At 71.5% G+C, this 41,823-nt stretch carries 41 protein-coding genes and 1 tRNA gene; 35 read left to right on the plus strand and 7 right to left on the minus strand.

The window, feature by feature from the left end; translation table 11 throughout:
• The first annotated feature begins 285 nt into the window (after nt 1–285).
• Entirely contained in the window at nt 286–1,281 is a 996-nt protein-coding gene (locus ABKW28_RS13975) for an IS481 family transposase (RefSeq protein WP_348610630.1), read from the plus strand.
• A gap of 108 nt (nt 1,282–1,389) precedes the next feature.
• Nucleotides 1,390–2,475: a tyrosine-type recombinase/integrase gene (locus ABKW28_RS13980; RefSeq protein WP_348610633.1), complete on the plus strand. Its 1,086-nt coding sequence runs from the start codon at nt 1,390–1,392 to the stop codon at nt 2,473–2,475.
• Nucleotides 2,476–2,505: 30 nt separating this feature from the next.
• On the opposite strand, the gene sodN is transcribed toward ABKW28_RS13980, so the two are convergent.
• Nucleotides 2,506–2,907: a superoxide dismutase, Ni gene (gene sodN / locus ABKW28_RS13985; RefSeq protein WP_348610636.1), complete on the minus strand. Its 402-nt coding sequence runs from the start codon at nt 2,905–2,907 to the stop codon at nt 2,506–2,508.
• 49 nt (nt 2,908–2,956) lie between these two features.
• Here sodN and ABKW28_RS13990 point away from each other — a divergent pair, with 49 nt between their 5' ends.
• From ABKW28_RS13990 to ABKW28_RS14005, 4 genes are all read left to right on the plus strand, one after another.
• On the plus strand, nt 2,957–3,331 hold the full coding sequence (locus ABKW28_RS13990; protein ID WP_348610639.1) for a S24/S26 family peptidase: 375 nt from the start codon (nt 2,957–2,959) through the stop codon (nt 3,329–3,331).
• A gap of 182 nt (nt 3,332–3,513) precedes the next feature.
• Nucleotides 3,514–4,722 carry an NADP-dependent malic enzyme gene (locus tag ABKW28_RS13995; RefSeq protein WP_348610642.1) on the plus strand — a complete coding sequence of 403 codons (1,209 nt, stop codon included), beginning with the start codon at nt 3,514–3,516 and terminating at the stop codon, nt 4,720–4,722.
• A gap of 54 nt (nt 4,723–4,776) precedes the next feature.
• Complete coding sequence (locus ABKW28_RS14000; protein ID WP_348610696.1) at nt 4,777–5,745, plus strand: zinc-binding dehydrogenase; 969 nt, start codon at nt 4,777–4,779, stop codon at nt 5,743–5,745.
• Between the two features lie 8 nt (nt 5,746–5,753).
• The gene (locus ABKW28_RS14005; RefSeq protein ID WP_348610645.1) at nt 5,754–6,443 is read left to right on the plus strand and encodes an SDR family oxidoreductase; all 690 of its coding nucleotides are present in this window, start codon (nt 5,754–5,756) and stop codon (nt 6,441–6,443) included.
• 22 nt (nt 6,444–6,465) lie between these two features.
• Here ABKW28_RS14005 and ABKW28_RS14010 read toward each other — a convergent pair whose 3' ends face one another.
• The gene (locus ABKW28_RS14010; protein WP_348610648.1) at nt 6,466–7,086 is read right to left on the minus strand and encodes a TetR family transcriptional regulator; all 621 of its coding nucleotides are present in this window, start codon (nt 7,084–7,086) and stop codon (nt 6,466–6,468) included.
• A gap of 148 nt (nt 7,087–7,234) precedes the next feature.
• On the opposite strand from ABKW28_RS14010, the gene ABKW28_RS14015 reads away from it, so the two are divergent.
• The 3 genes from ABKW28_RS14015 to ABKW28_RS14025 are packed head-to-tail and all read left to right on the plus strand — an operon-like array spanning nt 7,235 to nt 9,782.
• Nucleotides 7,235–8,347 (plus strand): iron-sulfur cluster-binding domain-containing protein, encoded by a 1,113-nt coding sequence (locus ABKW28_RS14015; RefSeq protein WP_348610650.1) that lies wholly within the window; start codon nt 7,235–7,237, stop codon nt 8,345–8,347.
• A gap of 28 nt (nt 8,348–8,375) precedes the next feature.
• On the plus strand, nt 8,376–9,494 hold the full coding sequence (locus ABKW28_RS14020; protein WP_348610653.1) for an acyl-CoA desaturase: 1,119 nt from the start codon (nt 8,376–8,378) through the stop codon (nt 9,492–9,494).
• A 60-nt stretch (nt 9,495–9,554) separates the two neighbouring features.
• Nucleotides 9,555–9,782, plus strand: a complete 228-nt coding sequence (locus ABKW28_RS14025) for a hypothetical protein (RefSeq protein ID WP_193667519.1) — start codon at nt 9,555–9,557, stop codon at nt 9,780–9,782.
• Between the two features lie 6 nt (nt 9,783–9,788).
• On the opposite strand, the gene ABKW28_RS14030 is transcribed toward ABKW28_RS14025, so the two are convergent.
• The 3 genes from ABKW28_RS14030 to ABKW28_RS14040 are packed head-to-tail and all read right to left on the minus strand — an operon-like array spanning nt 9,789 to nt 14,418.
• Nucleotides 9,789–10,436 (minus strand): acetoacetate decarboxylase family protein, encoded by a 648-nt coding sequence (locus ABKW28_RS14030; protein WP_348610656.1) that lies wholly within the window; start codon nt 10,434–10,436, stop codon nt 9,789–9,791.
• 48 nt (nt 10,437–10,484) lie between these two features.
• Nucleotides 10,485–10,661 (minus strand): DUF6104 family protein, encoded by a 177-nt coding sequence (locus ABKW28_RS14035; protein ID WP_193667517.1) that lies wholly within the window; start codon nt 10,659–10,661, stop codon nt 10,485–10,487.
• Nucleotides 10,662–10,665: 4 nt separating this feature from the next.
• A complete protein-coding gene (locus ABKW28_RS14040) occupies nt 10,666–14,418 on the minus strand; it encodes a multifunctional oxoglutarate decarboxylase/oxoglutarate dehydrogenase thiamine pyrophosphate-binding subunit/dihydrolipoyllysine-residue succinyltransferase subunit (protein WP_348610659.1) in 3,753 nt (1,250 codons plus the stop codon).
• A 142-nt stretch (nt 14,419–14,560) separates the two neighbouring features.
• Here ABKW28_RS14040 and ABKW28_RS14045 point away from each other — a divergent pair, with 142 nt between their 5' ends.
• Both ABKW28_RS14045 and ABKW28_RS14050 read left to right on the plus strand, forming a co-directional pair.
• Nucleotides 14,561–15,241 carry a hypothetical protein gene (locus ABKW28_RS14045; protein ID WP_348610666.1) on the plus strand — a complete coding sequence of 227 codons (681 nt, stop codon included), beginning with the start codon at nt 14,561–14,563 and terminating at the stop codon, nt 15,239–15,241.
• Nucleotides 15,238–16,173 carry an LCP family protein gene (locus tag ABKW28_RS14050; protein WP_348610669.1) on the plus strand — a complete coding sequence of 312 codons (936 nt, stop codon included), beginning with the start codon at nt 15,238–15,240 and terminating at the stop codon, nt 16,171–16,173. Before ABKW28_RS14045 ends, ABKW28_RS14050 begins: the two co-directional genes overlap by 4 nt.
• A 106-nt stretch (nt 16,174–16,279) precedes the next feature.
• On the opposite strand, the gene ABKW28_RS14055 is transcribed toward ABKW28_RS14050, so the two are convergent.
• Nucleotides 16,280–17,800 carry a hypothetical protein gene (locus ABKW28_RS14055; protein WP_348610672.1) on the minus strand — a complete coding sequence of 507 codons (1,521 nt, stop codon included), beginning with the start codon at nt 17,798–17,800 and terminating at the stop codon, nt 16,280–16,282.
• Nucleotides 17,801–18,042: 242 nt separating this feature from the next.
• Nucleotides 18,043–18,115, minus strand: a tRNA-Arg gene (locus ABKW28_RS14060).
• 145 nt (nt 18,116–18,260) lie between these two features.
• On the opposite strand from ABKW28_RS14060, the gene argS reads away from it, so the two are divergent.
• The 24 genes from argS to ABKW28_RS14180 all read left to right on the plus strand — a co-directional run bounded on the left by argS (nt 18,261) and on the right by ABKW28_RS14180 (nt 41,518).
• Nucleotides 18,261–19,928 (plus strand): arginine--tRNA ligase, encoded by a 1,668-nt coding sequence (gene argS, locus ABKW28_RS14065; RefSeq protein WP_193667512.1) that lies wholly within the window; start codon nt 18,261–18,263, stop codon nt 19,926–19,928.
• 5 nt (nt 19,929–19,933) lie between these two features.
• Nucleotides 19,934–21,352: a diaminopimelate decarboxylase gene (gene lysA / locus ABKW28_RS14070; protein ID WP_193667511.1), complete on the plus strand. Its 1,419-nt coding sequence runs from the start codon at nt 19,934–19,936 to the stop codon at nt 21,350–21,352.
• A complete protein-coding gene (locus tag ABKW28_RS14075; RefSeq protein WP_348610675.1) occupies nt 21,349–22,662 on the plus strand; it encodes a homoserine dehydrogenase in 1,314 nt (437 codons plus the stop codon). The genes lysA and ABKW28_RS14075 overlap by 4 nt, the downstream gene beginning before the upstream one ends.
• Nucleotides 22,659–23,786: a threonine synthase gene (gene thrC, locus ABKW28_RS14080; protein ID WP_193667509.1), complete on the plus strand. Its 1,128-nt coding sequence runs from the start codon at nt 22,659–22,661 to the stop codon at nt 23,784–23,786. Before ABKW28_RS14075 ends, thrC begins: the two co-directional genes overlap by 4 nt.
• Nucleotides 23,787–23,790: 4 nt before the next feature.
• Nucleotides 23,791–24,702, plus strand: coding sequence for a homoserine kinase (thrB, locus tag ABKW28_RS14085; protein WP_348610678.1), 912 nt, complete (start codon nt 23,791–23,793; stop codon nt 24,700–24,702).
• A 166-nt stretch (nt 24,703–24,868) separates the two neighbouring features.
• Nucleotides 24,869–26,767 carry a transcription termination factor Rho gene (gene rho / locus ABKW28_RS14090; RefSeq protein WP_348610681.1) on the plus strand — a complete coding sequence of 633 codons (1,899 nt, stop codon included), beginning with the start codon at nt 24,869–24,871 and terminating at the stop codon, nt 26,765–26,767.
• A 162-nt stretch (nt 26,768–26,929) separates the two neighbouring features.
• Nucleotides 26,930–27,301, plus strand: coding sequence for a response regulator (locus tag ABKW28_RS14095; protein WP_193667507.1), 372 nt, complete (start codon nt 26,930–26,932; stop codon nt 27,299–27,301).
• Between the two features lie 16 nt (nt 27,302–27,317).
• The gene (locus ABKW28_RS14100) at nt 27,318–28,844 is read left to right on the plus strand and encodes an ATP-binding protein (RefSeq protein ID WP_193667506.1); all 1,527 of its coding nucleotides are present in this window, start codon (nt 27,318–27,320) and stop codon (nt 28,842–28,844) included.
• A 137-nt stretch (nt 28,845–28,981) separates the two neighbouring features.
• Entirely contained in the window at nt 28,982–29,191 is a 210-nt protein-coding gene (gene rpmE, locus ABKW28_RS14105) for a 50S ribosomal protein L31 (protein WP_179617069.1), read from the plus strand.
• Nucleotides 29,192–29,307: 116 nt separating this feature from the next.
• Nucleotides 29,308–30,381: a peptide chain release factor 1 gene (prfA, locus tag ABKW28_RS14110; protein WP_348610684.1), complete on the plus strand. Its 1,074-nt coding sequence runs from the start codon at nt 29,308–29,310 to the stop codon at nt 30,379–30,381.
• Nucleotides 30,382–31,224 carry a peptide chain release factor N(5)-glutamine methyltransferase gene (gene prmC / locus ABKW28_RS14115; RefSeq protein WP_193667504.1) on the plus strand — a complete coding sequence of 281 codons (843 nt, stop codon included), beginning with the start codon at nt 30,382–30,384 and terminating at the stop codon, nt 31,222–31,224.
• Nucleotides 31,221–31,898, plus strand: a complete 678-nt coding sequence (locus ABKW28_RS14120; RefSeq protein WP_193667503.1) for an L-threonylcarbamoyladenylate synthase — start codon at nt 31,221–31,223, stop codon at nt 31,896–31,898. The genes prmC and ABKW28_RS14120 overlap by 4 nt, the downstream gene beginning before the upstream one ends.
• Before the next feature lie 11 nt (nt 31,899–31,909).
• A complete protein-coding gene (locus ABKW28_RS14125) occupies nt 31,910–33,055 on the plus strand; it encodes an MraY family glycosyltransferase (RefSeq protein ID WP_193667502.1) in 1,146 nt (381 codons plus the stop codon).
• A 121-nt stretch (nt 33,056–33,176) separates the two neighbouring features.
• Nucleotides 33,177–33,653, plus strand: coding sequence for a hypothetical protein (locus ABKW28_RS14130; RefSeq protein WP_348610687.1), 477 nt, complete (start codon nt 33,177–33,179; stop codon nt 33,651–33,653).
• A 27-nt stretch (nt 33,654–33,680) separates the two neighbouring features.
• Nucleotides 33,681–33,923, plus strand: coding sequence for an AtpZ/AtpI family protein (locus tag ABKW28_RS14135; RefSeq protein WP_348610690.1), 243 nt, complete (start codon nt 33,681–33,683; stop codon nt 33,921–33,923).
• A gap of 79 nt (nt 33,924–34,002) precedes the next feature.
• The gene (gene atpB, locus ABKW28_RS14140) at nt 34,003–34,794 is read left to right on the plus strand and encodes a F0F1 ATP synthase subunit A (RefSeq protein WP_193667500.1); all 792 of its coding nucleotides are present in this window, start codon (nt 34,003–34,005) and stop codon (nt 34,792–34,794) included.
• A 137-nt stretch (nt 34,795–34,931) separates the two neighbouring features.
• Nucleotides 34,932–35,120, plus strand: a complete 189-nt coding sequence (locus tag ABKW28_RS14145; protein ID WP_179617595.1) for a F0F1 ATP synthase subunit C — start codon at nt 34,932–34,934, stop codon at nt 35,118–35,120.
• A 35-nt stretch (nt 35,121–35,155) separates the two neighbouring features.
• Nucleotides 35,156–35,695, plus strand: a complete 540-nt coding sequence (locus tag ABKW28_RS14150) for a F0F1 ATP synthase subunit B (protein ID WP_179617064.1) — start codon at nt 35,156–35,158, stop codon at nt 35,693–35,695.
• 1 nt (nt 35,696) lies between these two features.
• Nucleotides 35,697–36,515 carry a F0F1 ATP synthase subunit delta gene (locus ABKW28_RS14155; RefSeq protein ID WP_193667499.1) on the plus strand — a complete coding sequence of 273 codons (819 nt, stop codon included), beginning with the start codon at nt 35,697–35,699 and terminating at the stop codon, nt 36,513–36,515.
• 50 nt (nt 36,516–36,565) lie between these two features.
• The gene (gene atpA, locus ABKW28_RS14160) at nt 36,566–38,203 is read left to right on the plus strand and encodes a F0F1 ATP synthase subunit alpha (RefSeq protein WP_193667498.1); all 1,638 of its coding nucleotides are present in this window, start codon (nt 36,566–36,568) and stop codon (nt 38,201–38,203) included.
• Nucleotides 38,204–38,205: 2 nt separating this feature from the next.
• Entirely contained in the window at nt 38,206–39,120 is a 915-nt protein-coding gene (locus tag ABKW28_RS14165) for a F0F1 ATP synthase subunit gamma (protein ID WP_193667497.1), read from the plus strand.
• An 18-nt stretch (nt 39,121–39,138) separates the two neighbouring features.
• Entirely contained in the window at nt 39,139–40,593 is a 1,455-nt protein-coding gene (gene atpD, locus ABKW28_RS14170; RefSeq protein ID WP_193667496.1) for a F0F1 ATP synthase subunit beta, read from the plus strand.
• Nucleotides 40,593–40,991, plus strand: coding sequence for a F0F1 ATP synthase subunit epsilon (locus ABKW28_RS14175; protein ID WP_348610693.1), 399 nt, complete (start codon nt 40,593–40,595; stop codon nt 40,989–40,991). Before atpD ends, ABKW28_RS14175 begins: the two co-directional genes overlap by 1 nt.
• Before the next feature lie 77 nt (nt 40,992–41,068).
• Nucleotides 41,069–41,518, plus strand: a complete 450-nt coding sequence (locus tag ABKW28_RS14180) for a DUF2550 domain-containing protein (protein WP_341231109.1) — start codon at nt 41,069–41,071, stop codon at nt 41,516–41,518.
• Nucleotides 41,519–41,823: the final 305 nt, after the last annotated feature.

The following is a 41,823-nucleotide window of genomic DNA, read 5'->3' on the forward strand; positions in this document are numbered from 1 at the left end:
TTGGGCACGGTGTACATCCTTCCAGCGGCACCTCTCGGCACCACAGATCAGATGTCACCTACTCGTGCAGCAGTCCCGACCTCACTTCTACAAGATCGGCCGCCACCTCGTCACCACCATCGGAGACCTGCGGTGCTGGATCGAACTGCAGAAGCGCACCGTGGACTCGCAGTCCTAGATGTACTGACCACGGAGGTTAGGAACGGCGCGGCGTCCGGACATGGGTGAAGGCCTCCGGTGAGGTGTGGAGCTACCACAGCAACCACCACTCACCAAGAGGCCTTCGTGACCCACGCTATGTCACCCCTGTCCGAAACCGGTCGTCTGCGTATCGCGCGCTGCGTGGTCGACCAACACTGGCCGCTGCGACGCGCTGCTGAGCGGTTCAACGTCTCGGTCACCACCGTGCGGCGCTGGCCCGATCGCTACCGCGAGCACGGGCCAGCGGGCATGGCCGATCGCTCCTCACGGCCGCGCTCGTGTCCTCACCGCACACCCACCAAGACCGAGCGACGGGTCCTGGGGCTGCGGGTCTCACGGCGATGGGGCCCAGCACGCATCGCCTACCGCCTCGGGCTGCAGCCCTCCACGGTGCACAAGATCCTGCGCCGCTACGGCTGCCCGCCGCTGGCCTGGACCGACCCCGCCACCGGGGTACGCGTGCGCGGCCCCCAGGGCAGCCGGCGCGTCGTGCGCCGCTACGAGCACGACGCCCCCGGCGACCTGGTCCACGTCGACATCAAGAAGCTCGGCCGGATCCCCGACGGCGGCGGTCACCGCATCCACGGCCGCCAACAGGGCAAGAAGAACCGCCGCTCGATCAAGCATGGCTACTGGTACATCCACAACGCTGTCGACGACCACTCACGCCTGGCCTACAGCGAGCTGCTCAGCGATGAGAAGAAGGAGACCGCTGTCGCGTTCTGGAACCGCGCCCAGGCCTACTTCGAGTCAGCCGGCATCACCATCACTCGCGTGCTGACCGACAACGGGTCCTGCTACCGCTCACAAGTCTTCGCCAAGACCCTCACCGACGCCGCGATCACCCACAAGCGGACCCGCCCCTACCGGCCACAGACCAACGGCAAAGTCGAACGGTTCAACCGCACCATGCTCGAGGAATGGGCCACGCCCAGCCCTACCTGTCCGAGTCAGAACGCGCCGCAGTCCCCAGCCTTCCCCGACTTCCTCCACACCTACAATCACCACCGAGGCCACACCTCACTGGCCGGCAAGACCCCCGCAGACCGCGTACCCAACCTCCGTGGGGAGAACACCTAGAGCCCATCGTCCACAGCTGCGGCAAAGAGCCGCTGTTGTGCACACAAGACGGTTCCCGTACACGCGACTGGGACCGCACGATGTTCGCTGTTGTGGGGAGGTGACCTCGTGGCCAGCATTACGCGACGCTCGAACGGGCGATGGCGGGCTCGCTACCGCGATGAAAACGGCAAAGAGCACGCCAAGCACTTCGATCGAAAGGTCGATGCCCGCCGTTGGCTGGACCAGGTTGTCGCGTCCGTGGTTCGTGGCGACTACGTCGACCCTGCAGCCGGAAACATCACCGTCACGCGGTACGCCGAGCAGTGGGAGGCGGTGCAAGTCTCGAGCGCGGGGACTCGGCGGATCGTTGACAACGCATTGCGTCTGCATCTCCTTCCTGCGCTAGGGCACCACAAGATCGGCTCAGTGCGGCCGACCACCGTGCAGGGCTTCGTCCGCGATCTAGAGGTCGAGGGGCTCTCAGCAGGCACCGTGAGGAACATCTACGACGTCGCCGCCAGGGTCTTCGCCGCCGCCGTCGACGACCGGATCATCGCCCACACACCGTGCCGCAAGATCAGGCTGCCCAAGGGCGGCAACGAGGAGGTGGTGCCTCCCACGGTGGACGAGGTCGCCGCCATCATCGACGTCATCGACGACCGGTGGGTGGCCCTCATTGTGCTCCTGGCCGGCTCAGGCCTTCGGATCGGGGAGGCGCGAGGGTTGGAGGTCCGCGACGTGGACCTGGGGCGCCGCACCATCCGGGTCGAACGCCAACGCTTGCAGAACGGAGAGGTTCATGCGCTGAAGTCGAAAGCATCCCGTCGGACCGTCCCGATCGGACAAGTGGTTGTGGAGGAGCTCGCTGCGCACCTCTCGGCGTACGCGACAGACGGACCGCTGTTCGTCGATGAGCTCGGTCGCGCACTGCCGTACTGGCGGTGGAAGCGGGTGCTGGCTGAAGCGTGCAGGGAAGCCGGCGTCGACGTGGGCTCGCACGGCCTGCGGCACTTCGCCGCCTCAGCCTTGATCGCCGGGGGAGCGTCGGTGAAACAGGTCCAGGCCTTCCTGGGGCATGCGTCCGCGGTGATCACGTTGCGGACCTATGCCCACCTGTGGCCAGGAGATGAGGACCGGACCCGGAACGTGCTCGACGCCGCCCTCGGCCCGCTTGCGGACTCGCTGCGGACCGGGACGGCGTCGAGGAGGTGAAACTGCAGGTCAGACGACCTGCGCAGGGGGTCAGCCCTTCTTGGTCTCCCAGAAGATCTCGGCGATCTCGTCGATCTTGGCCAGCAGCTGGTCGGCCACGTCGGCGTCGAGCGCACCCTTGGCGCCGGACGCGCCGGCGAGCTTGGTGGCCTCGTTGACCAGCACGTGCAGCTGGGGGTACTTCTCGAAGTGCGGCGGCTTGAAGTAGTCGGTCCACAGCACCCACAGGTGGTGCTTGACCAGCTCGGCCCGCTGCTCCTTGATCAGGATCGCGCGGGTGCGGAAATCGGGGTCGTCGTTGTCGGCGACCTTGGCGATGATGCCCTTGATCGACTCGGCCTCGATGCGGGCCTGCGCGGGGTCGTAGACACCGCAGGGCAGGTCGCAGTGGGCAGACACCTCGACGGTGGGCGCGAACAGCTTGGCGAACATGCAGGTCCTCTCGTACGTCGTCTGGCTTCTGGCTGGGACACTACTCCGCGTGAGCGACACGTCCCCACCCGCTCGGGCGGGTCGAGCCCCGCGCCCCGGCAACGCCCGCAGCCGGTCGTGGGGCTGGGCGCTGGTGCGCGGCGACTCGATGCGCCCGGGCCTGCGTCCCGGTGACCGCCTGCTCGTCTCCTACCGGCGCCCGGTGCGCCCCGGGCGCATGGTCGTCGCCCGGCTGGGCGACGGCACGCTGGCGGTCAAGCGTGCCGCCGAGCGGCGTCGTACGGCGTCGGGCGCGCCGGGGTGGTGGCTGCTCAGCGACGACCCCCACGTCGGCGTCGACTCGCGGCACCGGGGGCCGGTGCCGGAGCCCGACGTGCTGGGCGTCGTGGTCGCCCGGGCCTGGCCGCGGCCCCGGCGGCTCTGAGGCGCGGCTCGCCCGTGCGGTGTGACCCACCGCACGGTGGGACGCCCCCCGGGGCGTCGGCCCCGCTGTGCGAGACTGCGATCACGCGCACCCCGCCCGGGTCCCGGCGCTCCGAGGCACCACCCCGCCCGTCGAGCCGGATCCGTCCCCGACGGCCCTCAGCCTGGAAAGACCTCAACGAGATGTCCTCAGTCCCCGAGCCGCCCCAGCCGGCCACCGCCACGAGCCACCCGTTCGAGGGCGACCCCGTCTTCGACCTGCACCTGGGCGGCAAGATGCGGGTCGCCGCGACCGCGCCGCTCAAGGACGCCGCCGACCTGTCGCTGGCCTACACGCCGGGTGTGGCCCTGGTGTGCGAGGCGATCGCCGCCGACCCGAGCATGACCCAGCACTACACCTGGGTGCCCAACACGGTCGCGGTGGTCAGCGACGGGACCGCGGTCCTCGGGCTCGGCGACATCGGCCCCTCGGCCGCGATGCCGGTGATGGAGGGCAAGGCGGTGCTGTTCAAGCAGTTCGGCGGCGTCGACGCCGTCCCGATCTGCCTGGACACCACCGACACCGAGCAGATCATCGAGACCGTCGCCCGCCTGGCGCCGAGCTTCGGCGGCATCAACCTCGAGGACATCTCGGCGCCGCGGTGCTTCGAGATCGAGGACCGCCTCAAGGAGATCCTCGACATCCCGGTCTTCCACGACGACCAGCACGGCACCGCCGTGGTGGCGCTCGCCGCGCTGAAGAACGCGCTCAAGATCACCGGTCGGGAGGCGGCGACGACCCGCGTGGTCATCTCGGGTGCCGGGGCCGCCGGCGTCGCCGTCGCCAAGATCCTGCTCGAGGCGGGCATCACCGACCTGGCCGTCACCGACCGCAAGGGCGTCCTGCACTCCTCGCGCGGCGACCTGACCCCGGTCAAGAAGGCCCTCGCCGAGATGACGGCCGACAAGACCGGGCGCACCGGGACCCTGGGCGACGTGCTCGCCGGCGCCGACGTCTACCTCGGCGTCTCCGGCGGCACCGTGCCCGAGGAGGACGTGGCGCGGATGGCGCCCGACGCCATCATCTTCGGGCTGGCCAACCCCACGCCGGAGGTGCACCCCGACATCGCGCACAAGTACGGCCGGGTGGTGGCCACCGGCCGCTCGGACTTCCCCAACCAGATCAACAACGTGCTGGCCTTCCCGGGGATCTTCCGCGGTGCGCTCGACGTGCACGCCACCAGCATCACCGAGGGCATGAAGCTCGCGGCGGCCAACGCCCTGGCCGAGCTGGTCGGCGACGACCTGAGCGAGACCTTCGTCATCCCCTCGCCCTTCGACGAGCGGGTGCCGGGCGCGGTGTCCAGCGCGGTCGCCGAGGCGGCGCGGCGCGACGGGGTCGCGCGCCGCTGACGTGGTGCGGGCCCTCACCGCTGCGGGTGGTCGCCGACGAGTAACGTGAGCCACATGTTCGCCGTCTACGCCGACTCCTTCTCCTCCGACGACCCGCTGTCCGGCCTGGTGGTGGGCGAGCGCCCCGAGCCCGAGGCCCCCGACGGCTGGACCACGGTCACCGTCAAGGCAGCCTCGCTGAACCACCACGACGTGTGGTCGCTGCGCGGCGTGGGCCTCAAGCAGGAGGCGCTGCCGATGATCCTCGGCTGCGACGCCGCCGGCCTCGACGAGGACGGCAACGAGGTCGTGGTGCACGCCGTGGTGAGCGACCCGTCCTGGAGCGGCGACGAGACCTTCGACCCCAAGCGCTCGCTGCTCTCCGAGCGCCACCAGGGCACCTTCGCCGACAAGGTGGTCGTGCCGCGCCGCAACGTGGTGCCCAAGCCGGCCTCGCTCTCCTTCGAGGAGGCCGCCTGCCTGCCGACCGCCTGGCTGACCGCCTACCGGATGCTCTTCACCCGTGGCGACCTGACCGCGGGCGACACGGTGCTGGTGCAGGGCGCAGGCGGTGGCGTCGCGACCGCGGCGATCATCCTGGGGCGCGCGGCGGGGCTGCGGGTGCTGGCCACCAGCCGCGACGAGGCCAAGCGGGCCCGGGCGCTCGAGATCGGGGCCCACGAGGTCTTCGAGTCCGGCGCACGGCTGCCCGTCAAGGTCGACGCCGTGATGGAGACGGTCGGCCGGGCCACCTGGTCGCACTCGGTGCGCTCGCTGAAGCCCGGCGGACGCCTGGTCATCTCCGGCACCACCTCCGGCCCCCAGCTCGACGACGCCGAGCTGACCCGCATCTTCTTCCTGCAGCTCTCGGTGGTGGGCTCGACCATGGGTACCCGCGACGAGCTGGCCTCCCTGGTCTCCATGCTCGACGCGACCGGCGCCCGCCCGCTCGTCGACCGGGTCCTGCCGATGGAGCAGGCCGCCGAGGGCTTCGCCGCCATGATCGACGGCGACGTCTTCGGCAAGGTCGTGCTGACCCGCTGAGCGCGACCGTGAGCACCCGCACCCACCTGCTGACCGGCGCCGGGTCGGGCATCGGAGAGGTCCTGGCCCGTCTGCTGCGCGAGCGCGGCGACGAGGTGTGGCTGCTGGCCCGCTCCGACGAGCGTGCCGGCGAGCTCGCCGAGGCCTGCCCCGGTGCCCGCACGCTGGTCGCCGACCTCGCCGACCCCATCGCGGTCGAGGCGTTGGCCGACCGGCTGCCGCGGCGGCTCGACTCGCTCGTGCACGCCGGCGGCGTCGTCGAGCTCGGCACCGTGGGCGAGCTCTCGGCCGCGGCCTGGGTCGAGACGGTCACCGTCAACCTCGTGGCCCCCGCCGTCCTGACCCGGCTGGCCCTCCCGGCCCTGCGCTCGGCGCGCGGCACCGTCGTGCTGGTCAACTCCGGTGCCGGGCTGGTCGCCAAGCCGCAGTGGTCGGCGTACGCCGCCAGCAAGCACGGGCTCAAGGCGCTCGCCGACTCACTGCGCGCGGAGGAGTCGGAGCACGGCGTGCGGGTGAGCACGATCTATCCCGGCCGCACCGCCACGGCGATGCAGGAGAAGGTGCACGCCCAGGAGGGCAGGGACTACGACCCGTCGCAGTGGATCGACCCGGCCACCGTCGCCGCGGCGATCCTGCAGGCCCTCGACCTGCCCGACGACGCGGTGCTGACCGACCTGTCGCTCACGCCTCGGGGCTAGCGGGTCGCCGGCCGCTGCGTCCTCACGTGCGCGAGCGCCAGTTGAGGGCGCCGACCAGCACCATCCGCAGCTGGGTGCGGGCCTTCTCCACGATCTGCCTCTCGGCCTCGGGCCGCTGCGCGGCGGCGAGGATCTCCTCGGCCACGGCCACCATCGCCGAGACGATCAGGCCCGAGAGGATGCGCAGGTCCTCGGGCGACCAGTCGACGGTGCCCGGCAGGCGGGCGAGGTCGGTGGCCAGCTCGCGCTCGCACAGCTCGATCTCGTGGCGGATGGCCTCGCGGACCGCCGGCTGGCCCGCGGTGCGCTCGCGGGCGATGAAGGCGAAGTGGGAGCGCTGGCGGTGGACGTGGTCGACCAGGATGGAGACCGAGCCGTCGACGATGTCGGTGGTGGAGCCCTGGTCGCGCCGCACGTCGCGCAGCAGCGCTCGCAGCGACGCGAACGACTCGTCGACGAGGCTCAGGCCCAGCGACTCGATGGAGTCGAAGTGGCGGTAGAAGCCGGTGGGGACGATCCCCACCTCCTTGGCGACCTGTCGCAGCGAGAGGGCCACCAGGCTGCTGTCCTCGCAGAGCTCGAGCGCGGCGTCGAGGATCGCTCGACGGGTGCGCTCCTTGCGCTCGACACGGGTCTGGGTCACGCGTCGATGCTATCGCCGTCGGGTGGCCGCCCCGCTGCGGGCCCGGGGCCCCGGGTGGTGCGGCTCACCCGGGGGTGCCGTTGACGGCGGGCCAGGTGGGTCGTCATAGTTTCGGTGTACGTACGTTCACTGAATTGTGGAGGAAGTCATGGGTGTCCTCAGCGCCGTCCTGCAGTCCCGCGCCGCGGCCGCCCTGGCCTCGCCCCACGGCGTGGACCGGTTCCTCGAGCAGGTCAACCCGCTCTGGGCCGCGCACGAGGTGCGGGGCCGCGTCGTCGACGTGCGGCGCGAGACAACGGGTGTGCACCCGGTCAGCACGCTGACGGTGCAGCCCACCTCGACCTGGCGCGGGCACCGCGCGGGGCAGCACGTGCAGGTCGGCGTCGACCTGCCGGGGGCTCGTCGGGCCACGCGCTGCTTCTCGGTGTCGTCGGCGGCCTCGGGCCCGGGAGAGCGGTTCACGCTGACGGTGCGCGCCCACGACGACGGCGACGAGCGCACCTCGCTCTCGCGCCACCTGGCGACCGCGGCGACCCCCGGCACCCTGCTGCACCTGAGCCAGGCCGGGGGCGAGTTCACCATGCATGCCACGCCCGCGACGCCGACCCCGCACCCGGTGCTGCTGATCAGCGGCGGGTCGGGCATCACCCCGGTGATGTCGATGCTGCGCACGCTGCTGCGTGACGGCTACGACGGGCGCGCCGGACGCCCGGTCACGTTCCTGCACTACGCGAGGAGCGCCACCGAGCAGATCTACGCCGAGGAGCTCGCCGCCATCGCGCGCTTCGACAACCACGTCGACGTGCGGGTGGTGCACACCGGGGCGGGCGGGCAGCGGTTCGGCCCCGCCGCGCTGGCCCGTCTGGTGCCCGGGTTCCGCGACACCGACACCTGGGCCTGCGGTCCGACCGGGCTCGTGCAGGCCGTGCAGGCGGCGTACGACGGCAGTGAGCGACTGCGCGTCGAGCACTTCAAGGCGCCCGCCAGCCCCCTGGGCGCCGAGGAGGCCCAGGGCGAGACCAGCTTCGCCCGCAGCGGGCTCGGCGCCGCCAACACCGGCGAGACCCTGCTCGCCCAGGCCGAGGCGCTCGGGCTGCGCCCGCAGACGGGCTGCCGGATGGGCATCTGCTTCTCCTGCACCACCCGCAAGACCAGCGGCACCGTGCGCGACGTCGTCACCGGCGAGGAGTCCGCGCGTCCCGACGAGGACGTGCGCATCTGCGTGTCCGCCCCCGTCGGCAGCTGCACCGTCGATCTCTGAGCCTTCACCCCCGAGAGGACACACCTTCATGACCACCACCGCGAGCACCGACGCCGGCCCCAGCCCCCGGCTCACCCCCGACCAGCTCGACGCCCTCGGCGCCGAGATGGACGCGATCCGCCAGCGTGTGCTGGCCGCCCTCGGCGAGGCCGACGCCGACTACATCCACGGGGTCGTGCGTCTGCAGCGCCGTCTCGAGGTCGCCGGCCGGGCCCTGTTCTACCTGCCGCCCGCCTGGCCACTGGCCGTGGCGGCCCTGAGCGTCTCGAAGATCCTCGACAACATGGAGATCGGCCACAACGTCATGCACGGCCAGTACGACTGGATGGGCGAGCCCGGCCTGAGCTCGCGGATGTACGAGTGGGACAACGTGTGCCCCTCCGAGCAGTGGCGCTACTCCCACAACTACATCCACCACACCTTCACCAACGTGCTCGGCAAGGACCGGGACATCGGCTACGGCATCCTGCGCATGGACGAGGACCAGCCCTGGCACCCCTACTACCTCGGCAACCCCGTCTACGCGTTCCTGCTGATGGTCTTCTTCGAGTGGGGCGTGGCGATGCACGACCTGGAGGTCGAGAACATCGTGGCCGGCCGCCGCTCCCTGGCCGACAACAAGGCCCTGCACGCGGGGATCATGCGCAAGGTGCGCCGCCAGGCGCTCAAGGACTACGTGCTCTTCCCGGCCCTCACGGGACCGTTCTTCCCGCTGACCCTGGCCGGCAACGCCACGGCCAACCTGGTGCGCAACGTCTGGGCCTTCAACATCATCTTCTGCGGGCACTTCCCGGCCGGGGTGGCGACCTTCTCGGAGGAGGAGTGCGAGGACGAGTCCCGCGGGCACTGGTACTACCGCCAGCTGCTGGGCTCGGCCAACATCGACGGCGGGTCGCTGTTCCACCTGATGACCGGCAACCTGTCGTTCCAGGTCGAGCACCATCTCTTCCCCGACCTGCCCGCCCGTCGCTACCCGGAGATCTCCGGTGAGGTGCGGGAGATCTGCGAGCGCTACGGCCTGCCCTACAACACCGGCCCGCTGGGCAAGCAGCTGCTGAGCGTGGCCCGCAAGATCTGCCGCCTGGCCCTCCCGGACCGTCGCAGGGAGCAGCCGTCGCAGGCGGCCGAGCAGCCCGCCGCCGCCTGAGTCGTCCGGCGTGAGCGAGCCCACCTGGCCAAGAGCGTCCGTGGCGGTGAGACTGAGGCCATGAGCCAGACCCCTGAGCAGCGCGGCGAGGAGCGGCTGAGCCGTGCCGAGATCGGCAAGGACGCCGCGCAGAGCGCCGTCGAGGCCGCGGCCACCACCGTCGGCGAGGTCGCCACGATCGTCACCGGGGCGGTCAAGGGCGTGGCCGGGGCCCTGGGCGGCCTGGCCACCGAGGTCTTCGAGATCCGCGAGGCCGCCCGTCGCGCGGCCGAGCGCTCGGAGGAGTGAGCCTGCTCAGCCGAACGACAGCGTGAAGTCGCGCTGGCGGAAGGAGAGCAGGTGTCGGCGACCGGCCAGCCAGCCCAGCGGGCCGGCGGGGTCGAAGTCCCACCGGGCGGTGCACGGGGCCACCTTCGAGCGCCCGGCCATGTCGGTCTCCACCGGCACGGTGTGGGCATCGATCGGGGCCTGCCAGGTGCCGCCCTTGGCGGGCACCCGCGGCGCCAGTGACGACAGGTCGCTGAAGCGCGCGCTGGCGACCGGCAGCCCAGCGGTGCTCATCGACCACGACGCCCGCGAGAGCGGGCCCCGCTGCGAGGTCGACGACTCGAAGTCGCCCAACCCCTTGGGGATCGCCCAGAGCCCACGACCGCCCGCCACCGAGGCGGGGGAGTCGACCCAGATGTCGGTGATGCTGACCCGGCGCTCGCCGGCGGGGGTGCGCATCACGCGCGCCACCAGCAGCTCGGAGTAGGTCAGCGGGCTGCCCTCCTCGTAGGAGACGAAGGCGGCGCCGTAGACGCCCTTCGGGTGCTGCTCGTCCACGTCGTGGCCGACGCGGAAGACCGAGACCCACATCTGGCCCACCATCTGCCAGGGCGCCGGCGGGTAGTCCACCGAGCCGTTGCCAGGAGCGGGGGAGGAGGTCGCGTCCGTGCTCATCGCCGGAGTCTAGCCACGCCACCGCCCCCGCGTCCGCATTCTGACAGGTCAGTCTTCCGGATCGTCGAGCCGGGCCAGCCAGGTCGCCAGACGCTCCACCGCGGTCTCGAACTCCGGGTGGGTGTCGGTGAAGGCCTGCAGCTGCTCGGCGAGCCACGCCAGGGTGACCTCCTCGTCACCCCGGCGTCGCTCGAGCTCCTCGATGCCCCGGTCCGTGTAGTACATGGCCTCAGGCGAACGCCTGGTCGAGCAGGTCCTTCTGCTCGGCCTGGTGGCGCTTGGCGGTGCCGACCGACGGGGAGGAGGACTCCGGGCGGGTGACCGGCTCGACCTGTGCGTCGACCTCGGGCCAGGCGTTGAGCTGGTAGTGCGGCCACGGGCCCATGTTGCGGGGCTCGTCCTGGACCCAGCGCACCGTCTTGAGGTGCGGGTAGCGTGCGATCTCGGCCTTGATGTCGTCGAGCGGTCGCGGGTAGAGCTGCTCGACGCGCGCGATGGCGAAGCGCTCCGAGCCCTCCCGCTTGGCCCGCTCGACCATCAGGTCCCAGGTCACGCGACCCGAGCAGATGAGCAGGGTGTCCACCTTCGAGGCGTCCGCGTCGGCGTCGCCGATGAAGGGCCGGAAGGTGCCCGAGGTGAAGTCCTCGGGCTGCGAGGCGGCCTCCTTGCGCTTGAGCATCGACTTGGGCGTGAAGACGATCAGCGGGCGGTGCGCCTCGCCCAGCGAGTGCTGGCGCAGCAGGTGGAAGTACGACGCCGGCGTCGAGGGCTGGGCGACCACGAACGCCTCGTCGGCGGCCATGGTCAAGAAGCGCTCGATGCGGGCCGAGGAGTGGTCGGGGCCCTGGCCCTCGTAGCCGTGCGGCAGCAGCAGCACGACGCCTGACTGCTGGCGCCACTTGGTCTCGCCGGCCGAGATGAACTCGTCGATGACGGTCTGCGCGCCGTTGACGAAGTCGCCGAACTGCGCCTCCCACAGCACCAGCGCCTCGGGACGCGCCACGGAGTAGCCGTACTCGAAGCCGAGCGCGGCGTACTCGGAGAGCAGCGAGTCGTAGAGGTAGAGCTTGGCCTGGTCCTCGGTCAGCGACGACAGCGGCGTCCACTCGTCGGCGTTGACGCGGTCGATGATGGTGCCGAAGCGCGAGACGAACGTGCCGCGGCGCGAGTCCTGGCCGGCCAGGCGGACCGGGCGGCCCTCCATCAGCAGCGCGCCGAAGGCCAGCACCTCGCCGGTGCCCCAGTCGATGGGGCCCTCGGTGATGGCCTTGGCGCGGCGCTGCAGCTGCGGCATCACCTTGGGGTGCACGGTGAAGCCCTCGGGCGGGGTGACGTAGGCGTCGGCGATCCGCTTGAGGTACTCCAGCGGCACCGAGGTGTCGGCCTCGCCGGTGGGCTTCTCGGGGTAGTCGGGGACCGTGGTCCACTCCGAGGGGTGGCCGGTGGCCTCGCGCACCTCGGTGAAGACGCGCTCGAGCTGCTGCTGGTAGTTCTTGAGGACCTGCTCGGCCTCCTCGATCGTGATGTCGCCACGACCGATGAGGGACTCGGTGTAGAGCTTGCGCACCGAGCGCTTCTGCTCGATCAGGTCGTACATCAGCGGCTGCGTGTACGACGGGTCGTCGCCCTCGTTGTGGCCGCGTCGGCGGTAGCAGACGAGGTCGATGACGACGTCCTTGTTGAAGGCCTGGCGGTACTCGAAGGCCAGCCGGGCCACGCGGATGCAGGCCTCGGGGTCGTCGCCGTTGACGTGGAAGATCGGCGCCTGGACCATCCGGGCCACGTCGGTGCAGTACAGCGAGGAGCGCGACGAGCCGGGGGAGGTGGTGAAGCCGACCTGGTTGTTGACCACCAGGTGCACGGTGCCGCCGGTGCGGTAGCCGCGCAGCTGGGAGAGGTTGAGGGTCTCAGCGACCACGCCCTGGCCCGCGAAGGCCGCATCGCCGTGGACCAGCAGCGGCAGCACCGGGTAGGCGCTGCCCTGGTCGAGGACGTCCTGCTTGGCGCGGGCGATGCCCTCGAGCACCGGGTCGACGGCCTCGAGGTGCGAGGGGTTCGCGGCCACCGAGACCTTGACGGTCTCGCCGCTCTCGGCCTCGAACTCGCCCTCGGCGCCGAGGTGGTACTTCACGTCGCCGGAGCCCTGCACGGTGCGGGGGTCGATGTTGCCCTCGAACTCGCGGAAGATCTGGGAGTAGTTCTTGCCCACGATGTTGGCCAGCACGTTGAGCCGGCCACGGTGGGCCATGCCCATCGTGACCTCGTCGAGGCCCGACTCGGCCGCGGCCTCACAGATCTCGTCGATGACCGGGATCGTGGTCTCGCCGCCCTCGAGCGAGAACCGCTTCTGGCCGACGAACTTGGTCTGCAGGAACGTCTCGAAGGCCTCGGCCTGGTTGAGCTTGAGCAGGATCCGCAGCTGCTCCTCGCGGGGCGGCTTGGTGTGCGGCTGCTCGACGCGCTCCTGGATCCAGCGACGCTGCTCGGGATCCATGATGTGCATGTACTCGATGCCGGTGGTGCGGCAGTAGGAGTCGCGCAGGATGCCCAGGATGTCGCGCAGGCGCATGAAGCGCCGCCCGGTGCCGCCGAAGGAGCCGGTGGCGAACTCGCGGTCGAGGTCCCACAGGCTCAGCCCGTGCGTCTCGATCTCGAGGTCGGGGTGGGTGCGCTGGCGGTACTCGAGCGGGTCGGTGTCGGCCATCATGTGACCGCGCACCCGGTAGGCGTGGATCAGCTCCAGGATGCGCGCCTGCTTGCTGATCTCGTCGTCGTGCGACGTCGCGATGTCGTGGCCCCAGCGGATCGGCTCGTAGGGGATCCGCAGCGAACGGAAGATCTCGTCGTAGAAGCCGTCCTGGCCCAGCAGCAGCTGGTGGACCCGCTTGAGGAACTCACCCGACTGCGCGCCCTGGATGACGCGGTGGTCGTAGGTGGAGGTCAGGGTCATCACCTTGGAGATCGCGTTGCGCGCGATCGCCTCCTCCGAGGCGCCCTGCCACTCCGGCGGGTACTCCATCGCGCCGACGCCGATGATGGCGCTCTGCCCCGTCATCAGGCGCGGCACGGAGTGGTTGGTGCCCAGGCCGCCGACGTTCGTCAGGCTGATGGTGGTGCCCTGGAAGTCCACGACGCCCAGCTTGTTGTCGCGGGCCTTGGTGACCATGTCCTCGTAGGCGGTCCAGAAGCCGGCGAAGTCCATCGCCTCGCAGCCCTTGATGCTCGGCACCAGCAGCTGGCGGGTGCCGTCGGACTTCTTCTGGTCGATGGCCAGGCCGAGGTTGACGTGGGCGGGGGTGACCAGGTTGGGCTTGCCGTCGACCTCGGCGTAGGAGTTGTTCATCTCCGGCATCGACTTCAGGGCCTTGACCAGCGCGTAGCCGATGAGGTGCGTGAAGGAGACCTTGCCGCCGCGGGCGCGGGCGAGGTGGTTGTTGATGACGGTGCGGTTGTCCCACAGCAGCTTGACCGGCACCGAGCGCACCGAGGTGGCGGTGGGCACCGTCAGGGAGACGTCCATGTTGGCCACGGTGCGGGCCGGCGCGCCGCGCAGCACCTTGTATGTCGGCTCGTCGCTGGCCCCGGCGGGGGCCGGCGGCTTGGACTCCTTGGCCATCGGGGTGGTGGTTCCCTTCGAGGGCTCGGCGGCCTTGGTCTCCGGGCGCGGCTTGGCGACCGGGGCGGGCGCCTCGGAGCTCGCGGTCTCGGACGTGCCGGAGGGCTTCGACGCAGGCTTCTTCTCGGCCTGCTCCTCGGGCGTCTTCTCGGGCGTCTTCTCGGCCTGCGGGGCCTGCTGCGCCGGGGCGGCGCCGGTGCTGTCGCCGTTGCCGTTGGCCTCGAAGTAGGAGGCCCAGCTGGGCTCCACGCTGCTCGGGTCCTTGCGGTAGCGCTCGTACATCTCCTCCACGAGCCACTCGTTGGCACCGAAGTCGTCGGAGACCTCGGGGGAGGTGGAGGGGGAACTGCTGGGGGACTGCGGCACGGCTTGCTTCGCCTCTTCCGATGAGCGCGCGTGGATGGGTGGAGTCGGTGGTCAAGGCTAGACCCACGCACCAGCAAATGCCGAGGTTGGGCCTGCTTTCGGACAGGGTGTTGCCGGACTAACACCACGAGAGGAGCAGACGATGCCGTCGCCACACCCCGGCGGGCCCCGCCGGACCCTCATGACCGGCCTGGTCGTCGTCCTGACCGCGACCCCCGGGCTGGTCGCCTGCACCGGCGAGGAGCCCCGCAGCGAGGGTCCCGGCCCCGCCGCGAGCAGCCGGCCCGGGACGGGCGGCGAGCCCCGCCCGGCGCGCCGCGTGCGTACCGACGTGGCGGTGGGGGAGGTGGTCGGAGCACTGGGGCCGGTGAAGCGGCGCCGGGTCGCCACCGGTGTGGGACGCGCGGTGGACCGCTGGTGGGACGCGGCGTTCGTCGACGCCACCTACCCGCGGCGGCGCTACCGCTCGGTGTTCCCGGGCTTCACACCCGGGGCCGCGCAGGCGGCCCGCCGTGACCTCGACCGGATGACCAGCCACCGCCTCGGCGAGCGGATCGACGCCCTGACCCCCGTGCGGCGGCGCGTCGTGGTCGACATCCTGGCCACCCAGGAGACCGCGCGCGGCGTCACGGCGCGCACCACGCTCGACTACCAAACCAGCGGCGAGGTGGAGCGTCGGGTCCGGGTGAGCGCCCGGCTGTTCATGCTCTACCGCGAGGGCTGGAGGATCTTCGGGTACGACGTGCTGCAGGGGCCCAAGCCGACGAGCGGCCCGCGCGGTGGCAAGGCCCGCCAGCGCGGCCGGGACAGGAGCAGGTCATGACCACGACCACGACCACGACCAGGCGCACGCGTGCCGGGCGCGGCCTGCGCACCGCCCTGCTCGGCACGGTGCTGGCCGGCACCGCCCTCGTGGTGCCCCCGCCGGAGGTGGCGCCGGGCGACGTCGCCCTGGTGAAGGCGCAGCGCTCCGGCGCGGTCGACCTGAGCCCCGACGTGGTGTGGATCCTCGCCGTGGGCTCCGACGCCCGGCCCGGTCAGTCGATGACCCGCTCGCGCGGCGACGCGCTGCAGATGGTCGGCATCGACACGCGCACCGGGGCGGCCTCGGCGATCGGCATCCCGCGCGACTCGTTCGTCTCCATTCCGGGCCACTCCGCCAACCGGGTCAACGCGGCCATGGTGCTGGGCGGGCCCGAGCTGCTCGGACGCACCGTGGGCGCGATGGTGGGGGTCCAGCCCGACTACGTGATGGTCACCCGGTTCCCGTTCTTCGAGGACCTGGTCGACGACATCGGCGGCATCACGGTGACCAACCCGCGCCGCTTCTCCGACAGCTCGCTGAAGCCCGAGGGCTTCGCCCAGGGCCGCATCCGGCTCAACGGGTACGGCGCCATGGCCTTCTCCCGCATCCGCAAGACGCTCGCGGGCGGCGACTTCGCCCGCTCGGCCAACCAGCAGCGGGTGCTGCGCGGCATCGGTGCCGAGATCCGCGCCAAGGCCGACCGGCCGGGCTTCGTCGAGCGCGGCGTGCTCAGCGTGGTCCAGCACATGGACACCGACCTCGGGCCCGGCGAGCTGTTCCGCCTGGCGCGCGCCGTCGCGCGGGTGGACCCCGCGCGCATCACCACCTGCGTCGTGGGTGGGGCGGTGGCGACCATCCGCGGGATGAGCGTGGTGCGGCCCAACCTCACCCAGGCCCGTCGCCTGGGGGCGGCCGCGCGCGGCGACGCCACGCTGCCCCCCGGCTGTTGACGCAGGCTGCTGAGGACGCCGGACGTGCCACGACCGGGACGGCCCTGGTGGGCCGTCCCGGTCGCGGGCGGTGCTGCGGTGCTGCGGTGCTGGTCGGCTCAGCCGGTCAGCGGGGGTAGATCTTCGACTCGACCCAACCCAGGTCGAGGTCGAGGATGCCCGGGATCTTGACGTTCATCGCCGACAGGTTCGCGCCGTAGTAGTTGCGCGTGAAGCGCGGGCCGAAGGTGATGAAGCCGGTCTGCTGCAGCTCGTCGATGGTGAACTCGACGGTCTCGCGGATCTTCAGCCCGCCCTCGGGCAGCAGGCTCTCGCCCTTGTAGAGGATGTCGCCGACCTTGAACTTCGGCTTGTCGGAGCCGCGGACCCGCTCGCCCTTGCGGCTGAGCAGGTTGAGCTTCGAGCTGATGCCGGTGATCTCGAGGTCGAGCACGGGGATCGAGAAGGAGCCCAGCGAGCTCTTGGCCATCGAACGGGCGCGCCCGCGCGACATCTGCTTGGCCTTGTAGGAGTACTCGAGGCCGTCGAGGACCGCGACGCCGCCCAGGCCGGGCAGGCTCAGCGGGATGCTGCGCTCGCCCTCGATGGTCTTGACGACCTTCTTGTTGCCGGTGCCCTCGCAGGGGATCGACTGGGTGCCGATGCCACCCATCTTCAGCAGCGCCACGTCGTCGTTGATCGGCAGCGCCTCGAAGTCCAGGCCCATGATCGTGGAGCGGAAGACGCCCGAGGGCACGGAGTCGGCGATGCGCGACTGGGCGTAGCCCAGCTTGAGCAGCACGGGGGAGTCGTTGTCGGTCTCGCTGGGGTCGACCTCGATGGCCAGCGCGCTGGCGCCCGAGGACGCCGAGTGCTCCCCGATGGTGCTGAACGAGCTGCCGAGGCCGATGGAGCCCAGGCCCGGGATCTCGATGATGCCGCCGACGGTGTCGGTGAGCAGGGTGACGAGCTGGTCGACGATCTCGTTGACCGGCGCGGCGACCTGGTTGACGATGTCGAGCAGGTCGGCCAGCGGCGTGTCCTCGACGACGGTGCCCTCGTAGTCCAGCGAGATGCCCGCGAAGCCGAAGCTCTCGGCCGTGCCGAAGGGGTTGCCGTCGCCATCGGCGTCGGCCGGGTCGTGGAAGGAGTCGGCGACCGAGTTCAGGCCCTTGATCTTGAGCGTCGGGATCTTGAGGTCCTCGACGAGCTCGCCGCCCAGGGTGATGTCGGCGATGGTGTTGACGGCCCGGGTGCCGGTGACACGGCCCTCGCGGTAGGTCGAGGTGCGGCTGGTGCTGGGGGAGATGCTGATCAGCTTGGCGATGTCGACCGGGGCGTTCTCGGCGATCAGCGCGGTGATCTGGTCGGTGCTCAGCTTCGAGGGCTTCACGCGCTCCACCCCGGCGCTGCGGGTGCAGGCGAGGATGTCGAGGGAGTCCTTGAGGCTCTTGATGTCGATGCCGCCCACCGAGACCTTGGTGCCGAAGGCGAGCGCCTTCATGCCGAAGTCGGTGATCGTCTTCTGGTTGGCCCGCGCCTCGGTGGACTCACCGGCGACGGCGGTGGGGTTCGCGGCGAGGGTGCCGGCAAGGCTGACCGCACAGACGGCGGACGCCGCAGCGGCCCTCTTGAGGGACTTCTTCACGCTCTCCTACTTTCATCGGCGCAGCGGCGCTGCGGGACGTGGGGGCCGGAAGAAGCGTGTGGAGCACCCTCCCCTCCCGGTGGGGACCAGTGGTTCGATCCCTCGACAGGTAGAACGGGCTGGGCGCGCCGGGGTTAGGTAGTCCGTTCGGGCTGGTACAGACCAGTCCGAACGGGTCAGAGGCGTCGCTGGAGGACGCAGAAGGCCCGGCCCACAGACGTGGACCGGGCCTCGCGGTCGGGTGCCCCCGGCAGGATTCGAACCTGCGGCCACTGGTACCGGAAACCAGTGCTCTATCCCCTGAGCTACGGAGGCATGCCACGCTGCGCAACGGCTGCGGGACGGCGTCACCCTACAACTCCGGGGTCGGGGCGACGAATCCGGTACGCCGCTGCCGCGGCCGGTCCCAGGCCCCGACATCGATGCGGGTCGCGACCGTGCGCGCCGATAGGCTGGACGGGTGACTCCCGAACAGCTCTCCACCGCGATCGTCGACGTGCTGACGACGCTGTCCGACGAGGGTGCGATCACCCTGCCGGACGGTGTCCCTGCGAGCGTGACCGTGGAGCGACCCCGGCAGAAGGGGCACGGCGACTACGCCACGAACGTCGCCCTGCAGCTGGCCAAGAAGGCCGGGACCAACCCGCGCGCCCTCGCCGGGCTCGTCCAGGAGCGCCTGGCCGCGGTCGACGGCGTCGCCGACGTCGAGATCGCCGGCCCGGGCTTCCTCAACATCTCCGTGTCCGCCGGTGCCCAGGGCGCGGTGGCCGCGCAGGTCGTCGCCGCAGGCGAGGCCTACGGCGCCTCCGACGCGTTCGCCGGCGAGAAGATCAACCTCGAGTTCGTCTCGGCCAACCCGACGGGGCCCATCCACATCGGCGGCGTGCGCTGGGCCGCGGTGGGCGACGCCCTGGGCCGGATCTTCACCATGACCGGCGCCGAGGTCACCCGCGAGTACTACTTCAACGACCACGGCTCGCAGATCGACCGCTTCAGCGGCTCGCTGCTCGCCGCGGCGAAGGGGGAGCCGGCTCCCGAGGACGGCTACGGCGGGCAGTACGTCCACGACATCGCCGCGCGGGTCCTCGAGGTGCGCCCCGACGCCCTGCAGGACCCCGACCCGCAGGAGGCCTTCCGGGCGGTCGGCGTGGACCTGATGTTCACCGAGATCAAGCAGAGCCTGCACGACTTCGGTGTCGACTTCGACGTCTACTTCCACGAGGACGAGCTGCACAAGTCCGGCGCCGTCGAGCGGGCCGTCACCCGGCTGCGCGAGCTCGGCACCGTCTACGAGCAGGACGGCGCGGTGTGGCTGGCCACCGAGCGCTTCGGCGACGACAAGGACCGGGTCGTCATCAAGAGCGACGGCCAGGGCGCCTACCTCTCCGGCGACCTCGCCTACTACCTCGACAAGCGCGAGCGGGGCTTCGACCGCTGCCTGATCATGCTCGGCGCCGACCACCACGGCTACGTCGGGCGGATGAACGCCATGTGCGCCGCCTTCGGCGACACCCCGGGCACCAACCTCGAGATCCTGATCGGCCAGATGGTCAACCTGGTCCGCGACGGGCAGCCGCTGCGGATGTCCAAGCGCGCCGGGACCGTGGTCACCATCGACGACCTGGTCGGAGCCATCGGCGTCGACGCCGCGCGCTACGCCCTGGCGCGCTACAGCTCCGACTCCAACATCGACCTCGACCTCGACCTGTGGTCGCGCGCCGACAGCGACAACCCGGTCTACTACGTCCAGTACGCGCACGCCCGGATCTCCTCGATCCTGCGCAACGCCGCCGACCTCGGCTTCGCCGGGCCCGGCTCGGTGCCCGAGGACTTCGACCCCGCCCTGCTCTCGCACGAGAAGGAGGGCGAGCTGCTGCGTGCGCTGGCCGAGTTCCCCCGGGTCGTGGCCAGCGCCGCCGAGCTGCGCGAGCCGCACCGGGTGGCGCGCTACCTCGAGGACACCGCGGGGGTCTACCACCGCTTCTACGACAACTGCCGCGTGCTGCCGATGGGCGACGAGGAGCCGAACGACCTGCACCGGGCCCGCCTGGTGCTGGTGGCGGCGACCCGCACGGTGCTGGCCAACGGCCTGCGCCTGCTCGGGGTCTCGACGCCGGAGCGGATGTGAGCTGAGTGCCCGTCTCCCACGAGGCCGGCTGGGCGCACGCCGACGGGGCCCTGAAGGGTCCCTCCTGGCTGCGCCAGCCCGCCGACCCCAACGAGCTGGTCCAGCACCTGTGGTCGCGCACGGCGCGCAAGGACGACGGCGTGCTCAGCGTCGGCGGCGTCGCGCTGCCCGACCTGGTCGCCGAGCACGGCTCGCCGGCGTACGTGCTCGACGAGACCGACTTCCGCTCGCGGGCGGCCGCGTTCCGCGACGCCTTCGCCGACTACGACGTCTTCTACGCCGGCAAGGCGTTCCTGTGCACCGCCGTCGCGCGCTGGGTCGCCGACGAGGGGCTGTGCCTCGACGTGTGCACCGGCGGTGAGCTGGCGGTCGCCGAGCGGGCCGGCTTCCCGATGGACCGCGTCGGGTTCCACGGCAACAACAAGTCGCCCGCCGAGATCGAGCGGGCGGTGCGGCTCGGCGTGGGCCGGGTCATCGCCGACTCCACCGCCGAGATCGAGCGGCTCGCGGAGGTCGCCGAGCGCCTGGGCACCACGGTGCGGGTGATGGTGCGGGTGACGGCGGGCGTCGAGGCGCACACCCACGAGTACATCGCCACCGCCCACGAGGACCAGAAGTTCGGCTTCTCCATCACCTCCGGCGACGCCCTCGAGGCCGTACGCCGCGTGCAGGAGGCCCCGGGTCTCGAGCTGCTGGGCCTGCACTCCCACATCGGCAGCCAGATCTTCGACTCCTCGGGCTTCGAGGTGGCGGCGCGCCGCGTGCTCGCGCTGCACGCACGGGTAGCCGACGAGCTCGGCGTCACGATGCCCGAGATGGACCTCGGCGGCGGATTCGGCATCGCCTACACCACCCAGGACGACCCCGCCGAGCCGGCGCAGCTGGCCGCGGAGATGTCGGCGATCGTCGAGCACGAGTGCCGCGCGCTGGGCATCGACGTGCCGGCCCTGTCCATCGAGCCGGGCCGCGCGATCGTCGGACCCTCGGTCTGCACCGTCTACGAGGTCGGCACCGTCAAGCCGGTGCGCCTCGACGGGGGCGCGGTGCGCACCTACGTCTCGGTCGACGGGGGCATGAGCGACAACATCCGCACCGCCCTCTACGACGCCGACTACTCCTGCACGCTGGCCGGGCGCGCCTCCGCGGCGGCCCCGCTGCTGGCCCGGGTGGTCGGCAAGCACTGCGAGGCCGGCGACGTCGTGGTCAAGGACGAGTTCCTGCCCGGCGACGTCGCGCCGGGCGACCTGGTGGCGGTGCCGGGCACCGGCGCCTACTGCCGCTCGATGGCCTCGAACTACAACCACACGCTGCGCCCCCCGGTGATCGCGGTGCGGGACGGGGTCGCGCGTGTGGTCGTACGACGTGAGACTGAGCAGGACCTGTTGGCAACGGACGTGGATGACCCCGAGGTGATCGAGTCGTGACGGAGAGTGGCAAGCCGCTCAAGGTGGCCGTGCTGGGCTGTGGCTCGGTGGGCTCCCAGGTGGTGCGCCTGCTCGTGGAGCAGGCCGCCGACCTGGGCGCCCGCGTGGGTGTGCCGGTCGAGCTGGCCGGGGTGGCCGTGCGCCGCCTCGACGCGGCCCGCGAGGTGGAGGTGCCCGAGGGGCTGCTGACCACCGACGCCGAGGGCCTGGTGGCCCGCGACGACGTCGACCTCGTGGTCGAGGTCATCGGCGGCATCGAGCCCGCGCGCAGCCTGATCCTGTCGGCGCTCGAGCACGGTGCGTCCGTGGTCACGGCCAACAAGGCCCTGCTCGCCGAGGACGGACCGACCCTCTTCGAGGCGGCGGCCAAGGCCGGTCGCGACCTCTACTACGAGGCCGCCGTCGCCGGCGCGATCCCGATCCTGCGCCCGCTGCGCGAGTCGCTGGCCGGCGACAAGGTGACGCGGGTGCTGGGCATCGTCAACGGCACCACCAACTTCATCCTCGACAAGATGGACTCCTCCGGCGCCGGCTTCGCCGACGCGCTCGAGGAGGCCCAGGAGCTGGGCTACGCCGAGGCCGACCCGACCGCCGACGTCGAGGGCTTCGACGCCGCGGCCAAGGCCGCGATCCTGGCCTCGCTGGCCTTCCACACCCGCGTCACCGCCTCCGACGTCCACCGCGAGGGCATCACCGAGGTCAGCGCCGCCGACGTCGCCTCGGCGACCGAGATGGGCTGCGTGGTCAAGCTGCTGGCGATCTGCGAGCTGCGCGAGCAGCCGGGAGGCGACGAGGCCGTCTCGGTGCGCGTGCACCCGGCGATGATCCCGCGCAGCCACCCGCTGGCCTCGGTCCGCGAGGCCTACAACGCCGTCTTCGTGGAGTCCGAGGCCGCCGGCCAGCTGATGTTCTACGGTCCCGGGGCCGGCGGCGCGCCGACGGCCTCGGCCGTGCTCGGTGACCTGGTCACCGTGGCCCGCAACCGGCGCGAGGGCGTCACCGGCGCCGGCGAGTCGGCGTACGCCGACCGGGCCGTGCTGCCGATGGGCGAGGCCCGCACCCGCTACCACGTGGCCATCGACGTCGACGACCGCGCCGGTGTGCTGGCCACGGTCGCGACCGCCTTCGCCGAGCACGGCGTCTCGATCCGCACCGTGCACCAGGAGGGCCGCGACGACGACGCCCAGCTGGTCGTGGTCTCCCACGAGGCCACCGACGCCCAGCTGCGCGCCACCGTCGAGCACCTGCAGCAGATGGACATCGTGCGCGAGGTCAGCTCGGTGATGCGCGTCGAAGGAGGAGCAGAGTGAGCACCCACCAGCTCGACCGCGAGGCCGGTCGCGCCACCCACCAGTGGCGCGGTGTCATCGAGGAGTACCGCCACCTGCTCGAGATCCCGCAGGACGCGCCGGCGGTGACGCTGCGCGAGGGCGGCACCCCGCTGGTGCACTCCGAGTGGCTCTCGGGGCTGACCGGCGCCGAGGTGCACCTCAAGGTCGAGGGCGACAACCCCACCGGCTCCTTCAAGGACCGCGGCATGACCGCGGCGATCTCGGTGGCCAAGCACGAGGGCGCGCGCGCCGTGGTCTGCGCCTCGACGGGCAACACCTCGGCCTCGATGGCGGCGTACGCCGCCAAGGCCGGCCTGACCCCACTGGTGCTGGTGCCCGAGGGCAAGATCGCCGCCGGCAAGATGGCCCAGGCGATCGTGCACGGCGCCCAGGTGATCATGGTGCGCGGCAACTTCGACGACTGCCTGCAGATCGCCAAGGAGCTGGCCGAGCAGTACCCGGTGGCCCTGGTGAACTCGGTCAACCCGGTGCGGCTGCAGGGCCAGAAGAGCGCGGCGTTCGAGATCGTCGACTTCCTCGGCGACGCCCCCGACTTCCACCTGCTGCCGGTCGGCAACGCGGGCAACATCTCGGCGTACTGGATGGGCTACCGGCAGTTCGCCGAGCTCGGCCGCGCCACCAGGCGGCCGGTGATGCGCGGGTTCCAGGCCGAGGGCGCCAGCCCGCTGGTGACCGGCGAGCCGTTCCCCGAGCCCGAGACCAAGGCCACCGCGATCCGCATCGGCAACCCCGCCTCGTGGTCGCTCGCGGTCGAGGCGGCCGAGGAGTCCGGCGGCCGGTTCGCAGCCGTCAGCGACGAGCAGATCCTCGACGCGCAGCGCAGGCTGGCCCAGCGCGACGGCGTCTTCGTCGAGCCGGCCTCGGCCGCCGGCGTCGCCGGGCTGCTGCAGGAGCTCGAGGCGGGGGAGTCCTACGCCGGCTCGACGGTCGTGGTCACCGTGACCGGGCACGGCCTCAAGGACACCGCGACGGCGCTGGAGGCCTACTCGGTCGCCCAGGCCGAGCAGGGACGCCCCGGCATCGTCGACACCGTGATCGACAACGACGTCGTCGCCGCCGCCCGCGCCGCCGGGCTCGCCTGACCCGATGACCTCCTTCGTCACCGGGCCGGTGCGCGTCACGGTGCCGGCCACCTCGGCCAACCTCGGTCCCGGCTTCGACTCGATGGGGCTCGCGCTCGACCTGCGCGACGAGCTCGAGGCCGAGGTCGTCGGTGACGGTGTCGAGGTGCTGGTGGAGGGCGCCGGCGCCGAGGGCGTGCCGCGCGACGCCACCCACCTGGTGGTGCGGGCGATGCAGGTGGCCTTCGACGCGATGGGCGTGCGCCCCCCGGGCCTGCGGCTGCACTGCCGCAACGTGATCCCGCACGCGCGCGGCCTGGGCTCGTCCTCCGCCGCGATCGTCGCCGGCGTCACGCTCGGGCGTGCCCTGGTGGCGGGCGGTGCGCTGCTGCTCGACGACGACCGGGTGCTCGACCTGTGCGCCGGCCTCGAGGGACACCCCGACAACGTGGCTCCGGCCCAGCTGGGCGGCTTCGTGGTCGCTGGTCGGGACGACGACGGTGGCTTCTACGCCGTGCCCTGCCCGGTCGACCCGCGCGTCGGCGCGGTCGTGATGGTGCCGCCGACCCCGGTCTCCACCGAGCAGGCCCGCGGGCTGCTGCCGGCCACGGTGCCGCACGCCGATGCCGCGGCCGACGCGGGTCGGGCCGCGCTGCTGGTGGCCGCGCTGGCCGGTCAGCCCGAGCACCTGCTGCGCGCCACCCGCGACTACCTGCACCAGGACTACCGCCGCCCGGCGATGCCCGAGTCGCTCGAGCTGGTCGACCGGTTGCGCGCCGACGGCGTGGCCGCGGTCGTGTCCGGGGCCGGACCGACCGTCCTGGCGTTCTGCGACGGCCCGGCGACCGCCCTGACCGCCTCGCTGCTCGAGAGGTGCCCCGCGGGCTGGTGGGCCTCCTACCTGGCCCTGGACACCAGCGGCGTGCGGGTGCTCTGAGCCCGCCGCGCGCCGGTGCTAGTCTGACCGCGCGCCGACGACCAGCTCCTCCGGCGTGCACCCGCGATCTGCGGGGTGCGTCCCTCTCCGCCGTGCGGTGGCGGGACCAGTGACCAGCAGCCCCCGGCCAGCCCCGGCGGCTCCGCGAGACGTCGATAGGACCCACGTGACGCAAGACTCCGTCCCCGCGCCCGACGAGGCCAGCACCCCCAAGAAGCGGGCCGGGGGACTGAACGGGATGCTCATCGCCGACCTCAAGTCACTGGCCGCCGGGCTCGGCATCGCCGGTGCCGGAGGGATGCGCAAGGCCCAGCTGGTCGAGGCGATCAAGGCCGCCCAGTCGCAGCCGAAGGCCCAGTCGCAGCCGAAGGCCCAGTCCGAGCCGAAGGCCCAGCCCCAGGAGAAGACCCCGGAGGCGCCGGCCTCGGCCGGCACGACCCGGACCACCACGACCACGCGCCAGCGCACGCGGGTGCGTGCCGACCAGCCTGCCGCCGCCCAGCCTGCTGCCCAGCCTGAGCAGCCCGCCCAGGACAAGGGCCAGGACAAGGGCAAGGGCCAGGACAAGAGCCAGGACAAGAGCCAGGACAAGGGCCGCGAGCAGCAGGGTCGCGGGCAGCAGGACAGGTCCGCGCAGGACAAGCAGTCGCAGCAGGACAAGCAGTCCGGCAACCAGGGCAACCAGGGCAACCAGGACAAGCAGGACAAGCAGGGCGGCAAGCAGAACCAGAACCAGCAGAACCAGCAGAACCAGCAGAACCAGCAGAACCAGCAGGGCCAGCAGGACCAGGGTGACGACGACGGCGACGGACGTGGACGCAGCCGGCGTCGTCGCGGCCGCGACCGGGACCGCACCCGCGGCGGCAGCGGCAGCGGCGGTGGCGGTGGCGGCGGGCGCAACGAGCCCGACACCACGGTGCTCGAGGACGACGTGCTGGTCCCCGCCGCGGGCATCCTCGACGTGCTCGACAACTACGCGTTCGTGCGCACCAGCGGCTACCTGCCCGGTGCCGACGACGTCTACGTCTCGCTCTCGATGGTGCGCAAGTTCGGGCTGCGGCGCGGCGACGCGGTCGTCGGCCAGGTGCGCCAGCCCCGCGAGGGCGAGCGCAAGGAGAAGTTCAACCCGATGGTGCGCATCGAGAGCGTCAACGGCGCCGACCCCGACGCCGCCCGCACCCGGGTGGAGTTCGAGAAGATGACGCCCCTGCACCCCTCCGAGCGGCTGCGCCTCGAGAAGGGTCCCGACGACCTCATCGGCCGCACGATCGACCTGGTGGCGCCGATCGGCAAGGGCCAGCGCGGGCTGATCAGCTCGCCCGCCCACGCCGGCAAGACCGCCGTGCTGCAGGGCGTGGCCGCCTCGCTGAGCGCCAACAACCCCGAGTGCCACCTCATGGTGGTGCTGGTCGACGAGCGGCCCGAGGAGGTCACCGACTACGAGCGCTCGGTCAAGGGCGAGGTCATCTCCTCGACCTTCGACCGCCAGCCCTCCGACCACACGGTCGTCGCCGAGCTGGCGATCGAGCGGGCCAAGCGTCTCGTCGAGCTGGGCCACGACGTCGTCGTGCTCCTCGACGGCATCACGCGGCTCGGTCGTGCCTACCACCTGGCCGGCACCGGCAGCGGCCGGGTGCTCTCGGGCGGCGTCGACTCGACGGCCCTGCACCCGCCCAAGCAGTTCTTCGGCGCGGCCCGCAACATCGAGAACGGCGGCTCGCTGACGGTGCTGGCCACCGCCACGGTCGAGAGCGGCTCCAAGGTCGACGAGGTGATCTTCGAGGAGCTCACCGGCACGGCCAACATGGAGCTGCGGCTGAGCCGCGAGCTGGCGATGCGGCGGGTCTTCCCCGCCGTCGACGTCGCCCGCTCCGGCACCCGTCACACCGAGCTGCTCCTGGGCGAGGGCGAGCTGCCGGTCGTCGAGGCGCTGGTCGACGCGCTGGCCCAGCAGGGCAGCGAGGCCGCCATGCGCGACCTCCGCGAGCGGCTGACGAGCACCCAGACGAACTACGAGATGCTCAGCGGCTTCCAGCGCGCGCCCGGCCGGGCAGCGCGCCGGTGACCGCGGCCGGCGTCGGCGTACGACGTCGACGCGGGCCCGGCACAGCCGAATCGGCGGTGTGCCCGTCGTCGCGGCAGCGATACGGATACGCTGTCGCCCACATGCTGGCGGCCCTCCTAGGGAGGCCGGAGGGTCAGCCGGAGAGAGAGGAAGCCTCGCAACGTGGCACGCATCCTGGTCGCTGACGACGACGTCGACATCCGAGAGCTGGTGGAGTTCAAGCTCTCCACCCTGGGCCACGAGATCACCGCGGTGGCCGACGGCGCCGCGGCTGTCGAGGCGTGCCAGGCCTCGCGGCCCGACCTGGCGGTGCTCGACGTGATGATGCCGGGGGTCTCCGGGCTCGAGGCCATCCGTGCGATCCGTGCCGACCCGGGGCTGGCCGACCTTCCCGTCATCCTGCTGACCGCGCGAGCGCAGGAGTCCGACGTCGAGTCGGGCTTCGACTCCGGCGCCGACGACTACATCACGAAGCCCTTCAGCCCGCGTGAGCTCGCGGCGAGGGTCGAGGCGCTGTTGTCCCGGTCGGTCTGAGCGCGGCGCGGACACGGTGGTCGTCACCGAGGGCTCGAGCCCGCGCACCGTCGCCCGGACCCTGACCCCGGCGCTGCACCGCCTGGCCGTCCTGATCGGCGTCATCGCCCTGATCGCGATCGTGGGCGTGGTGCTCTCCACCCGCGCCGTCGACGACCTCACCGAGGGGCTGCAGCCGGCCTCGGTGGGCAACCAGGCGGTGCTGCAGGACCTGACCGACCTCGAGTCGGCCGTCGGCGCGTGGGCGCGCAGCGGCGAGCCCGGTGCGCTGGACGACTACCAGCAGGCGCTCGCCAGGCTGCCGGGGCACCAGCAGGTCGTCGCGCAGTACGCCGCCGCCGACGCACCGCTGATGGCCCTGGTGCAGGCGCAGCGCGACGCTGCCGAGCGCTGGCTGGTCGACTACGCCCAGCCACGGGTCCAGGCGCCCGGCGGTGCCGAGACCTTCCAGCTGCGTCGCTACCGCCAGGGCCAGCGCCTCTTCGAGCAGGTGCGGGCCGCGCACCAGGAGACCGCCGCGCTGTTCGGCAGCCGGGTGCGCGAGGCCAGCGCCGCCGCGACCTGGCGCCTGCGGGCCACCATCGGGTCGGTGGCGCTGCTGACCCTGCTGGGCTGGCTCGTGGTCGGTCGGTCCCGGGCGCGGCTGCTGGCAGAGGTCTCGCGCCCGCTGGTGGCGCTCGAGGGCGTCGTGCACCAGATGGCCAAGGACCCCACCGTCCGGGCCCGGCCCGAGGGCCCGCGCGAGGTCCGCTCCGTCGCGCTGGCCCTCAACGACCTCGCCGACGCCCAGTCGCGGGCGCGCGCGGTGGAGCACAAGGTGACCGAGGAGCTGCGCGTGCTCGACACCGCGCGCGACGACTTCGTCTCCAACGTCTCCCACGAGCTGCGGACCCCGCTGACCACGATCCACGGCTACCTCGAGATGGTGGCCGAGGAGTTCGAGGACACGATGTCGCCGCGCCACGAGCGGATCCTCGAGGCCAGCCGGCGCAACGTCGCCCGCCTCAAGACGCTCATCGACGACCTGCTGACCCTGTCGAAGGCCGAGAACCGGGCCACCTCGCTGGAGGCGGTCGACCTGGTCCCGCTGGTGCGCGACGCCGTCACCGACGTCTCCATCACCGCCTCGGGCCGCGGCATCGTGGTCGAGCAGGACCTCGGGGAGCACCCCGTCGTCGTGCTGGCCGACCGGCCGATGCTCGGGCGTGCCTTCCTCAACCTGCTCAGCAACGCGGTGAAGTTCAGCCTCGAGCAGGGCCGGGTCACGGTCTCGCTGCGCATCGAGGAGACCGACGGGCGCCGCTCCGGCGTCGTCACGGTGCTCGACCGGGGCATCGGCATCCCCTCCGCCGAGCTCGAGCGCCTCGGCAGCCGGTTCTTCCGCGCCTCCAACGCCGTGACCAACGAGATCGCCGGCACCGGCCTGGGGCTGCGGATCGTGCAGACCATCGTCGACAAGCACGGCGGCGACGTGCGCATCGACTCCGAGGAGGGCCGGGGCACCCGCGTCGTGGTGCGGATCCCGCTCCAGTCCGACGGCTGAGCCCCGGTCACGGCCCGGCTGGAATTGGAAGGTGCCGAGTTTGGTTGGCACAATACGACCGGCTCCGGTTCACGTCCCCGCACCGCACCCGCGGAGAAGACGGCGGCGACCCGGCGGCCCCGACGAAAGAGGGAAGCATGAAGAAGGACATCCACCCGGAGTACACCGAGACCCAGGTGACCTGCACCTGCGGCAGCACCTTCACCACCCGCAGCACCGCGACCTCCGGCACCATGCGTGCCGACGTCTGCTCGCAGTGCCACCCGTTCTACACCGGCAAGCAGAAGATCCTCGACACCGGCGGCCGCGTGGCCCGCTTCGAGGCCCGCTACGCCAAGAAGAAGTAGCTCCACCTCGAGCGCCGGTCCACCGCCCCGCGGCGGTGGACCGGCGCTCGTCATTTGTCCCGCCCTGTTGTCCTGCCCCGTCCCGCCCGTCGCTCGTCCGACCCCAGGAGCCACCGATGTTCGAGGCCGTCGAGAGCATGCTCGCCGAGCACGCCGAGCTCGAGCAGCGTCTCGCCGAGCCCGAGACGCACGCCGACGCCCGGCTGGCCAAGCGGCTCAACCGCCGCTACTCCGAGCTCTCGGCGGTGATCCGCACCTGGCGGGAGTGGCAGCGCCTCGGCGAGGACGCCGGCGCGGCCCGCGAGCTCGCCGGCGAGGACCCCGCCTTCGGCGAGGAGGCGGTCGAGCTCGACGCGCGCCGCGAGGAGGCGGCCGAGCGGTTGCGCCGGCTGCTGGTGCCGCGCGACGAGACCGACGACAAGGACGCGCTGCTGGAGGTGAAGTCCGGTGAGGGCGGCGAGGAGTCCGCCCTGTTCGCCGGTGACCTGCTGCGGATGTACACCCGCTACGCCGAGCGCCACGGCTGGTCGGTGGGGGTCCTCGACTCGACCGAGTCCGACCTGGGTGGCTACAAGTCGGTCACGGTGGCGGTCAAGGCCAAGGGCACGCCCGAGCCGGGGGAGGCCCCGTTCGCCCGGCTGAAGTTCGAGGGCGGCGTGCACCGCGTGCAGCGGGTGCCGGTCACCGAGTCGCAGGGGCGCGTGCACACCAGCGCGGCAGGGGTCCTGGTGCTGCCCGAGGCCGAGCAGGTCGACGTCAGCATCGACGAGAACGACCTGCGCATCGACGTCTTCCGCTCCAGCGGCCCCGGCGGCCAGAGCGTCAACACCACCGACTCCGCGGTGCGGATCACGCACGTGCCGAGCGGCATCGTGGCCAGCTGCCAGAACGAGAAGAGCCAGCTGCAGAACCGGGAGCAGGCGATGCGGATCCTGCGCGCCCGGCTGCTGGCGGTGGCCCAGGAGGCGGCCGCGGCCGAGGCGAGCGACGCCCGGCGCAGCCAGGTGCGCACCGTCGACCGCTCCGAGCGCATCCGCACCTACAACTACCCCGAGAACCGCATCTCCGACCACCGCACCGGCTACAAGTCCTACAACCTCGACCAGGTCCTCGACGGCGACCTCGGTCCGGTCATCGCGTCGTGCACCGACGCCGACATGGCCGCGCGTCTCGCTGCGCTGGAGGACTGAGTGACCGCGCGGCGGGTGGTCCTCTCGACCGCTGTGGAGCGGCTGCGTGCGGCCGGCGTCCCCAGCCCCGAGCACGACGCCGCCGAGCTGCTCGCCCACGTGCTGGGCACCGAGCGCGGTCGGCTGGTGCTGGTCGAGGAGGTCGGGCCGGACGCGCTGCCGGCGTACGATGCCCTGGTCGCGCGCCGCGCCGCCCGCGAGCCGCTGCAGCACCTCACCGGTCGCGCCTGGTTCCGCCACGTCGAGCTGGCCGTGGGGCCCGGGGTGTTCGTGCCCCGCCCCGAGACCGAGCTGCTGGCCGGCTGGGCGGTCGAGCAGGCCGGCCTGCTCGACGAGCCGGTGGTCGTCGACCTGTGCACCGGCTCGGGCGCGGTGGCCAGGTCGGTGGCCCACGAGGTGCCCGCGGCGCGGGTGCACGCCGTCGAGCTCGACCCGGCCGCGCACGCCTGGGCCGAGCGCAACCTGCTCGGCACCGGTGTCGACCTGCGGCTGGGCGACATGGCCACCGAGCTCGAGGAGCTCGCCGGCACCGTCGACGTGGTCGTGTGCAACCCGCCGTACGTGCCTCTCGAGGCGTGGGAGTCGGTCGCCCCGGAGGCCCGCGACCACGATCCGCACCTCGCGCTCTTCTCCGGCGACGACGGGCTCGACGCGCTGCGCGTGCTCGAGCGTCGCGCCGCGGTGCTGCTGCGTCCCGGGGGAGTGCTCGGGGCCGAGCACGCCGACGTGCAGGGCTCCTCCGCACCCGACGTGCTCAGTGCCAGCGGGCGGTGGCGCGACGTGCGCGACCACCGCGACCTGGCAGGGCGTGCACGCTTCGTGACGGCGAGGCTGGCACGATGACCTCCATGGAACGCCACGGGACCTCCACGCCCGACGAGCGCGAGCAGGCGCTGGACGCCGCCAGCCTGGCCGTCCAGCGCGGCGGTCTCGTGGTGCTGCCCACCGACACCGTCTACGGCATCGGTGCCGACGCCTTCGACCCGGCCGCGGTGCGCGCGCTGCTCAAGGCCAAGGGCCGCGGTCGGGACATGCCGCCGCCGGTGCTGGTCAGCGCCGCCACCACGCTCGACGCGCTGGCCGTGCGGGTGCCCGGCTACGCACGGGCGCTGGTCGAGGCGTTCTGGCCCGGGCCGCTGACCATCGTGTGCCACCAGCAGACCTCGCTGCAGTGGGACCTCGGTGACACCCGCGGCACCGTGGCGGTGCGGATGCCCGACCACGAGGTCGCCCGTGAGCTCCTGGAGCGCACCGGTCCGCTGGCGGTGAGCTCGGCGAACCTCACCGGCCGTCCCGCCGCGACCGACGCCGACGCCGCGCAGGAGATGCTCGGCGAGCACGTCGACGTGATCGTCGACGCCGGCCCCAGCCCGCAGGGCGCCGACGGGGCGCAGCCCTCCACGATCGTCGACGTGACCGGCGCCCAGGGCCGCGTGCTGCGCGTCGGTGCGCTCTCGCTCGACCAGCTCAACGCCGTCCTCGAGCCGCTCGGCGCGACGCTGACCGCCGAGGACTGAGCGGGCGAGCGGTGCGCGAGTACATCCTGGTCTTCCTCGTCGCGGCGTCGGTCACCTACCTGCTCACGGTGATCGCGCGCGAGATCGCGCTGCGCACCGGGGCCGTGGCCCGGGTCCGCGACCGCGACGTGCACGCGGAGCCGATCCCCTACCTGGGCGGCCTGGCGATGCTGGGCGGGCTGGTGGCGGCCTACCTGGTCGCGCGCGAGCTGCCGTTCCTCTCGCTGAGCGGGGCCGTGGTCTTCCGCGACGCCGGTGTGGTGATCGTCGCGGGAGCGCTCATCTGTGCGGTGGGGGTGCTCGACGACCTCTTCGAGCTCGACGCCCTGACCAAGCTGGGCGGCCAGCTGCTGGCGGCGGGGTTCCTGGTGGCCTTCGGAGTGCAGTTCTACTTCTTCACCGGCCCCGACGGGCAGGTCTTCTCGCTCGACCCCACCCAGAGCGCGCTGCTGACCGGCTTCCTGGTCGTGGCGACGATCAACGCGGTGAACTTCGTCGACGGCCTCGACGGCCTCGCCGCCGGCGTCGTGGGCGTGGGTGCGCTGGCGTTCTTCCTGTTCTGCTACCAGCTCACCAGCCTCAACAACGCACCCCGGGCCACGACGGCGGCGCTGCTGGCGGTGGCGCTGGCGGGGGCCTGCGTGGGCTTCCTGCCCCACAACTTCAACCCGGCCCGGCTGTTCATGGGCGACTCCGGGTCGATGCTGATCGGGCTGGTGCTCTCGGCCAGCGCGGTCACCCTCACCGGGCAGTTCGCCGGCTCCGACCTGTCCCAGGGCGGGGCGGGCTCCCAGGCGAGCCTGGCCCCGACGCTGCTGCCGCTGCTGCTGCCGATCACCATCCTGGTGGTCCCGCTGCTCGACCTGGTGCTGGCCGTGGTGCGCCGCACCCGGGCCGGCAGGTCGCCGTTCGCCCCCGACAAGCAGCACCTGCACCACCGGCTGCTCGAGATCGGCCACTCGCAGCGTCGTGCCGTGCTGATCATGTGGATGTGGGCGGCCCTGGTCGCCTTCGGGACGGTGCTGGCCAGCCTCTACTCCGGGCCGTGGGTGGTGGCTGCGCTGGCCGGGGGAGCCGGGCTGACGGTGGCGCTGACCTTCCTGCTGCCGGTGCTGCACCGGCCCGGGCACGCAGTGCCCGCCGGACCCCCCGCCTGAGGCGGCCCTGGATCGTTCCAGTTGCCGGGCCCCGGCGACCTTGTGATAGTTTTCACGAGGTGGCGCGGCTGGTTCCGCACCACACCTCGACCCCCGTCTGTCCCCCAGAGAACGGCCGCCGATGACGTCCGCGACGACCGCCCACGAGCACCGCCGCCCCGGCGCGGTGGCTCTGCACGGGGTCGTCGCGGCTGCGGCACTGGCACCCGGCCTGCTGGTCGCGGGCGTCGGCGCCCTCGTCGCCGGACCCGACGCGGCGGGCGCGGCCCTGATCGGGGCACTGGCCGTCCTCGGGGTGATGCTCTTCGGGTCGGTGACCGTCGACGTCGTCAGCGGCCTGATGCCGCACGCCTCGCTGATGGTGGCACTGCTGACCTACACGCTGCAGCTGGTGCTCGTGGTGGTCCTGCTGGTGACGCTGTCCGAGCAGCCCGCCTTCGCCGGGGTCGCCGAGCGCCGCTGGCTCTTCGGCGGCCTGCTGGCCGTCGTGCTGGCCTGGATGGCCGGGCAGGTCACGGCCGCGGTCCGGGTGCGCATCCCCGTCTACGACCTGCGCGAGCGCTCGCGTACCTCCGAGGACGCGGGTGACGCGACGTGACCCACGACTGCTATCGTCCGGATCGCCATGGCGCCGAGAGACCACGTCCCCGATCGCTCGAGCGAGCCGTCGACGGACCCCTGGGCCGCGTTCGGCTCGTTGGGCGCCGGTGTGCTTCTCTACGGCGGCCTGGGCTGGGCGGGGGACCGCTGGCTGGGGACTGCGTTCCTGCTGCCGACGGGCCTCGTGCTCGGCGCGGTGCTGGGGTTCTACGTGGTGATCGTCCGCTTCGGACGCGCACCGCAGGAGCCCTCGGACCCCGAGGCGTGACCACCAGGCCCAGCACGGGCACCATGAGCACGAGCACGATCTTCTGCACCGAATGCGACACGAAGGAGACAGGGCGTTGATGTCTGACACCATTGCGGTGATCATGGCCGCGGAGGGCTTCACGCCCCCTGGGCCGGCTGACTTCGACCTGCCGCCGATCATCGGCGAGGTCACCAAGCCGATGGTCATGGTCAGCCTGTCCGTGGTGCTGATCTTCGCGCTCTTCTACGCGATGTCGCGCAAGGCGGCCATCGTCCCCGGACGCATGCAGTTCGCCGGCGAGTTCGTCTACGGCGGCGTGCGCAACTCCATCGCCCGCGAGTCCATCGGCTCCGAGCACTTCATGAAGTTCGTGCCCTACCTCTTCGCGCTGTTCACCTTCGTGCTGGTGAACAACTACTTCGGCATGATCCCGATCGTGCAGTTCCCGACGTTCTCGCACTCGGGCTACGCCTACGGCCTGGCGGCACTCTCGTGGCTGCTCTACAACGGCGTGGGGATCTGGCGCCACGGCGCGCTGGGCTACCTCAAGCACGTCTCGGTGCCGGCCGGTGTCAGCGGCGTCATGCTGCTGCTGATCGTGCCCCTGGAGATCCTGTCCAACATCGTGGTGCGCCCCGTGACGCTGGCGCTGCGACTCTTCGCCAACATGTTCGCCGGCCACCTGCTGCTGATCCTCTTCGCTCTCGGCGGCGAGTACCTGCTGGTCGAGGCCTCGCCCTCCGCGCTCAACATCGTGGGCGGCATCGGTGCGATCATCATGTTCTTCCTCGTCAGCGCCCTCGAGCTGCTGGTGATGTTCCTGCAGGCCTACGTCTTCACGCTGCTGACCGCGATGTACGTCGCCGGTGCGGTTGCCGAGGAGCACTGAGCCGACCGCGCCCAGGCGCACCGTGCGGCCCGTCCGCACCCCCGATTCCCACAACTTCATATGGTCAACAAAGTCATGAGACTCCACGACGCGCCCTGCGTCACGACGAAAGGAAAGCTGTGACCGGCTCTCTCAACATGCTCGGCTACGGCGTCGCCACGATCGGTCCCGCCATCGCGGTCGGCCTGATCTTCGCTGCCTACATCAACGGTGTCGCCCGCCAGCCCGAGGCCCAGTCGCGCCTCCAGTCGATCGCGATCCTCGGCTTCGCGCTCGCCGAGGCCCTGGCGATCATCGGCATCGCGCTCGCCTTCGCCATCCAGTGACCTACGCCTCGGCGCCCTACCTCACGAGGTGATACATGTCTGAGTCCGTTCGGGCAGCGGAAGAGCTCAACCCGCTGATCCCGCACCTGTCCGAGATCATTCTCGGCGCAGTCTGGTTCCTCATCCTGCTCGGCCTGATCTGGAAGTTCGTCGTCCCGAACTTCGAGAAGGCCTACGCCGACCGCACCGCCGCCATCGAGGGCGGCCTCGCGGCGGCGGAGACCAAGCAGGCCGAGGCCGACGCCAAGCTCGCCGAGCTCGAGGCCCAGCTCGCGGACGCCCGCCACGAGGCGGCGCGCATCCGTGAGGAGGCCCGCGAGCAGGGCGCTGCGATCGTCAGCGACCTGCGTGCGCAGGGGCAGGCCGAGCAGACCCGCATCGTCGAGGCCGGCAAGGCGCAGATCGAGGCGGAGCGCCAGCAGGCGGTCGCGTCGCTGCGCGCCGAGGTCGGCTCGCTGGCCACGGGCCTGGCCGGTCGCATCGTCGGGGAGAGCCTGGAGGACGAGGCCCGCCAGGGTCGCGTCGTCGAGCGCTTCCTCGCCGACCTCGAGACCGGGACGCCGGGGGTCAACTGAGATGACCTCGGACTTCCGCGGAGCATCGGCCGACGCCGTCGCCACGCTGACCGGTGAGCTGGAGACCTCGGTCTCCGGCTCGCCGGAGGTCGCCACGCAGGTCAGTCGCGACCTCTTCTCGGTCGCCACGACCCTGCGCGGCGAGGGGGCGCTGCGGCGTTTCGTCACCGACGCCTCGGTGGCCCCCGAGGCCCGTCAGGGACTCGTGGACCAGGTCCTCGGCGGCAAGGTGAGCGAGCAGGCCCTGGTCGTGCTGCGCGCGGCGGTGAGCCGTCGCTGGACCAGGACCCGTGACCTCGCCGACGCCCTCGAGCACCTCAGCGTCGTGACGCTGGTGCGCTCGGCGGGTGGCGACGCCTCGCGCCTCGCCGACGAGATGTTCGCCTTCGGGCAGGCGGTCAGGTCGACGCCGGCCCTGCGCGACGCACTCTCCGACCCCGCCCGCTCCCACCAGGACAAGGCCCGGCTCGTCGAGGACCTCCTCGCCGGCAAGGTCCTTCCCGCCACGCTCAGCCTGGTCACCCAGGCGCTCGCCGGCACCTACCGCACCGTCGGTGTGGCGCTGGCCGAGTACCAGAAGGTGGCCGCCGAGGCCCAGCACCAGGGCGTCGCCACGGTGCGGGTCGCACGCGACCTGCCCGACGACGAGCGCGCCCGCCTCGCCGGCGCCCTCGAGCGTCAGTACGGCCGGCCCGTCCACCTCAACGTGGTCGTCGATCCCGCCGTCCTCGGTGGCATCCGGGTCGAGATCGGCGACGACGTCATCGACGGGACGATCTCGAGCCGTCTCGACGACGCCCGCCGCCGCCTCGTCGGCTGACCGCCCGCACCAACCCGACTTCGTAGAGACACAAGAGAGAAGGCACCAAGATGACGGAGCTCTCCATCCGTCCGGACGAGATCCGTGACGCGCTTGCCAAGTACGTCGCCGACTACCAGCCCGACGCGTCCAGCCGCGAAGAGGTCGGCTACGTCGCCTCCGCCGGCGACGGCATCGCCCGCGTCAGCGGTCTGCCCTCGGCCATGGCGAACGAGCTGCTGGAGTTCGAGGACGGCACCCGGGGCCTGGCCCTGAACCTCGACACCCGCGAGATCGGCGTCGTCATCCTCGGTGACTTCGACAAGATCGAGGAGGGTCAGACCGTGCGCCGCACCGGCGAGATCCTCTCGGTCCCGGTCGGCGACGACTTCATGGGCCGTGTGGTCGACCCGCTCGGCAACCCCATCGACGGTCTCGGCGAGATCTCCGCCGTGGGTCGTCGTGCCCTGGAGCTGCAGGCCCCGACGGTGATGGACCGCAAGTCGGTGCACGAGCCGATGGCCACCGGCATCAAGGCGATCGACTCGCTCACCCCGATCGGGCGCGGCCAGCGCCAGCTGATCATCGGTGACCGCGCGACCGGCAAGACCACGATCGCGATCGACACGATCATCAACCAGAAGCAGAACTGGGACTCCGGCGACCCGACGAAGCAGGTGCGCTGCATCTACGTCGCGATCGGCCAGAAGGGCTCGACCATCGCCTCCGTGCGTGGCGCCCTCGAGGAGGCCGGCGCGCTGGAGTACACCACCATCGTGGCCTCGCCGGCCTCGGACTCGGCGGGCTTCAAGTACCTCGCGCCGTACACCGGCTCGGCCATCGGCCAGCAGTGGATGTACGACGGCAAGCACGTCCTGATCGTGTTCGACGACCTGACCAAGCAGGCCGAGGCCTACCGCGCCGTGTCGCTGCTGCTGCGTCGCCCGCCGGGCCGCGAGGCCTACCCGGGTGACGTCTTCTACCTGCACAGCCGCCTGCTCGAGCGCTGCGCGAAGCTCTCCGACGAGCTGGGCGCGGGCTCGATGACCGGCCTGCCGATCATCGAGACCAAGGCCAACGACGTCTCGGCGTTCATCCCGACCAACGTCATCTCGATCACCGACGGCCAGATCTTCCTGCAGTCCGACCTCTTCGCCGCCAACCAGCGCCCGGCCATCGACGTGGGCGTCTCGGTCTCGCGCGTGGGTGGTGCCGCCATGACCAAGGCGATGAAGAAGGTCACCGGCTCGCTCAAGGTCGACCTGGCGCAGTTCCGCGCCATGGAGGCCTTCGCGATGTTCGCCTCCGACCTCGACGCCGCCTCGCGCCAGCAGCTCGACCGCGGCCAGCGCCTGATGGCGCTGCTCAAGCAGTCGGCCTACTCGCCGTACCCGCTCGAGGACATGGTGGTCTCGATGTGGCTGGGCACCACCGGTCGCCTCGACCGCGTGCCCGTCGGCGACGTGATCCGCTTCGAGCAGGAGTTCATCGACTACGTGCGCCGCTCGCACGAGGGCATCTTGTCCTCGATCCGCGAGACGCAGAAGTTCGAGGACGAGGACGGCCTGGAGAGCGCGTACGACTCCTTCCTCGACCAGTTCGAGACCTCCGACGGCGGCTCGATCAAGATCGGCCACGAGGCCGACGCCGAGGCGATGGAGGACGACGAGCTCGGCCAGGAGCAGATCGTCAAGCAGAAGCGGGGCTGACCATGGCCGTATCGCTGCGTGAGTACCGCGCGCGGATCAAGTCGACCGAGTCGATGAAGAAGATCACGCGCGCCATGGAGCTCATTGCTGCGTCCCGGATCGTCAAGGCGCAGCAGCGGGCACAGGCGGCAGCGCCGTACGCCCGCGAGCTGACCCGTGCGGTGTCGGCGGTGGCGACGTTCTCGGACGTCGACCACCCGCTGACCAAGGAGGAGGAGAACCCCAAGCGGGCCGCCGTCCTGATCGTCACGAGCGACCGTGGCCTGGCCGGGGCCTACTCCTCGAGCGTGCTCAAGGAGGCCGAGAGGCTCGCCGAGCGCCTGCGCGAGGAGGGCAAGGAGATCGACACCTTCATCGCGGGCCGCAAGGGCGAGGCGTACTACAAGTTCCGCCAGCGTCCGGTCGAGCAGACCTGGACCGGGTTCTCCGACCAGCCGTCCTACGACGTCGCCGCGGAGATCGGGGAGACCCTGATCGAGCGGTTCCTGCGCGAGCAGGGCGAGGAGGGCGACGTCGACGAGGTGCACGTGGTCTACACGCGCTTCGTGTCGATGCTGACCCAGGAGCCGACCGCGGTGCGGCTGCTGCCGCTCGAGGTCGTCGAGGGCGAGGAGGCCCCCGAGGAGTCCGAGCTGCTGCCGCTCTACGAGTTCGAGCCCTCGCCCGAGGCGGTGCTCGACGGGCTGCTGCCGCAGTACGTCCAGTCGCGGATCTTCTTCTGCCTGCTGCAGGCGGCCGCCTCCGAGCTCGCCGCCCGCCAGAAGGCGATGAAGTCGGCCACCGACAACGCCGAAGAGCTCATCAAGAAGTACAAGCGGATCGCCAACCAGGCCCGCCAGGCCGGCATTACCCAGGAAATCAGCGAGATCGTCGGTGGCGTCAACGCGCTCGCCGATGCCAACGCCGGTGCCGAATAAGTGGAGTGAGTGAGAGACATGACTGCAACGCTTGAAGAGACCACCCAGGCCGGCGGCGCCAGCGTGGGGCGCATCGCCCGCGTGATCGGCCCGGTCGTCGACGTGGAGTACCCCGTCGACAACATGCCCGACATCTACAACAAGCTCACCGCCGAGGTCGTCCTCAACGGTGAGACCACGGTGCTGCCCCTCGAGGTGGCCCAGCACATCGGTGACGGCATGGTCCGTGCCATCTCGCTGAAGCCGACCGACGGCCTCGTGCGCGGCGGCCAGGTCATCGACACTGGTGAGCCGATCATGGTGCCGGTTGGCGACGTGACCCTGGGTCGCGTCTTCAACGCCACCGGCGACGTGCTGAACCTCGAGGAGGGCGAGCAGCTCGCCGAGCACGAGCGCTGGGGCATCCACCGCAAGGCGCCCGCCTTCGACCAGCTCGAGTCGAAGACCCAGATGTTCGAGACCGGCATCAAGGTCATCGACCTGCTGACGCCCTACGTGCAGGGCGGCAAGATCGGCCTGTTCGGCGGCGCCGGTGTGGGCAAGACGGTGCTCATCCAGGAGATGATCGCCCGGGTGGCCAAGAACCACGGTGGTGTGTCGGTGTTCGCCGGTGTCGGCGAGCGCACCCGCGAGGGCAACGACCTCATCGTTGAGATGGAGGAGGCCGGCGTCCTCGGGCAGACCGCCCTCGTCTTCGGCCAGATGGACGAGCCGCCGGGCACCCGCCTGCGGGTGGCGCTCTCGGCGCTGACGATGGCGGAGTACTTCCGCGACGTGCAGAACCAGGACGTGCTGCTCTTCATCGACAACATCTTCCGGTTCACCCAGGCCGGCTCGGAGGTCTCGACCCTGCTGGGTCGGATGCCCTCGGCCGTGGGCTACCAGCCCAACCTGGCCGACGAGATGGGTGTGCTCCAGGAGCGGATCACCTCGACGCGAGGCAACTCGATCACCTCGATGCAGGCGATCTACGTCCCCGCGGACGACTACACCGACCCGGCGCCGGCCACCACGTTCGCCCACCTCGACGCGACCACCGAGCTGTCGCGCGAGATCGCCTCGCTGGGCATCTACCCGGCCGTGGACCCGCTGACCTCGACGTCGCGGATCCTCGACCCGCAGTACATCGGCAAGGAGCACTACGACTGCGCGATCCGCGTCAAGCAGATCCTGCAGCGCAACAAGGAGCTCCAGGACATCATCGCCATCCTCGGTGTCGACGAGCTGTCGGAGGAGGACAAGGTCATCGTGTCCCGCGCGCGCCGCATCCAGCGGTTCCTCTCGCAGAACACCTACGTGGCCAAGCAGTTCACCGGCATCGAGGGCTCGACCGTCCCGGTCGCCGACACGATCGAGGCGTTCAACAAGATCGCCGAGGGCGAGTACGACCACGTGGCCGAGCAGGCCTTCTTCATGTGCGGCGGTCTGGACGACGTCGAGAAGAAGTGGGCCGAGATCCAGAAGAACCTCTGATGGCGGACGAGATCGGCACCGGCCTGCAGGTCGAGCTGGTCGCCGCCGACCGGACCGTGTGGTCCGGCGAGGCGTCGATGGTGATCGCACGCACGACGGAGGGTGACCTGGGTGTGCTGCCCGGGCACGCCCCCCTGCTGTCGCTGCTCACCGAGGCCGCGGTGGAGATCAGCTCGGTCGAGGGTGTCGTGCACGCGGCGGTCGACGGCGGGTTCCTCTCCGTCGCCGGCGACCGTGTCTCGATCCTGACCGAGCACGCCCTGCTCGCCGAGGAGATCAAGATCGACGAGGCCAAGGCGGCGCTGGAGGCGGCCGAGGGCATGCCCACCGGCGACGAGCGCGAGCTGCACCTGCGGCGCGCCCAGGCCCGGATCCGGGCAGCCGAGAAGGCGGGCTGACCCCACCTGCTGGAGTCCCGACCGTGCCGCTAGGGTGATGCCCTCAGCGCGGTCGGGACTCAGGCAGGGGGACGTGGATGCCGGTGTGGCAGTGGCTGCTCGACGCAGCCGGTGTGCTCCTGGTGCTCGTCCTCCTCTACGGCCTCGCCCTGGTCGTGCGCCGTCGTGTCATCGCTCGTGACGGCGGCACCTTCGAGCTCAGCCACCGCGTCCGGTCCGACAGGGCCGGGCGCGGTTGGCTTCTCGGGATCGGGCGCTACTCGGGCGAGCAGCTCGAGTGGTTCCGCATCTTCTCCTTGTCGCCACGGCCCAAGCGCACCTGGGAGCGCAGCGAGCTGACCTACGAGGCTCGCCGCGCGCCGGAGGGTGCCGAGCAGTCCTCGCTGTTCCCCGACCACGTGGTCATCGTGTGCCGCAGCGCCACCGGGGCCGACGTCGAGCTGGCGATGGGAACATCGTCGCTGACCGGCTTCCAGTCGTGGCTGGAGGCACGCCCCCCGGGTGCGGAGATGCCCGGCTCCCGCTGACCGACGCCGTCGGTCGAGCAGTGACGAGCACCAGCGAGGAACGTCGTCGAGACCCGGTGAGGTGCCCACGCGCCGTACGCCGGGCCATCCTGCTGAGCGCGCAGTGGTCACGAACGGCAAGTCAGCAGCACTGCGAGACGTTGTCTGTGACCACTCCGCGCAGAGCCTCCGTCCCTCGCTGCTCGACCAATGGGCAGGTGCCCACGCGCCGTACGCCGTGTGGCTGCGGGGTTTCGAGCAACCCAGCGGCCAACCCCGGGCCGCGCCATGGCGCGGGGAATTCGACACATCGGTCACTCCAGGCC

Origin of the sequence: Nocardioides sp. 31GB23, from assembly GCF_040012395.1 — a bacterium.
Taxonomy (GTDB): Bacteria; Actinomycetota; Actinomycetes; order Propionibacteriales; family Nocardioidaceae; genus Nocardioides; species Nocardioides salarius.

What these genes read in the sequence shown, in the direction of transcription:
- prfA (WP_348610684.1), top strand. Translation starts at nt 29,308, where the DNA reads ATGTTCGAGGCCGTCGAGAGCATGCTCGCCGAGCACGCCGAGCTCGAG.
- ABKW28_RS14015 (WP_348610650.1), top strand. Translation starts at nt 7,235, where the DNA reads ATGGGTGTCCTCAGCGCCGTCCTGCAGTCCCGCGCCGCGGCCGCCCTG.
- ABKW28_RS14175 (WP_348610693.1), top strand. Translation starts at nt 40,593, where the DNA reads ATGGCGGACGAGATCGGCACCGGCCTGCAGGTCGAGCTGGTCGCCGCC.
- ABKW28_RS14180 (WP_341231109.1), top strand. Translation starts at nt 41,069, where the DNA reads ATGCCGGTGTGGCAGTGGCTGCTCGACGCAGCCGGTGTGCTCCTGGTG.
- atpB (WP_193667500.1), top strand. Translation starts at nt 34,003, where the DNA reads ATGTCTGACACCATTGCGGTGATCATGGCCGCGGAGGGCTTCACGCCC.
- ABKW28_RS14165 (WP_193667497.1), top strand. Translation starts at nt 38,206, where the DNA reads ATGGCCGTATCGCTGCGTGAGTACCGCGCGCGGATCAAGTCGACCGAG.
- ABKW28_RS14030 (WP_348610656.1), bottom strand. Translation starts at nt 10,436, where the DNA reads ATGAGCACGGACGCGACCTCCTCCCCCGCTCCTGGCAACGGCTCGGTG.
- atpD (WP_193667496.1), top strand. Translation starts at nt 39,139, where the DNA reads ATGACTGCAACGCTTGAAGAGACCACCCAGGCCGGCGGCGCCAGCGTG.
- ABKW28_RS14050 (WP_348610669.1), top strand. Translation starts at nt 15,238, where the DNA reads ATGACCACGACCACGACCACGACCAGGCGCACGCGTGCCGGGCGCGGC.
- sodN (WP_348610636.1), bottom strand. Translation starts at nt 2,907, where the DNA reads ATGTTCGCCAAGCTGTTCGCGCCCACCGTCGAGGTGTCTGCCCACTGC.
- ABKW28_RS14135 (WP_348610690.1), top strand. Translation starts at nt 33,681, where the DNA reads ATGGCGCCGAGAGACCACGTCCCCGATCGCTCGAGCGAGCCGTCGACG.
- atpA (WP_193667498.1), top strand. Translation starts at nt 36,566, where the DNA reads ATGACGGAGCTCTCCATCCGTCCGGACGAGATCCGTGACGCGCTTGCC.
- ABKW28_RS14150 (WP_179617064.1), top strand. Translation starts at nt 35,156, where the DNA reads ATGTCTGAGTCCGTTCGGGCAGCGGAAGAGCTCAACCCGCTGATCCCG.
- ABKW28_RS14000 (WP_348610696.1), top strand. Translation starts at nt 4,777, where the DNA reads ATGTTCGCCGTCTACGCCGACTCCTTCTCCTCCGACGACCCGCTGTCC.
- ABKW28_RS14130 (WP_348610687.1), top strand. Translation starts at nt 33,177, where the DNA reads ATGACGTCCGCGACGACCGCCCACGAGCACCGCCGCCCCGGCGCGGTG.
- ABKW28_RS14035 (WP_193667517.1), bottom strand. Translation starts at nt 10,661, where the DNA reads ATGTACTACACGGACCGGGGCATCGAGGAGCTCGAGCGACGCCGGGGT.
- ABKW28_RS14045 (WP_348610666.1), top strand. Translation starts at nt 14,561, where the DNA reads ATGCCGTCGCCACACCCCGGCGGGCCCCGCCGGACCCTCATGACCGGC.
- thrB (WP_348610678.1), top strand. Translation starts at nt 23,791, where the DNA reads ATGACCTCCTTCGTCACCGGGCCGGTGCGCGTCACGGTGCCGGCCACC.
- ABKW28_RS14120 (WP_193667503.1), top strand. Translation starts at nt 31,221, where the DNA reads ATGACCTCCATGGAACGCCACGGGACCTCCACGCCCGACGAGCGCGAG.
- ABKW28_RS14020 (WP_348610653.1), top strand. Translation starts at nt 8,376, where the DNA reads ATGACCACCACCGCGAGCACCGACGCCGGCCCCAGCCCCCGGCTCACC.
- rpmE (WP_179617069.1), top strand. Translation starts at nt 28,982, where the DNA reads ATGAAGAAGGACATCCACCCGGAGTACACCGAGACCCAGGTGACCTGC.
- ABKW28_RS14145 (WP_179617595.1), top strand. Translation starts at nt 34,932, where the DNA reads ATGCTCGGCTACGGCGTCGCCACGATCGGTCCCGCCATCGCGGTCGGC.
- ABKW28_RS13995 (WP_348610642.1), top strand. Translation starts at nt 3,514, where the DNA reads ATGTCCTCAGTCCCCGAGCCGCCCCAGCCGGCCACCGCCACGAGCCAC.
- ABKW28_RS14155 (WP_193667499.1), top strand. Translation starts at nt 35,697, where the DNA reads ATGACCTCGGACTTCCGCGGAGCATCGGCCGACGCCGTCGCCACGCTG.
- ABKW28_RS14025 (WP_193667519.1), top strand. Translation starts at nt 9,555, where the DNA reads ATGAGCCAGACCCCTGAGCAGCGCGGCGAGGAGCGGCTGAGCCGTGCC.